This is a genomic window from Pigmentiphaga sp. NML030171, assembly GCF_002188635.1.
GTDB classification, from domain to species: Bacteria; Pseudomonadota; Gammaproteobacteria; order Burkholderiales; family Burkholderiaceae_B; genus Pigmentiphaga; species Pigmentiphaga daeguensis.
In genome coordinates, this window is sequence record NZ_NINX01000033.1 from 1 (window position 1) to 57,671 (window position 57,671).

At 64.4% G+C, this 57,671-nt stretch carries 49 protein-coding genes and 1 tRNA gene (1 of these 50 running past the window's edge); 10 read left to right on the top strand and 40 right to left on the bottom strand.

Annotated elements, in window-relative coordinates:
- The coding region (locus CDO46_RS28815; RefSeq protein WP_140416839.1) for a transposase domain-containing protein at positions 1–92 on the top strand (92 nt) is incomplete at its 5' end.
- A gap of 9 nt (positions 93–101) precedes the next feature.
- On the opposite strand, the gene CDO46_RS12240 is transcribed toward CDO46_RS28815, so the two are convergent.
- From CDO46_RS12240 to CDO46_RS12375, 29 genes are all read right to left on the bottom strand, one after another.
- Positions 102–500: a HipA N-terminal domain-containing protein gene (locus tag CDO46_RS12240; RefSeq protein WP_254914595.1), complete on the bottom strand. Its 399-nt coding sequence runs from the start codon at positions 498–500 to the stop codon at positions 102–104.
- Positions 497–808: a helix-turn-helix domain-containing protein gene (locus tag CDO46_RS12245; protein ID WP_087838762.1), complete on the bottom strand. Its 312-nt coding sequence runs from the start codon at positions 806–808 to the stop codon at positions 497–499. The genes CDO46_RS12240 and CDO46_RS12245 overlap by 4 nt, the downstream gene beginning before the upstream one ends.
- A gap of 216 nt (positions 809–1,024) precedes the next feature.
- Positions 1,025–2,740, bottom strand: coding sequence for a DUF262 domain-containing protein (locus tag CDO46_RS12250; protein ID WP_087838763.1), 1,716 nt, complete (start codon positions 2,738–2,740; stop codon positions 1,025–1,027).
- A 13-nt stretch (positions 2,741–2,753) separates the two neighbouring features.
- Positions 2,754–3,521, bottom strand: a complete 768-nt coding sequence (locus CDO46_RS12255) for an HNH endonuclease (protein ID WP_087839085.1) — start codon at positions 3,519–3,521, stop codon at positions 2,754–2,756.
- Positions 3,518–4,213, bottom strand: coding sequence for an RNA ligase family protein (locus CDO46_RS12260; RefSeq protein ID WP_087838764.1), 696 nt, complete (start codon positions 4,211–4,213; stop codon positions 3,518–3,520). The genes CDO46_RS12255 and CDO46_RS12260 overlap by 4 nt, the downstream gene beginning before the upstream one ends.
- Before the next feature lie 14 nt (positions 4,214–4,227).
- Entirely contained in the window at positions 4,228–4,755 is a 528-nt protein-coding gene (locus CDO46_RS12265; RefSeq protein WP_087838765.1) for a hypothetical protein, read from the bottom strand.
- A complete protein-coding gene (locus tag CDO46_RS12270) occupies positions 4,752–6,077 on the bottom strand; it encodes a DUF3696 domain-containing protein (RefSeq protein WP_087838766.1) in 1,326 nt (441 codons plus the stop codon). Before CDO46_RS12270 ends, CDO46_RS12265 begins: the two co-directional genes overlap by 4 nt.
- Positions 6,078–6,092: 15 nt before the next feature.
- On the bottom strand, positions 6,093–7,514 hold the full coding sequence (locus tag CDO46_RS12275; RefSeq protein ID WP_087838767.1) for a hypothetical protein: 1,422 nt from the start codon (positions 7,512–7,514) through the stop codon (positions 6,093–6,095).
- On the bottom strand, positions 7,514–8,962 hold the full coding sequence (locus CDO46_RS28025) for an SMEK domain-containing protein (RefSeq protein WP_140416860.1): 1,449 nt from the start codon (positions 8,960–8,962) through the stop codon (positions 7,514–7,516). Before CDO46_RS28025 ends, CDO46_RS12275 begins: the two co-directional genes overlap by 1 nt.
- Positions 8,959–12,960: an N-6 DNA methylase gene (locus tag CDO46_RS12280; protein WP_087838768.1), complete on the bottom strand. Its 4,002-nt coding sequence runs from the start codon at positions 12,958–12,960 to the stop codon at positions 8,959–8,961. Before CDO46_RS12280 ends, CDO46_RS28025 begins: the two co-directional genes overlap by 4 nt.
- Positions 12,961–12,984: 24 nt before the next feature.
- Complete coding sequence (locus CDO46_RS12285) at positions 12,985–15,774, bottom strand: helicase-related protein (RefSeq protein WP_087838769.1); 2,790 nt, start codon at positions 15,772–15,774, stop codon at positions 12,985–12,987.
- Positions 15,775–15,780: 6 nt separating this feature from the next.
- Positions 15,781–21,054, bottom strand: coding sequence for a DEAD/DEAH box helicase (locus CDO46_RS12290; RefSeq protein WP_087838770.1), 5,274 nt, complete (start codon positions 21,052–21,054; stop codon positions 15,781–15,783).
- Positions 21,055–21,063: 9 nt separating this feature from the next.
- The gene (locus CDO46_RS12295; RefSeq protein ID WP_087838771.1) at positions 21,064–22,164 is read right to left on the bottom strand and encodes a Fic family protein; all 1,101 of its coding nucleotides are present in this window, start codon (positions 22,162–22,164) and stop codon (positions 21,064–21,066) included.
- Between the two features lie 339 nt (positions 22,165–22,503).
- A complete protein-coding gene (locus CDO46_RS12300; protein WP_087838772.1) occupies positions 22,504–23,715 on the bottom strand; it encodes a site-specific integrase in 1,212 nt (403 codons plus the stop codon).
- Between the two features lie 196 nt (positions 23,716–23,911).
- Entirely contained in the window at positions 23,912–25,003 is a 1,092-nt protein-coding gene (gene ychF, locus CDO46_RS12305) for a redox-regulated ATPase YchF (RefSeq protein WP_087838773.1), read from the bottom strand.
- Positions 25,004–25,095: 92 nt separating this feature from the next.
- The gene (locus CDO46_RS12310; RefSeq protein WP_087838774.1) at positions 25,096–26,085 is read right to left on the bottom strand and encodes a tripartite tricarboxylate transporter substrate binding protein; all 990 of its coding nucleotides are present in this window, start codon (positions 26,083–26,085) and stop codon (positions 25,096–25,098) included.
- Positions 26,082–26,975, bottom strand: coding sequence for an alpha/beta hydrolase (locus CDO46_RS12315; protein ID WP_087838775.1), 894 nt, complete (start codon positions 26,973–26,975; stop codon positions 26,082–26,084). Before CDO46_RS12315 ends, CDO46_RS12310 begins: the two co-directional genes overlap by 4 nt.
- 123 nt (positions 26,976–27,098) lie before the next feature.
- A complete protein-coding gene (locus CDO46_RS12320) occupies positions 27,099–27,896 on the bottom strand; it encodes an SDR family NAD(P)-dependent oxidoreductase (protein WP_087838776.1) in 798 nt (265 codons plus the stop codon).
- A 43-nt stretch (positions 27,897–27,939) separates the two neighbouring features.
- Positions 27,940–28,740, bottom strand: a complete 801-nt coding sequence (locus CDO46_RS12325; protein ID WP_087838777.1) for a CPBP family glutamic-type intramembrane protease — start codon at positions 28,738–28,740, stop codon at positions 27,940–27,942.
- Positions 28,733–29,326 (bottom strand): aminoacyl-tRNA hydrolase, encoded by a 594-nt coding sequence (pth, locus tag CDO46_RS12330; protein WP_087839086.1) that lies wholly within the window; start codon positions 29,324–29,326, stop codon positions 28,733–28,735. Before pth ends, CDO46_RS12325 begins: the two co-directional genes overlap by 8 nt.
- Positions 29,327–29,408: 82 nt before the next feature.
- The gene (locus CDO46_RS12335; RefSeq protein ID WP_087838778.1) at positions 29,409–30,365 is read right to left on the bottom strand and encodes a LysR family transcriptional regulator; all 957 of its coding nucleotides are present in this window, start codon (positions 30,363–30,365) and stop codon (positions 29,409–29,411) included.
- Between the two features lie 29 nt (positions 30,366–30,394).
- A complete protein-coding gene (locus CDO46_RS12340; protein WP_087838779.1) occupies positions 30,395–31,402 on the bottom strand; it encodes a tripartite tricarboxylate transporter substrate binding protein in 1,008 nt (335 codons plus the stop codon).
- A 29-nt stretch (positions 31,403–31,431) separates the two neighbouring features.
- Positions 31,432–32,523 (bottom strand): TauD/TfdA family dioxygenase, encoded by a 1,092-nt coding sequence (locus CDO46_RS12345; RefSeq protein ID WP_087838780.1) that lies wholly within the window; start codon positions 32,521–32,523, stop codon positions 31,432–31,434.
- A gap of 218 nt (positions 32,524–32,741) precedes the next feature.
- Positions 32,742–33,329 carry a 50S ribosomal protein L25/general stress protein Ctc gene (locus tag CDO46_RS12350; protein WP_087838781.1) on the bottom strand — a complete coding sequence of 196 codons (588 nt, stop codon included), beginning with the start codon at positions 33,327–33,329 and terminating at the stop codon, positions 32,742–32,744.
- Between the two features lie 141 nt (positions 33,330–33,470).
- Positions 33,471–34,421: a ribose-phosphate pyrophosphokinase gene (locus CDO46_RS12355; protein ID WP_165404471.1), complete on the bottom strand. Its 951-nt coding sequence runs from the start codon at positions 34,419–34,421 to the stop codon at positions 33,471–33,473.
- Between the two features lie 118 nt (positions 34,422–34,539).
- Positions 34,540–34,616 (bottom strand) — tRNA-Gln (locus CDO46_RS12360).
- 89 nt (positions 34,617–34,705) lie between these two features.
- Positions 34,706–35,611, bottom strand: a complete 906-nt coding sequence (ispE, locus tag CDO46_RS12365) for a 4-(cytidine 5'-diphospho)-2-C-methyl-D-erythritol kinase (protein ID WP_087838782.1) — start codon at positions 35,609–35,611, stop codon at positions 34,706–34,708.
- Positions 35,612–35,653: 42 nt separating this feature from the next.
- Positions 35,654–36,232, bottom strand: a complete 579-nt coding sequence (locus tag CDO46_RS12370) for an outer membrane lipoprotein LolB (RefSeq protein ID WP_087839088.1) — start codon at positions 36,230–36,232, stop codon at positions 35,654–35,656.
- Positions 36,233–36,237: 5 nt separating this feature from the next.
- Complete coding sequence (locus CDO46_RS12375; RefSeq protein ID WP_176400723.1) at positions 36,238–38,028, bottom strand: tetratricopeptide repeat protein; 1,791 nt, start codon at positions 38,026–38,028, stop codon at positions 36,238–36,240.
- Positions 38,029–38,197: 169 nt separating this feature from the next.
- On the opposite strand from CDO46_RS12375, the gene mutM reads away from it, so the two are divergent.
- Positions 38,198–39,019 (top strand): bifunctional DNA-formamidopyrimidine glycosylase/DNA-(apurinic or apyrimidinic site) lyase, encoded by an 822-nt coding sequence (gene mutM / locus CDO46_RS12380; protein WP_087838784.1) that lies wholly within the window; start codon positions 38,198–38,200, stop codon positions 39,017–39,019.
- Positions 39,020–39,044: 25 nt separating this feature from the next.
- The gene (gene mutY, locus CDO46_RS12385) at positions 39,045–40,115 is read left to right on the top strand and encodes an A/G-specific adenine glycosylase (RefSeq protein ID WP_176400724.1); all 1,071 of its coding nucleotides are present in this window, start codon (positions 39,045–39,047) and stop codon (positions 40,113–40,115) included.
- A 15-nt stretch (positions 40,116–40,130) separates the two neighbouring features.
- Here mutY and CDO46_RS12390 read toward each other — a convergent pair whose 3' ends face one another.
- A complete protein-coding gene (locus CDO46_RS12390) occupies positions 40,131–40,916 on the bottom strand; it encodes a GntR family transcriptional regulator (protein WP_176400725.1) in 786 nt (261 codons plus the stop codon).
- A gap of 64 nt (positions 40,917–40,980) precedes the next feature.
- Here CDO46_RS12390 and leuC point away from each other — a divergent pair, with 64 nt between their 5' ends.
- Genes leuC through CDO46_RS12405 form a run of 3 tightly spaced genes read left to right on the top strand, consistent with a single transcriptional unit; the run spans position 40,981 to position 44,038 of the window.
- The gene (leuC, locus tag CDO46_RS12395) at positions 40,981–42,411 is read left to right on the top strand and encodes a 3-isopropylmalate dehydratase large subunit (RefSeq protein WP_087838786.1); all 1,431 of its coding nucleotides are present in this window, start codon (positions 40,981–40,983) and stop codon (positions 42,409–42,411) included.
- Positions 42,408–43,049: a 3-isopropylmalate dehydratase small subunit gene (gene leuD, locus CDO46_RS12400; RefSeq protein ID WP_087838787.1), complete on the top strand. Its 642-nt coding sequence runs from the start codon at positions 42,408–42,410 to the stop codon at positions 43,047–43,049. Before leuC ends, leuD begins: the two co-directional genes overlap by 4 nt.
- Complete coding sequence (locus CDO46_RS12405; protein WP_176400726.1) at positions 43,046–44,038, top strand: tripartite tricarboxylate transporter substrate binding protein; 993 nt, start codon at positions 43,046–43,048, stop codon at positions 44,036–44,038. Before leuD ends, CDO46_RS12405 begins: the two co-directional genes overlap by 4 nt.
- A 17-nt stretch (positions 44,039–44,055) precedes the next feature.
- Here CDO46_RS12405 and CDO46_RS12410 read toward each other — a convergent pair whose 3' ends face one another.
- Positions 44,056–44,856 carry an IclR family transcriptional regulator gene (locus tag CDO46_RS12410; RefSeq protein WP_140416861.1) on the bottom strand — a complete coding sequence of 267 codons (801 nt, stop codon included), beginning with the start codon at positions 44,854–44,856 and terminating at the stop codon, positions 44,056–44,058.
- A 159-nt stretch (positions 44,857–45,015) separates the two neighbouring features.
- Between CDO46_RS12410 and CDO46_RS12415 the strand changes: the two genes are divergently transcribed.
- The 3 genes from CDO46_RS12415 to CDO46_RS12425 all read left to right on the top strand — a co-directional run bounded on the left by CDO46_RS12415 (position 45,016) and on the right by CDO46_RS12425 (position 47,267).
- Positions 45,016–45,894, top strand: coding sequence for an SMP-30/gluconolactonase/LRE family protein (locus CDO46_RS12415; protein WP_087838790.1), 879 nt, complete (start codon positions 45,016–45,018; stop codon positions 45,892–45,894).
- Positions 45,895–45,967: 73 nt separating this feature from the next.
- Positions 45,968–46,915 (top strand): tripartite tricarboxylate transporter substrate binding protein, encoded by a 948-nt coding sequence (locus CDO46_RS12420; RefSeq protein WP_165963144.1) that lies wholly within the window; start codon positions 45,968–45,970, stop codon positions 46,913–46,915.
- A gap of 22 nt (positions 46,916–46,937) precedes the next feature.
- Positions 46,938–47,267, top strand: a complete 330-nt coding sequence (locus CDO46_RS12425; protein WP_087838792.1) for an NIPSNAP family protein — start codon at positions 46,938–46,940, stop codon at positions 47,265–47,267.
- A gap of 172 nt (positions 47,268–47,439) precedes the next feature.
- Here CDO46_RS12425 and CDO46_RS12430 read toward each other — a convergent pair whose 3' ends face one another.
- Genes CDO46_RS12430 through CDO46_RS12450 form a run of 5 tightly spaced genes read right to left on the bottom strand, consistent with a single transcriptional unit; the run spans position 47,440 to position 52,676 of the window.
- Positions 47,440–48,387, bottom strand: a complete 948-nt coding sequence (locus CDO46_RS12430; RefSeq protein WP_087778185.1) for a tripartite tricarboxylate transporter substrate binding protein — start codon at positions 48,385–48,387, stop codon at positions 47,440–47,442.
- A 49-nt stretch (positions 48,388–48,436) separates the two neighbouring features.
- A complete protein-coding gene (locus tag CDO46_RS12435) occupies positions 48,437–49,567 on the bottom strand; it encodes an FAD-dependent monooxygenase (protein WP_087838793.1) in 1,131 nt (376 codons plus the stop codon).
- Entirely contained in the window at positions 49,564–50,691 is a 1,128-nt protein-coding gene (locus tag CDO46_RS12440) for an amidohydrolase family protein (RefSeq protein WP_217896310.1), read from the bottom strand. Before CDO46_RS12440 ends, CDO46_RS12435 begins: the two co-directional genes overlap by 4 nt.
- Before the next feature lies 1 nt (position 50,692).
- Positions 50,693–51,673, bottom strand: a complete 981-nt coding sequence (locus CDO46_RS12445; RefSeq protein WP_087778187.1) for a VOC family protein — start codon at positions 51,671–51,673, stop codon at positions 50,693–50,695.
- Between the two features lies 1 nt (position 51,674).
- Positions 51,675–52,676, bottom strand: coding sequence for a fumarylacetoacetate hydrolase family protein (locus CDO46_RS12450; RefSeq protein WP_176400728.1), 1,002 nt, complete (start codon positions 52,674–52,676; stop codon positions 51,675–51,677).
- Positions 52,677–52,780: 104 nt separating this feature from the next.
- Here CDO46_RS12450 and CDO46_RS12455 point away from each other — a divergent pair, with 104 nt between their 5' ends.
- Positions 52,781–53,728 (top strand): LysR family transcriptional regulator, encoded by a 948-nt coding sequence (locus CDO46_RS12455; RefSeq protein WP_087838794.1) that lies wholly within the window; start codon positions 52,781–52,783, stop codon positions 53,726–53,728.
- Here CDO46_RS12455 and rodA read toward each other — a convergent pair.
- The 4 genes from rodA to mreC form a co-directional block, all read right to left on the bottom strand.
- Entirely contained in the window at positions 53,725–54,810 is a 1,086-nt protein-coding gene (gene rodA / locus CDO46_RS12460) for a rod shape-determining protein RodA (protein ID WP_087839092.1), read from the bottom strand. The genes CDO46_RS12455 and rodA overlap by 4 nt on opposite strands.
- A 73-nt stretch (positions 54,811–54,883) precedes the next feature.
- A complete protein-coding gene (mrdA, locus tag CDO46_RS12465; protein ID WP_087838795.1) occupies positions 54,884–56,785 on the bottom strand; it encodes a penicillin-binding protein 2 in 1,902 nt (633 codons plus the stop codon).
- Positions 56,786–56,846: 61 nt separating this feature from the next.
- Positions 56,847–57,389 carry a rod shape-determining protein MreD gene (mreD, locus tag CDO46_RS12470; RefSeq protein ID WP_338617095.1) on the bottom strand — a complete coding sequence of 181 codons (543 nt, stop codon included), beginning with the start codon at positions 57,387–57,389 and terminating at the stop codon, positions 56,847–56,849.
- 100 nt (positions 57,390–57,489) lie between these two features.
- Positions 57,490–57,671, bottom strand: partial view of a rod shape-determining protein MreC gene (mreC, locus tag CDO46_RS12475; RefSeq protein ID WP_087838796.1) — the 3' end only. 754 nt of this gene lie beyond the right edge of the window; 182 of the gene's 936 nt are visible here — the last part of the coding sequence; the start codon falls outside the window, past its right edge; the stop codon is at positions 57,490–57,492.

Below are 57,671 nucleotides of genomic sequence, written 5' to 3' on the forward strand. Positions count from 1 at the left end.
CCTACTTGAAGGACGTGCTCACGCGGCTGACAACGCAGAGGAACAATCGGATCGCCGAACTGCTGCCACATCGGTGGACACCGGCCACCTGATTGCCGTCGTCAAGGCGTGATTACCGGCCGCTTACAGTCGGGCTCCTGGGCAGCGGCGTCGCTTGCCTGAACGAAGCGCAACGCGCCCATGGCGCGCTCACCAATGAAGGCCAGCCGGTCCAGCGGCCCGGGATGGCGCAAGCCGTGTTGACGGAACAAGCGATCCATCAGCAGCAAACCCCAGCCGTCCGGCAGACTGTCGGCGATCAGGCCCGGAAGGCGATGCAAATGGGTCGGAAAACTACCGTAGGCATCCGCACGCAGCTTGAGGTGCAAGGGCGACAGTTCCAAGCCCTGAGACAGAGCTTCGGGAGAATATTCGAAGAGCAGGGATTGACCGTCATCGGCTAAGCGTCCCAACGGCCAGTCTTCTCCCCAGCCGCAATAATGCACGGTAAGCAGCTTCATGATGTTCTCTTACGCGGCGCACGCTGGCGGCGGCTGACAAGGTCCACCTGCTCCATCTGGGCGATGGATTGCCGTTTGAGCACGAAGAGATCGTCCAGCGCCTCCAGCAAGCCAAGTGCCTGCGCAACGCGGACCAGCGTTTCCAGCGAGCACTGGCCGTCGCTTTCGAGTTTGCGCAACGCCCCCAGCGACAACCCGGCCATTTGCGCCAGTTCACGCTGCGTGAGCGATTGGGCAAGCCGCTGCTCGCGCAGACGAACACCCAGCGCGTGCAGAATCTCAGCGGAAGTCGAGAGATGAAAAGTCACTTTTATGACCCTTATCGCGAAAAAAATTGCGTAAGAACCATTTTAGTGGACTTTAATTATTCGTGAAAGCAGATGGCTGCGATAGCTGCCGCGAGCGATCATGCGGTGACCATCGTAACGCTACGATAACGTAGCGTTACGATGTTACGGTGCAGGCTCCTGTCCAGCCGCCGGCGCCTCCAGCAGTACTTGTGGCAACAAGGTGGCGCTGACAGTTCAAGCGACCGCATGGATGAAAGCATTCAGTGCCGCCGCGATGCGTTTACGGCGCTCTTGCAAGAACGCCTTGTAGTGATCCAGTGCCAGCAGTTCCTCCTCCACCGGGATGCACTGTGCTGCGAATGGTGCTGCACCGTGCTGTGCCACCAGCGGCAACAGGTAGGTCACAGGCGCTTTGTCGCTGATCGCACGATTGGTTTTGCCGCCGATGAAAGCCAGGTTGGCGATGTCGTCGGCCTCGCGAGGGGTGTAGCTGCCGCGCAGCAATGCCTTGGGGAAAATGTGATGAAACTGCAAGCGGTGCTGACTGCCCGAGTGGTCCAGAGCAATGGCAAGGTGGCTGCGCCAATCCTTGGCACCTGCCGCACGAAACGCCAGGAACATGGTCTTGAACAGCGCACTGCGCTGGTTGCGCCCCTCCAGCTCTTCCGGCGTGATCTCAAGGTGGCCGAACTGCAGACGCAGCCGGTCGATCAGTTCATTGACGCCGCCGCCATTGCGGATGATCGCCAAATCCTGATCCAGAATGGTCTCACTGGAACCCCGCGAGAAACGGCCTTTGGCATTGGCGGCCAAGGCCCAGTAGCGCAGTTGGCGGGCCTCATCGTTGCTCAGCGCATAGTTGCGGCTATGCCCGAAATACGCCAGCACCACCAGCAGGAAAGGCGACGACAACAGTGCCGGGCTATCGATGCCAAGATTGCTGCGCAGGAAGTTGAGCGCGAATTCCATGCCATCGCAGGCTTCTTTCCATGCCTTCTGCAGCTTCTCCACATTCAGGCTACCCACGATCTGGAAACGTGATTGACCGGTGGCAAACGCCATCAGATTCTTCAAGTGCAAACCGAGATCAAGGTCAAAGCCCGTCTTGGCGCATGCCTTCTGGAAATCCTGGAACGTCTGCAGCGAGTGCCGCCATTTGGCGGTGATCTGAGCCAGAGCCAAGTCCGAACTGCGCAGCTTGGCTCCCAGTGAATTGACCCGGACGAAGATTTCCGTGACTTCATCGTAGGAAAGCGTGCGTTCCAGCACGTCCATCCGATAAACGTACTTGCGGATGCCACGTAGCCGGGCCAGGCGCTGGCTGTACTTCTCGTACCGCGGATCATCAAAACCACTGATACCGGCACGTTTGAGGAACGGCGCATCGTTGTCGGTCTTGAACACTTCCGACACTTTCACCCAATGCGGCAACTGCTCCAGCTTCCTCGTGGCCACCACGAAAGTCATCTTGTTGAAGCGCTTGAGCAGTTCGTCCTCGGTCGAGTCCGTCTCATCGCCAATCAGTTCGCTATCGTCGTCGGCATCGTCCTCGTCGTCGCCGTTCTCTTCCACTTCGGTCACGACCGCCAACTGGTCGGGATGCTCCAAGTTGAACAGCAAGTCGATAGGCCGACGACGGCCGCGCACCGATACTGGCTCGCCGCGAATAACGGCAGAGAGCGATGTCAGACGCTGCTGACCATCCAGCAGAAGCCGCGTGCTCTGGTAAGGATTCGTGCTCTGGCTGACCGCGAAATCCTGCAGCGGCACAGCTTCATCCGTTTCCCAAAGCAGGATTGCGCCGGATGGGTAGCCGCGATACAGCGAATCCAGCAGATCACGCACTCGCGTGGAGCGCCACACATACTGGCGCTGCATCTCCGGCAAGCGCAGTTCGCCCCGCTCGATCATTGATACCAGTTCTTCAACGCTTGCTTCGGCCTTGGCCATGTTTTTCCTTCGATCAGGCACCGAGCAGGAAGCGCTCGCGGTGCCACTGCAAATAATGTCGGTGCTCGCTGGCCAGCCAGCGCAACCTCATTCCCGAATGAATGCCAAGCCCAGGCAGATCGCTTTGGGACAGGCGGGTGCTGGTCAGCAGATGCCCGGCATCGTCGAAGCTGATCAGAAAGCGATCGAACAGCGCATCGAGATTGGCCACCAGCAGAAAGCCGTTGAAGGCATCCAGCCGCTCGGCATCGTCGGCACACTCGGCCCAGGGTTTGGCATGGCTGGCACGCAGGGCTTCAGTCACCGCGACGCCAGTCACTGCGCACGCACCACCCCAGTAGTCCAGCAGTGCGTCGCGGTAACGCTCCTGCCCCAAGCGCTGGCGCACCAAACGCTCGACTTCCGTGCCCCGGGCTTCGGCAGACATCGTCTCAACAGCTTGCGCCACGGCCACGTGGTAGTCGCGCACTGCCTGATTCGGCAACGCCTGCGACAGGCTGGCCGCGCGGCGCAACAGGGCTGCCAGATCGGCCAGGGTGGGTACGCGAAATACGTCATCAGCTCCGGCCCAAAGCTGGAAGCTGCGCAACAACTCCGGCAGCAGCGCGGGCGTGGCAGGTTGAAAGCGCACCTCGAAGCCTCCGGCCAATGCTGTCACTGCCGCCTGGCTTCGATGACGAGCCGAAGCCAGTATGACCGCATCGCCAGCGGATGACAGCACGTGCTCGAAGCCGTTGTCGTGGCCGGCTTTTTCGATGATGGTGCGTTGCAGAGGATTCATGTCCGCGTCCAATCCACCCGGTTCCACTCGATGGCGCGCTTGCGCCAATGGGTGTCGATCGCTTGAGCGAAATCCGGGCGCACCAACTTGGCACGCGCCTCGCACCAGTCGGGCGATTCGCGCCGTACCACCACACCTTCCAGCGGCAGACCGGCGCGGTAGCGGCTGGGGGTTTCCATGACCAACTGCTTTAGCGCCGCCAGGTTGGTGCGGCCACTCGATACCCGCGGCACGGTGAACAATCCGGCTTCCGAGGCCAGCGCGTTGCGCCGGGAGGTGCTCCAAAAACGCCTCTTGCTGCGGTCATAGACATCGAACAACAGAAACCAGTCGGGCAACGTGTCGTAATCCAGTGAATGGCGTGCAGCGCACCATTCGCCAAACAGCATCAACTCAGGACGCAGCACGGCAAGCAAGCTGGATTCGTGTTGTGCCAGCCAGGCGGGTAAACGCGCAAACTGACCAACATAGGGCTTGCCCAGATACTGGCCACGATTCTGAGCAAGCACGGTGCCGTCGGGTGATAGAGACAGGCCGAGATTCGCACCGTCGAGCTTCTCCTCCACGACCACATCGCCGGACAACAGCGCCTGCGCTTCGGTGGGCGACAACACCTTGTCGTCGCGTGGCATGCCGTCTTTGGCCAGCCACGCGAGGTGCGGAGTGGTAGGGAAGCGGAAGAAGTCGGTCAATGCATGATCCTCATTCAACGAGCCTGCTTCTCAGCATGTTTCTGTCGTGACCAACTTTCAATGATGGGCTCCAACAAGACGTTGTTCGCCAGCAGATCAGTCTCCCAATCATGCCAATCGGTGTCCCCTGCAAAAGCAACACAGCCCTCGCCGTACTCCCTGTGTGAGTCCAACGCAGCGGCGACCATTTTCTTATCTGCGTCATCGTGGATGACAGCCAATAATGGCGGCTGCAATATCCCGTACCCATACTCGTCATAGGCGACATCAACGTTATCGACGGCTGCTGTGCTCCATTTGTGCATGACAACTTGGATACCAAAATCATTGAACCCCAGCTTATTGGTGTACTCGTTATAGATTTCACCCGCCAGATCCAGTACAAGCCGGGATTCGCTTTTCTGAAAAACGTCCAGCCACTGCCACACCTTTTGGCGCTCTGTCGGATCATCTGGCGTGGCATCAATATCCTTCGGGTGAGTTGGGTCAGCAGCACTGGCAGCAATCAAAACATTGGTATCCACGACATAACGCGCCCTCATGGCTGACTCCGCTTCTGGCGCTCGAACATCAAGCGTGCCTGTTCTCGGGTCTCACCCAGCGCATCCCCAAAGAAACCCTCAGGCCAGTTCTTCAATCGGCCGAAATCATCCATTTCCAGGGTTCTCAATCGCGCGGCCTTGCCATCACGTTCAACGAAATACATGGCGGCGTCAGCAACGGACACTTCTTCGCGGGCAATCAAGGTCTGCATGCGGCGGAACAAATGTTCTGAATGCGTCTCGACGATGAACTGAACGTTGCGCTCCTTGCTAACCTTGGCCAGCAATTCAGCCAGCTTGCTCTGTGCCAGAGGGTGTAGATGGCTTTCCGGCTCTTCGACGATCACGATATGGCCGGGCTGTGCGAACAGGGCGGCCACAATGACAGGAAGCACCTGCGACACTCCAACTCCAACGTCTTTGAGGTTACTGGCCTGGCCATCGGTTTCCACCAGCAACTCATGACGCGCTGAACTGCCAAGGGCTCGGATGGAAAGACCGTGCGCCAGATTCATCTCCTTCAGCCAATGAACCGTTTGCTCAAAGAGATAGGCTTCCGCTGGCAAGGCTTGACTACGCCTCTTGGCTTGCTGGCACGCCACACCGCTGGCAATCAACGCATCCACGGCTTTGGCGCCATCGTCGCCGATATGGGCAGGCATACGCCCTGCCCATACATAGTCACGCTGGGCCAAGCGGCGCACGGGGCCAAGGTAGATGATGCGGCCCAACTCGTCCAGCAACGCCGGACCAACCGGCCGAATCACCTCCCCCTGCACACCCAGTTTGTTGAGCGTAGAGGGTGAAAATGCAAACGAACGCTGCGGCCGAAAATCCGCGCTTTGCCCCAAAGGTTTGATTTGATTGCCCAGCGTGAGGCGATAAATCCCGGGTTTCCGGCGTTGGACGCTGAAGCCTTGACCGTCTTTGCCCAAACGCAGGAACTCCAGTTCAGCGCTGCCGGACTGGCCTTTACGGTAGCGTGCCGAGAAAATCGTCGATTCAGCGGCATTTCCTGCTTCGCTCCAGCGAAACTCGATACCTACTTGATTGGACGCCGTGCTTTCTGTTGCTGCACCATGGCGACACAACACATCCTTGAACTGGCCGAGTGTGACGGAGTCGCTGGTATCGGGGTTACCTAGATTGAGATCTAGATTCGGATCATCGCCTTTGACGGTCTGACGGATGAGCAGCAGGCTTTGGATCAGACTGGACTTACCCGATGAATTGGCACCCAGCAGCAGAGTGATAGGGGCGAGTCGCACAGGCCCCGTGGTGCGCCAGATCTTGAAGTTCTCCAGTTTGAGATGAGTAAGCATGTTCTGTCCCGCAGATTACATGTAGTAGCCATAGCGAATTTGTGGTCGATCATGTTCATCCAAATACTTCATGATCTCCCCCACTTTTCTGGCGCAACTAAGCGTGATGGGGTACTTTCCATCAAGCTGGGTGTTGTTCCAGTTCATTTTTGTCAAACCTAAAATTTCTCTCGCCAGAAAAGCAGGACTTTGTTCTGACTTCACAACCCGAAGCTCAAGCGGCTGGGGAATGTACATTCCGGGATAGGTTTTGTAGTACCAAATGGAGCCCCGGGTGTAGAGCAACTGACGTTGCTCGTCCAGCACAAGGGATGTACCGCGATAAGGTGGATATCCGCCACTTCGGAAAAGACGGAGGCGTGAGTCCATGACGGTCACGAAGTCAACGGTGTCTATACGCAGATCAGAAGCTGCGGCCATAAATCCAGACATTTCAGGCTCAGAGAAATTGGATGTTTTATGCACCACCACTCGCCCCGGATATGTTCGCATTGCGTTGCGGTATTCTTCCAAGGCTGTCTTGAAAAGCGCGTAGGATTGTTCCCCTGATAATCGTGGAACGCGATCATCCTTTTCCATGTGAACCGGAGTGCCGCGCAGAATGAGGCCATTACCCAATTCATCGAAAACTTGAGCCAGGCTGGTATTAAGGGTTTTTTTGTCCTTGCTGCGATAAAAGGCAATACCCAGCGCACATGAGAGTGTGTTTCCTTCCGCTTTCTCCAATCGCCAAGGATTGGTTGCCCCTGCTTTGTAGTACAGGGCAGTCGCCAGATTCCAAGCTTTGGTTGCGTCATCTTGCTGACCTTTACCACCGGAAGTTAACGAGTCTGCCCGCAATAATTGAAGCGGCTTCCCCAAGTGCATGGCTTTTGCTTTCAACGCCCGTCGGAAATTGAGTTCAGATTGAACCTCGACGCTCTCCTCCAATTTTTCTTCGCCCTCAACCGGGGATTCCTTGCTGACGGCATCGAATATAGATTTCGATAGCACGCAAACAATCACGTCAACAGGTCGGTTTTGTGCGAGAAATTTTATTTCCTCATAGTAGAGATTGATGGCCTCTTCTATGCGCTGCGAGCGATTTTCTATTTTGGTAATTTTTTCAATATCCGACTGCCTGAGCTGTCGCCCCAAGTCTTGGTTGAATGCCAGTTCGGCATGAAATCCCGTTTCTTCGTTGAACCCGCAAAAATTCGGGAAAAGATTGCCTTGGTGATCCTTCCCGGCTCCTTGGATGGGAGTTTTCATCCTATCAAGCAAACTTGACAGGTCTTCAAGGTCTTTGTTCGTTCCTATGGCTCCAAGCAGGATACGAGTACGGCGAGTGAGTGAATTTTTGTCATACACCCCATAGGCCGCTATTCCGCGCCGTGGGCAGATGTGAGTACCGTTAAAAAATTCGAGCCTTGGCTCATTGACGTGTACTAATTTCATCAGTCAAAAAACCTCAGTCGTTGTTCGGCTTCATCATCAGATGGCTCAGGCAGGGCTGCCCATTTGGATTCATCCAGTGATGGCGCTCCTTCAAAGCTGAGAATCTGCCCGAAAGACAGGAATGAGTCCTTTACGCTTTTTTCGGAAAACAGGTCTTCTTCATCAATTGAGCGTAGCCATGCAGCAATAAATCTGAAATGGTTTACGACTTGCTGATTATTTTCCTGACGCTTGATCCAGCTCAAATTGTCGTGGCTGTAGCCGGATTTCTTGAAATCAGTGCCATAGCTGAAAAACCAGCTCGGTGTAATAGACATCAGCCAGTTTTCGTCAAAGTGGAGAAAATCTACTGAAAATGACAGATGTTTCTGCATGTAGATTTTGGAGGGGTCTTTTTTGTTGAGCTTTATGCTAAACACCGAGCGCTTGGACTTTTTTTCTCCTTGCCATGATTCTTCTCGCTGATTCTCTCCATTTTTGTAAGGTAAGAATACAAACGCCTTGTCATCATTTTCCCAGCGCACACGCTCTTGAAAAAGACGTTGTTGTAGTGAGAAGCGCAATAAGGATTTGAATACACGCTCGTGATCTTCGTCGATTGTCCAGAAATCCTTGCTTCGATGAGCTTCCGCCGTGCCGGGTTCAATCAGGTGGCGATAGGGATTATTTGAATCGGTTAAGTCAAAAAATGTAACCAGCGCTTTGCTGTGAACAACATAGGAAGAAGGAGAGCGAAGTTCATTTTCTTGATTGAACTCCCGAATCGTTTTTCTCCATAATCCCGGCTTTCTTTTTCCATGCCTATCCACAAGGTCGATGTTTAACTGCGCTACATACAGGGTGGCAGGAAAGTAAATATCCACCAAATTGGTGGTTAATGATTCCGGGGGCAGCAATGGCGGATCAATATCTTCGTCCGCCAAGCCAATTGGGATGCCGCGCATGTACGCATTCAAATGATTGAGGGCAGCTTGCAGTCTTTGGGGCGAGGCATCGGCTGCTTTGGAGCACAACTCCTGATAGTCCCAGATGTCGTTTTTTGGATTGAACTTGAGTTGATCGCCAGCCGCCGTATCAATGGCGACCTGCGAGTAACTCCCTTGCTTGGTTGTGAGGATATAGACAATCAGGCGGTCATAACGCTGATGCAGATTGTGGCTGACAAATTTTTCGATGGTGTGCTTGATTTTGGCAATGTCAGCGGTCGCCGTTACCTGCACAGCAATACGAGCGTTATCGTCAGCCAAGTCAATGCCAGGGAAATTAGCCTGATCAGAGTTCAGGTTGCGCAGATCGTGCCAATCGCAAAGCTCTCGCAAAAGGCCACAGATAACGCCCTCTGCCACTTTATGCGTGTCATAAAGCCCCATGGCACTGCCTGCTTCAACTTGCGAACGAAGCTGTGCAATCTGCGTTCTGAATTCGTTCAGCAAATCGAGATGTTTCATTGCAGCCCCCCTTGCTCCAATTTATCCCACGCCTCCAGCACCAGCCTTTGCGTGCGGTATTCGCCGAACTCCTTCAGTTCCCTGTTCTTGAGCACACGGAAGGTTTCGCTGGGGTAGTCCTCGCCCATGATGTCGGCGGGGTCGAGGATGTAGCGCAGTTCGTCGCGGGTGAGGCCGTAGAGTTTGGCGTAGTAGGCGTCGAGTTCGGCGCGCAGGGTGGCGCGGCGGTCGGGGTCGAAGGGAAAGGGTTCGCCGTCGTAGCCCAGATCCTGTGCCCAGCCGGAGAGGTCGTGGGCGGTGTAGGTCAGTTCCAATACACGCGGGACGATGAAGGCGAGGTCGGCTTCGGTGTAGCCAGTGGGAGCGAGTACAGGGAGCTGTTTAAAGTAGTAGAAACTAAAATTAACTCCCCCCACTTTCTGTCTTGCGACAAAGTCAAATGCAAGGCTTCCTAAGCTACCAAGGAGCGCAGCAGAGTGTTCGACTGAAATTGCCTCATTTACAAGCCACAGGAAAACACTGTCTCCTTGGGCACTTAAGGGCATCACTGTTGCAATAGTTGTACGTTCATCCGTAGCTCTCGCATTGCGCCGCCAGCCCATCAACCAATCCCGCTCCCATTGCCAGATCACGCGGCCATCGCGGTCGCGTTTGCATAGACGTTCTTCCACTTCGGCGCGACTGACCCAATAGCGCGGGGTGACGGTGAAATCCGGGTCGGCCTTTTCGGCCTGCGTGACATCGCGGCTGTTGCCGTCCGCCGTGTAGGTGGCCCATCGGTGGTCGAATTGGTGGATAAGCTTGGCTTCGTACAGTGGCAGGTGGTCGGCGGCTGGCTCGTCCTTGAACAGATGGCTGTCGCTCGACATGTTGTGCGTGCCTTGCAAGAAACGAATGCCCCACGGGTTGCCATCTGGCCGGTTTTCGTCAATCAGCACCGGCGCGGCACGGTAGAGCTTTTTGGTCAGTTCCGCATCGCGCTCGCTGCGAAAAACCGGGCAGGTGAGCGTGTTGGGGTTGATGAGGCGGAATTCGTCGGGTGTGAGGGTGAAGCGGCGGCGCGGGTCGGCCAGTTGGCTGACCTGGGTGGCAAAGCAGACGAACTCGGCCCGTTCCGCCGCGCCCAGGGTGAGCAGGCAAAACTTGTAGCTGCGGTGTACGGACGGAAACACCGCTTCGCGGTTTTCGATGTCGTACAGGCTGACCAGCCGCCGGTTCTGGGTGATGTGGCCGAAGTACGCCTTGGTGCTGTCGTCGGTAGCAATGCCGGTCGGCACGATGAAGCCGGCGCGGCCACTGTCGGCATGGATTTGCAGGATGGTTTCGGCAAACAGCGCGTAGGTGTTAACGCGCCCTACGCCAGTCAGTGGGTAGCGGCCTCCGTCTTCCTTGTCGGCGTGTGCAAAGGTACTGGCAGCCTCAAACGTGCGTCTGGCAGTGATGAACTCTTGGTATAGGCGCTTTTCGGCTTCGTCCTCGCGGGTTTCGTGCACCTGTTCGGGATAGAGATGGCGGGCCAACATGCCTTCGCTGAGCCACTGGATACGTTGTGTGCGCTCGGATTTGTTCTTGGCTTCTGCAACCAGCGGATTCCGGGTGGCGAAAAATTCTTCCTCTTTTAGCTCCACATGCTCCCACGGCGGGTTGCCCAGCACGCAGTCGAAGCCGCCTTGCGCAAACACCTGCGGGAAGGCCAGCGGCCAGTGGAACGCGCGGGCCTGTTCGCAGGCCGTGCGTGCAGTGGCGATGGGGGCGGCATGCTCGGTCTGGGCGCGTTCCGGTGCGGTCAGTAGCGCATGCAGGGTGATGCTGGTGGGTACGGCGTCGGCCGTGTCCTCCGTCTTGGGCAACAGGTAGGCACCCACCAGCGCATCGGCGGCGTGGGCCAGCGGGCTGTGGGCGGAGTCCTCCAGAAAGTGGCGCCAGGCTTGTTCCTTGGCGGCGACCTGTTCGGGCGTGTCGGCGGGCAGGGTTTCGATGGCGTGCAGGGCTTCCAGGCCGCTGCGGTTGTCCACGCCCAGCAGCATCTGCTTGCCTTGCAGGTCTTTGGCGATCTGCTTGAGGCCTGCGGCGTTGGCTTTGGCCAGTTCCTTGCACACGTCCTTGTCGTCGCCGCTGAGAGGTTTGAAGGCGTCCTTGGGGATGCCTTTTTCCAGCACGTTCAGGTCGGTCAGGCCCAGCAGCGCGTCGCCCACTTGCAGGTGGTGGTCGAGAAAGCCCAGCGGGCGGCCTTCCTCGTAGCCTTCCAGCCACAAGGCCATACGGGCCAGTTCGATGGCCATGGGGTTGCGGTCCACGCCATAGATGCAGCGGGCCACCACTTCGCGCAGGGCGTGGCGGTAGTCCTGCGGCTGGATGGCGCCTTCCTGCCCACCTTCGAGGCTGCGCAGCTGGGCCAGCTTTTCCGCCAGACGGCGGGCGGCAGCGAGCAGAAAGTGGCCGCTGCCGCAGGCGGGGTCGATGACGCGGATGGCCAGCAGTGCCTCGGTGGGGTTGGCCGACTGCTCGGCCAGGCGCTGTTCGATGACGGGATCGAGTGCGCTCTTGATCAGCTCCTGCACCAGGCTGTCGGGGGTGTAGTAGCTGCCGGTGAGCTTGCGGGCGTTGCCGGCGGTGCTGCCTTCCTCGGTGCGGCCAACGAAGCCAAACGTGCGCGCTGGCAGGTCGATGGCGGGCACCAGTTCCAGCAGGCTTTCATAGACGCTGCCCAGTTCCTCCGGCCCCATGTTGCGGTAGTCCACTGGCACCAGGCTTTGCGCGCCAGCCGGCTTGGCCCAGCGTAGGTCTTGCAGTGCGGCGAGCAGGTGGGCGTTGTCCACGCTGGCGACATCCAGATCGGGGCATTGCTCCGGTGCGAACAGGCCGCCCAGCGCGGGCAGCGCCAGGCGCGGCTCGCCTTGCGCCAGGCCGCGAAAGACGATACGAATGGCCTGCCATTGGTCGTCGTGCCGGGTGCGGGCGCGGCGCTTGAGGCACAGCTCGCGCAGGCGGGCCAGGGCGTAGCCTTCGGCATAGGCGCGGCGAGCAGCCAGCGCCTCGGCGCTGTCATCCTGCGGGTGCAGTACGCCTCGCTCTTCCACTGTGAAAACGAAGATGAGCCGGTAGATTAGGCGCAGCAGTTGTTCGAAATATTTAGCCTTGGGGAGCGTGCCGTCGTTCAGAGCGGTGCGCAGGGCTTGGTTGGCGGGGTGTTGCAGGAAGCCTTGGCCGAGTGTCAGCAGAGCTTGTTCGACACCATTGCGCAGGCCGTCGCGCACGCGGGTGCCTTCCTGCTGGCCATCGTTGCGCCATTGTTCCCAGATGCACACCGTAGCGCCCTGGCCGAGGCGGGATGCGCGGCTGGCGTGCAGCAGGCGCCAGACGTTGGCGAATTCGGCATAACGCTGGCCACCAAGCAGGTCGGCCAGATCCACTTCGAGAAAGCTGGGACGGGTGAGCGAGGCAGCGTCGCGCAGCAGACGCAGTTGCTTGCCGTTGCTGACGATGCCCCATTGCAGCGCTTCGCTGGCGTTGAGCAGTTCCTGCATCGCCTGGAACGGGGCTTTCTTGCGGTTGCCGCCGCCCTGCACGGCAAACCGCGCGTCGGCCTCGTCCAGTCCCAGAGAGTGTGGTGCCACCAGGACGGGCAAGGTGCCTGCCATGAGGCTGACCGGGTAGCGCAGTTCACCTACTGGCTGAGCCAGAGCGGTTTGCAAGGTGGCGTAGCCGAAGGCGTCGCGCAGCAGTTCGTGGATGAAGGCGGTGGTGAGTTGCGTGGCATCGACGTCGGCGCGTTCCATCTGCGCGGCGAAGTGCTGCCATTGGGCGCAGGCGATCTGGAAAGCGCGGCTGTATTCGTCCTTGAGCTTGACGCCCTTGGGGGTGCCGTAGTCGGCCTCTAGCTGTGCGTTGGCGCGGCCCTGTGCGGCTTTTTCCAGTTGGTCGGGCAGGAACAGGCCGCCTTCGAGCTTGACGGTAGGCAGGTTCAGCGCGGCCTGGGTCTTGCGGATGCGTTTCATGGTTGTTCTTCTCCAGGCCGAGGCTTACAGCGAGTCAGGCAGCAGCACGTACACGCCCATCACATCGACCGGCAGGCAGGGGCTGACGCTGTACTGGCCGACGTCACGGGTGGCTTCGCGCACGCGCTGGTGGTCGGCCAGCAGGGCATCGGCTCGCTCTTGGGCTACCGCTTGCAGTTGCTGCGGGTGCGCGGCGAGGAAGTCGAGCGCGGTGCGGATTTCGCGCTGTGCCGCCTCCGGCGGCAGGTTGCCGCTGGGCGTGCATTCGAGCAGGCGACTCACGCCATCGTCGGCCAGCCATTGGGGAGCGTTGCGGCCCTGCACAGCCAGAGCAACGGTTTCCTCCGCCATCATCTGGAAGGGTTCGCGGCGGCGCACGTAGCTGAGCTGGTGGCGCAGACGCAGAAGATAGAGGGTGGTGACGACCTCCACGTCATTGGTAAGAGTGGCAGCACAACGGGCGGCCAGCGGACGTTCGCCTCCAAGTGCGTCTTCCAGCAGGTGCTGAGCCAGCAGGCCAACCAGCGGGTGACTGCGATGCAGTTCGCTGAAGTCGATGAGCTGGGGTTTGTCGATGCCCTCGTCGGCCAAGCGCTGGCGCAGGGCTTCTGGGAGGTGCTGCGGCAAGAAGCGTGCAGTCTGCTTGCGACCGATTTCCAGCGGTGACCCTAATCGCACGCAAGCGCTTTGCAGAAAGCGCGACACGTCAGCCTGGGTGCCCAAGGCCTGCTGCTGTTTGTGCCATTCGGGCAGCACCTCGTCTGGCTTGATGCGGCGCTGGGCGAACACAGTGCGATTGGCCTTGGCTTTTTCCAGCGCGTCGTGCCATTGGGCTTGCAGAGGAGCGAGCAATTGCTCTGGCTCACCGAAGTCGAATGCGACCTGCGGCGACGCGGCGCGACTGTCGCTGCGTTTCATCAATGCCGCCTTGACCAGGGCCTGATTGATGCGGGCTTCGTCCTCGGGCAGTGGAACCAGCACGCCGAGTTCCTTCTGGATGGCCTCGCCCTTCTTGAGGATAACGTTGAGCACGAAGCCATCCACCGGGTTGTCTTGCCCGTAAAGCATGGTGCAACGCACTTCATCGGCCTGCTGACCGAAACGATCGACGCGGCCTTCGCGCTGTTCGTGGCGAGTGGGGTTCCAGGCCAGGTCGTAGTGGACGACAGCGGTGAACAGGTGCTGCAGGTTGATGCCTTCGGAGAGGCAGTCGGTGGCGACCAGGATGCGCTGGTCGGCATCGATCATGTCCTCCACCCTCTCGCGGCGTTCTTCGGGCGTGAGCTCGCCGGTCACGGCCTCGATGGTGGCCTTGGGGAAGGCGGCCTTGAGGTGTTCGGCCACGTAATGAGCGGTGGCGATGTAGCGACAGAACACCACCGGGTGGTAGCCATCCTTCACAAGAAGGTCAATATGCCGGATGAGCGCAGCCAGCTTTGGATCACCGGCCTTGCCGGAAAGACGTTGCGCGTCGGCGATCAGGGCTTGCAGGCGCGGCGCAGCGTCCTGCACCTGGGCAGGCGGCTCCAGATCACTGCCGGAGAGGTCATCGGCCTCGCCATCGTGCAGGCGCTCATCGCCGAGAAGCGCCTCATCCGGCACAGTGCCTTCCAGCCGTGTGGTCAACGCCTTGACGGCGGCTGCGGGCGACGATGCCACGCAGCGCAACAATGCCAGGGTGGCGTACCAGATGAGGCGCGCGCCGCCTTGCTGTTCTTGCTGCTCAACGGTTTCAGCCAGTTCGCGGCAGTAATCCTGCACGGCGTCGAAGAACGCGCCCCATTCGCCGCTGAGCTGGTAGGTAAGCTCGGTTTTCATGCGGCGGGGAAAACCTCGTCCGTCATGGGTCTCGGCCTGCCATTCAACGATGTCCTTGCGACGGCGCTGGACGAAGTGGCGGGCCAGTTCCTGACGCAGCGGGTCGGAGGCTGTCATGCGGCCTTGTAATGCGGCAAAACGTGGATCGAGCAGCGACAGCAAGTTGTAGAAGGCGGTTTCGTCACCAGAGTGAGGGGTGGCGGTCAGCAGAATCAGGTGTCGCTGCGCGTCACGGGCAAGGCGTTGCAGCAACTCGAAGCGCAATTGCTTGCCTGCGCCGCTGCTGGCGCAGGTGTGGGCCTCGTCAACGATGATGCATTCGGGGGCGGTAGCGAGAAACTGTTCGCGGTGGCGTTCGCTCTTGATGTAGTCCAGGCTGACGACCACCACGGGATGATGGTCGAACAGGCGCACTCCATGCGGAAGATCACGTTCGATGCGGGAGGCCGAAGACGAAGTCAACGCCACGGCCTGAAGGTTGAAGCGGGTTTCCAACTCACTTTGCCACTGCTCGACAAGGTGCGGCGGGCAGAGGATGGCCAGGCGGGCGATTTCGCCACGGTCCATCAGCTCGCGTGCGATCAGGCCGGCTTCGATGGTCTTGCCGATGCCCACGTCATCAGCGATCAGCAGGCGTACAGTGGACAGACGCAGTGCCATCAGCAACGGCACAAGCTGGTAGCCGCGAGGCTCCACCGCGATATTGCCAAAGGAGCGGAACGGGCCGGCGCCGGCGCGCAGGGTCAGGCGCAAGGCATCGCGTAGCAACAGCGCGGCGGCATGGTTGCCGGCGCGTGCAGGATCGGGCCAGTCGAAGGTGGCAGGTTCGACGGGATGCAGCTCCAACTCTGGGATCAGGGCGATGCTTTCGTCATCGGCGCCGCTCAATGGACGCAGGCGCAGCCAGTCGCGGCGGGAGTCGCTTTGCACCACCCATTCGCGGCCTCGGGCGCGCACCAGATTGCCGGGCAGAAAGTCGTGTTCGAGGATCGTCATACGCCTTTATTCCTTGGAACCGAACACATCGGCGTGCGCGGCGAATTGTTGTGGCCAGCGTGAAGCGTCCGAAAAATCGAGCACCTGCCAGCCTTTGTCCTGCAATACGCTGGTGGTCTGGTCATCCACAGCGGACAGAAAGACCAAAGCGCGGGCTGCCTTGTACTGGGCAGCGGCGATGGCTGCACCATTGTTGACGGACACGTTGACCGCATCAGGTTGCACGCCCCCTGCCTGGCTGAGCGCGGACAGCCAGGCGTCGAGTGGCTCGTCTGCCAAGATCGTCGCTGCAACGGGGGCCGCGCTGCATTCCACAGGCTGTACCTGAGCATTGGCCAGCGCGACCAGCAGCTTGAGCGCATCCGCATTGCGGCGGTTGATGTGTTCGTGATCCGGCTGGTTGAAGTAGGACAGCAGGCACTGATAGCAGCCGGCTTCGCACTGATGATTGCCAAGTGCATCGGTCTGTTCCAGCGACGGCAAATCGTCCAGCGTCCAAATGCCGCTCTGCGGTTTGCGATAGTGAATCAGTTGCAGGGCATTGCTGGCTACGAGTGCAAGGTCGTCGCGATTGTTTGCCAGGCGAGTGAGCACACCCGCACCGCCTTCCGCCGCTTCGTAGAACAGCAAGGCGCGACGCTCGTCGGACTTCGGCAGTGGCTCGACCACCAGTTCGGATTCCTCGATCTGGAAAGTCATTTCGATGCCGCGCTTGAGCGCGGCCTGCAAAGTGGCCATGGCCTCCAGCGACAGGGCATGTACGGGAGCGAAGATCAGCAGATTGCGATGATCTTCCACAAAAGGAACGATGCGCTGGTTGGGCACCTTCTCCAGCAAAGCATCGTCGCCGCCCTGGTCGTCTTCCGCATCCGGTGCGTCCTGCTTGCTCCAGGTGCCCGTGATGGGATTGATGTAGAAGCCAAGTTGCTCCTTGTCTTTGCGCCTGCGCCAGCCGCGATTGATGCGCCAGATTTGTGCAGCGGGCGCGTAGGTGAGCTCGCCCAGCACGTCCTCGCCTTGTTGGATCGTGGCCTTCTGCTGCTGGATACGACCATCGGGGCCGGGTAGAAAGCGGTAGGTGGTTTGCAGCTCGAAGCCCTGACGCTGGCGCTCCTCGTCGTTGATGGAGATGCGCTCGGTGGCCACGGTCTCCACGGTTTCGATGCGGTAGAGCTCGCGCACCCAATCGTGCTCGGTGAGCAAGGCGTCGCAGTTCTCGCAGCGATTGACCAGCGGTTGTTCGCCGCCCGGCTCGCCGAGATGGCCGTAGCCGCATTGGCTGCACACCAACGAGGCAATGGTGGCCAACTGGCTGTTGCCGGAAATGTGGTCTGTATTGCCTACGTTGAGTTTGGCACGCACCACGCGGTACATGCGACCCTGGTGATAAATGAGGCTGCGCGGGCCGAATTCGGATAGGGCCAAGAAGCGTGGCCGGCTGACCATGCTGCCTTCGTCATCCTTGCCGTTGACAGCCTGGCCGCCACGGGCGGGAATCCAGGCCATCAGCGGCAGGCGCGGGAAGTTGTAGCCTGGCAAAAAGCCTTGGCTGGCCAAGTAGCGATAGGTATAGAAGTCATTGTTCTGGCCGTTGCCGGACTTGAGCAATACGGCGTACTGGCGCGCGGCGTCGCCGTAGCGGCGCTGGGCATTTTGGCGTTCCGTGTGCGAGGCGGTATGGCTCTTGACGATGCGATCAGCCATATCCATCTGTTGGCGGGTGGCATCGAACAGCACGCGCCAGCGCTCCAGCGCCCCAGAGAACGCTTGCGCCGCGTTGTCGATGACCTGGCGCACATAGTCAGGAGTGAACCAGGCGCTGCCTTCAAGCTCGCCCTCAAGCTGGTCTATGACCCGTCCGGCACTGGCCAAGGCACGCTGCTGGACAGCCTGCGCCCGCAGTGCTTCGTGCAAGGGCTGTTTCAGTGGTTTACCGGGCTGGTCGAGATCCAGCATGGGCGCAATGCTGTCGTCCAGTGGCACCTGGGTACTGGCAAGCCAGACCGCTTGCAGGTGGCTGTCGATGAGATCACGATTGCTCAGATCGAGGGTTGGCGCGCGCACGACGCCATGCACCATCTGCTCGGCATTGTGGAAGAACCACTGGTCATGCGGACTGAGCGCCGCGCAATAGGTGATGACCAGCGCCTGCTGACCCGAGCGACCCGCACGGCCGCTGCGCTGGGCGTAGTTGGCGGGGGTCGGCGGCACATTGCGCAGGTACACGGTGTTGAGCGCGGAGATATCCACGCCCAGCTCCATAGTGGGGGAGCAGAACATCACAGGCAGACGTTCCAACGGCGCTTCGTGGGCCGGGTTCTGCGCCCAGTCCTGTCTATCCTTTTCGGTGTAGCGGAAGCGCTGCTCCAGCAGCTGCCGGCGTGGCGCATCCACCTGGGCAGTGTGTTCCTGGGCCTCGAAGTCGAACAGCGGATGCGAGGGCTGACGCAGCAGGTCGGCAATGCTGAGATACAGCGCTCGGAAATACTGGTTGATGCGATTGCTTTCTGCCTGCTGCTCATCGGCAATCAGGCACCAGTCGAGGGCTGCCGCGTTCAGACGCCAGCCTGCGAGTTGGGCGTCGATAGGCTGGCGCTGCACGTAACCGTAATTCTTGGCGGACTCCAGCAGGGCTTCGATCAGCTCGGCCCATTCGGGATCTTTCCACTGCGCGACCTCGCTGGCGCAGGCACTGTTACGCCAGAAGGCAGCCGTCTTTATTTGCCGCAGCAGACGGGAGCGTGGACCACCTGTCACCAGGTCGGTGCGCGGCTTGCCCTTGTATTCCGGGCGCTTGCCGAGGATGAGATAGCGGCCGGTATCGAGTTTCTCGTCGGGAGCGAAGGCCCAACGCTCATTCAGGTAGGTGTGGGCGCTGGTGCGTGCCTTGTCCTGCTCGACCGGGTCGAGGTAACGACTTTCCAGGCACAGATGGCGGCGCAAGGCGTCGAACAGTAATTCGAACAGAACTGTCCGTTGCACTGCCGTCAATTTGGTCAAGGTGCTGTTTGCAGCAAAGATACTGGCGTCAGCGCAAAAGGCATCCAGGTCTCGATACCGAATCTGCAACAGGCCGAGTTGATCCAGATTCGGATTATTGAAACGCCAGCCACGCCGCAGATCACGCAGTAGCCGGTAGGCGATGATGAAGCGCAATGTGCGTTGCGCTTCTTGTCGGGCCAGTCCCATGAGCTTGGGGGTGCGCAGATACTCCACCAAGGTCGCTTCATCGACCCCTTGAAAGCCGAGGGCCTTGAAGACACTTTCGGCCAAGTGTTCTTCATCGAGTTGGCCACCGCTGCCCTGTAGTGCACCGATCAAGCCGGCACGCAGCGTCAGCAGGAAAATGAAGTCGTTGAAATGTCCCGCCTGCAGAGCGGCATCCTGGCGGTTGTCGGTAAACCCAAGCAACTTGCGTGGGTCAGGCTGCCCTGGCGCAGGTTCGGAAAGTGCGAACAATTGCTGCAAGGCCGCCAGGGCAATCATGGTAGTGGCCGAAGAGCGGCCTTCGCCGGACAGGCTGGAGAGGCGGTTGGCATCCTTGCCGTGGGCTTCGTGTGTCGTGCCGCAGTTCAGGCAGAAGCGGAACTTTCCCGGAATGAACCAGAACTCCGTCCCCGAGCCCGTTTGCCCTTTGGCATCGACCGTGACCATATAGGGAACGGCATTCTTGTAGGCTGGCTTGATTTTGGGTTCGCTACGGCTGAGGTCGATCCAGGTTTCCGGCAGGTCTTCGGGCTGGCCACCGTATTGCTGCCCGGGCACCAGAGGGCACAGGAAACCATAGCTGGCGTCGTCTTCTGCAGCGATATCGTCGATTTCACGTGAGCTGAAGTTGCCCGGTTGCTGTGCGTGCCAGACAGGATGGTATTCCTGGCCGCAATCGCGGCAGAAGTGCGTGGGGTAAAGCAGCACATTCTCTTGCTGTCGCCCCGGCGCGAAACGCTGAGCATCGAGCGTGACATGGCGCTTGCCTCGCGCTTCCAGCGTAGTGAGTACCTTGCCGGGACCGCTGATGAACTGGTGCAACTTGAATGCGAAAGGCGGCCTGCCCTGGGGCGTTCGCACATCATGGGCAGCCACTAGAAAGCGCTGCAGAGCGGCGCGAGCGGCTTCAGGCTGGCACCCCGAATCTTCGGCGAGGCGGCGGCTGGCCTCTTCCAACCTCATAGGTCTTGCCCGTCTGGGAGGCTCGTCGGCAGGTAGTTCGATACCTAGGTTGAGTTCCACCCAGATGGCCAACGGATCATTGCGAAAGGCATCGAAGTCAGCCCAGCTATCCCGCTTTCGCGCGATGGCAGCCGGTAATTCTGCGCGAATGGCGTTGACGTCTTTGAGTGGGTTGGTGACCCGCTCCAAGGTCTCCCCGATGACGTCATGCTCGCTGATTTGGGTGCCAAAAAGTTTGCTAGCCACATCGGCCACCACGCGGTTGCGGTCGGCTTGGCTGCCCGCACTGGACATCGTGGCCGACGTGCCGATGCAGACCAGTTGCTCGGCTTTCAAGCGCTCTCGCAGGCGCCGCACTAGCAAGGCAACGTCCGCACCTTGACGGCCACGGTAGGTATGCAACTCATCCAGCACCAGGAACTCAAGTCCCTCGCAGTGTTCCACCACACGCCGATCCACTTCGTCGAAGCGCGTGAGGATGTATTCCAGCATCATGAAGTTAGTGAGCAGGATATCGGGTGGATCATCCGCGATAGCGCTGCGTTCCGTCTTGCTTTCCTGGCCGGTGTAGCGCTTGACGGTGAAGGGACGAGACTCTGGCGCATAGCCATGCAGAAACTTGTCGAGTTCTTCCAATTGGCTGTTGGCCAGAGCATTCATCGGATAGATGACAATGGCCCTGGTACGTGCTTCGCCATCGGAGTCCTTGGCCTTGAGAATGCGGTCGATGATCGGGATGAAAAAGGACAGGGACTTCCCCGACCCCGTTCCGGTTGTGACCACATAGCTTTGGCGTTCCTGGCCTTTGGCCAGGGCTTCCATTTGGTGCTTGTAAAGATGCAGGGGACTTGGTTTGCCTTCCGTCTTCCCAACCTGAAAGATGTCTGCGCAGGCAGGATGCAGGACCCCCTCCGCCACCAGATCCTGCACTGTGCCTTGACGTTGATAATTCGGGTTGATCTGCACCAACGGTTCAGGCCAATAGCGGCCTTGCGCATATTGATGCTCGACCTCGGCTTGGATATCAGGTGCGGCGATGCGAACGAAACTGCGGGAAAAGCTGCCGTATCGCTCGATGAGCTGGTCGCGGAACTGGAAAACGTTATCCATGTAGAGTCCTCACTGATCCATCTTGCGGTCAATCGCCAGAACCGCTGCTCTATCCGAGGTGCCTGCTGTGACGCGCTTCCACTTTGCCCCTCTTCCCTTGCCAGTCGATTCGATCAATCCCTCTGACTTCATCGCCCGCAGCACCAGCCGTACCATGTCCCGGCTCACGCCCGGGCAGGCCTCTTCGATTTCGGAAATCGAAAACGGCAGGCAGCGCCCCAGCACTTCCGCTCGCACCCGGTCGCCTTTACTGCCACGGCCACGCTCGATGGTGCCGACACGCTCCTCGAACTCGCGGTATGCCCGCAGCAAGGCTCCCCAGAAGTAGTCGAGCCAGGGCTTTACGTCGTGCTGCCCCTGGTGCCAGCCCTGCGAGCTTGCTTCCAGCGTCTCGTAATAGCTTTCCTTGGTATCTTCGAAGATGCGTTCCAAGCTGATGTAGCGGCCCACGGCATAGTCGAAGTGGTAGAGCAGCAGCAGGGTCAACAAGCGGGACATGCGACCGTTGCCGTCCGGGAAAGGGTGGATGCACAGGAAGTCGAGCATCGCCAGCGGCACCAAGACCAGCGGGTCGGCCTGGTGCTGGTCCAGCGCGGTGGCATAGCTCCCTGTCAGATCAGCCATAGCCATCGGCGTGAGATGCGAAGCCACCGGCTGGAAGCGCAGGCGCGAAGTGCCATCCGGGTGACGCTCGATGATGTCGTTATTGGTGGCCTTCCACCGCCCGCCCGCCTGCGGCATATAGCGGTACAGCAGGGTGTGCAGTTGCAGCACCACTCCCTCGCTGAAGGGCATGTGCGCGGCCGATTCGTGGATCAGCGCCAAGGCGTCACGGTAGCCGGCGATCTCCTGTTCGGAGCGGCTCTTTGGCGTTGCGTTGCGGATGACCAGAGACTTCAGCCGTGAGGGCGCGACGACAACACCTTCCAGCCGGTTGGACGACTCAGTGGACTCCACCACCGCGATCTGGCGCAGGCCCTTGAGGGCTTCGGGCGACTGTGCGGCGTAGAGTTGCTGCTTACCCTGGTACTCGCCCAGTGTGCGCAACGTGGCGGCCTGAGTGCCATCGAAGCGAAGCGCGGCAAGGTACTCGGGTGTGAGCGAGTGCATGGAAATGTAAGCCCAGGCTGTGTAAATGGGGTAATCATAGCCCTTAAATGGGGCATTGTCTCTATAAATACCTCATTAAAGGCGTTTGATTACCCCATTTCCTGAACGTAGGCCCGGTCGCGAGGGGCCGGCATGGCCGACCAGGAAGGAAATGCCCAAAAAAGGGCAGTAATTTCACAATTACCCTATTTTCTCCATTGTTTACCCCATTCCCAGGCCCAACTCAGGGCAAAGGCAAACGGCAAGGGAACGGTACTCAAGGGACAACGGCCCTACCCTGAAAAGGAAAAGGTCGCCCGCCCTTGCCCACTCGCTCTGTAACAACCAGCCAAACCGTCTCTATGCTGTGCCGCTGCCCTCCGCAGCACTCAGATAGTTCGCCCAGTTCTGCAACAACGTCCTTCTCTGATCCAGCAGCAGCGCCTTGTTGTACGTCGCCCGCACCTTGTTGCTTTCCACGTGGGCAAGCTGCCGCTCAATCGCATCAGGCCGGTATCCGTTCTCATTGGCCCAGGTTGAAAAGGTCGTCCGCCAGCAATGCGGCGTCGTGCCCCGGCCCAGGTTCATGTCGCGCATCGCGTAGGTCAGCCGGTTGGGTGTGGTGAAGCCCTTGCCGCTCCGGTGCGGGAACAGATAGCGGCCACCGCCCGTGATGCACTGCAAATCCTTCAGCACGGCGATGGCCTGCACAGACAACGGGCTTACATGGTCGCGCCGCGCTTTCATCTTCGCCGCAGGCCGACGCCACAGTGCATCCTCAAAGTCGAACTCGTCCCACTCGGCATCCGCCGCTTCCCCTGGACGGCAGGCGGTCAGAGCGATCAACCGCAAGCACAACGAGGTTTCCGGATAGCCCCGGTAGCCGCGCAACTCCTGATAAAACCTCTGGATTTGCTCTCGCGTCATCGCCGCCTTGCTCTCGCTGAACGGCACGCGCAGCAGCCCGCGCAGGCTGGGGATTGGATTTGCCTCGACCAGCCCACGCACCACCGCGAATTCGAAGATGGCTGAAAGATCGCCTTTGACATGGATGGCCGCCCACGCGCCATGGGCCTTGCACTCCTCCAGCAATGGGCGAATCTGCTTCACGCCAATGTCGCTCATCGGCAACCCATCAAACTTCGGCGACAGGTACTTCCTGATCCTCGATTCTTTCGTCCGATAGGAACTGAGCGCAAAGACTGGCTTGATCTCCGCCAGGTAAGCCTGCGCCACCTTGGCGAACGAGCTTTCACGAGCGCGCTTGCGTTCCTCCAGCGCCTCCAGGTTGCGCTCCTTGACCTGCCGCCGCTCATGGGAAGGATGGATGCCTTGCTTGACCAAGGCGCGTGCCTTTTCCCGGGCCGCACGCGCCTCCGCAAGGCTTACTTGAGGAAAGCCGCCAATGGCAAAGAGGTTCTCCTTGCCTTGCAGACGGTACGTCCACCGCCAGAGCTTGCCGCCGGTGGGCTTGACCAGCAGGAACAGGCCCCCGCCGTCTGAAAGTTTCCAATCTCGATCAGTCGATTTGGCCGACCTGACCTTGAGGTCGGTGAGTAGATTCTCGGGCATCGTTGGACTCCACTGCGGGGAGATGTACCCCCACGGTTGAACACGAGTACCCCCAACGCTACCCCCGAATTTTCTGGACCTCGATGAACAATAGGAACGCTCAGTAGACCGTATTGTTTACGCAACCCATTGATTTCAAATGGGCCAACCTGTCCACCAAGCGCTACTGAACGCCACCGAGATCCAGCAAAAATCGTCAGACGTTGAACAAGAAGTTCATCACATCGCCATCCTTGACGATGTACTCCTTCCCTTCCGCCCGCATCTTCCCGGCTTCCTTCGCGCCCGCCTCGCCCTTGTACTGGATGAAGTCGTCGAAGGCGATGGTCTGCGCGCGGATGAAGCCGCGCTCGAAGTCGGTGTGGATCACGCCCGCTGCCTGCGGCGCGGTGGCGCCGATGGGCACGGTCCAGGCGCGCACTTCCTTCACGCCGGCGGTGAAGTAGGTCTGCAGGCCGAGCAGCTTGAAGCCGGCGCGGATCAGCCGGTTCAGGCCGGGCTCTTCCATGCCCATGTCGGCCAGGAACACCGCGCGGTCCTCGTCTTCCATCTCGCCCAGTTCGGCTTCGATGGCGGCGCAGATGGCCACGGTGGGCGCGTTCTGCTGGTTGGCGTAGTCGACCAGCTTGTCCAGCAGGGGGTTGTCGGTGAAGCCGTCTTCCTTGACGTTGCCCACGTACATGGCGGGCTTGGCGGTGATGAAGCACAGCGGCTTGATCAGGGCCTTCTCGTCGGTGGACAGGTCCAGCGCGCGGATGGGCTTGGCCTCGTTCAACTGGGCCACGCACTTCTCCAGCACGGCCACCAGCTTGGCGGCGTCCTTGTCGCCGGCACGGGCGGTCTTGGTGTGGCGTTGCACGGCCTTTTCGGCGGTCTGCAGGTCGGCCAGCGCCAGTTCGGTCTCGATGACCTCGATGTCGGCAATGGGATCGACCTTGCCCGAAACGTGGACCACGTTGGGATCCTCGAAGCAGCGCACGACGTTGACGATGGCGTCGGTTTCGCGGATGTGGGCCAGGAACTGGTTGCCCAGGCCCTCGCCGGTGCTGGCGCCGGCGACGAGGCCCGCGATGTCGACGAATTCGACGGTGGCGGGCACGACGCGCTCGGGCTTGACGATGGCGGCCAGGGCGTCGAGCCGCGGGTCGGGAACCTCGACCACGCCGACGTTGGGTTCGATCGTGCAGAAGGGGTAGTTTTCCGCGGCGATGCCGGCTTTGGTCAAGGCGTTGAAAAGTGTGGACTTGCCGACGTTGGGCAGGCCCACGATGCCGCACTGGAGGGCCATGGGGGAAACCTATGTTGTCATGGAAAGGAGCTGGGGGCATTGTACCGCCCCCACCCCAGTTGCAGCCCGGCCGCCCCTGCCTCCTGGCGCACTTACTCCGCCTTGATGTCGGCCTTCTGGATGATCCCCTTCCAGACGGCGGCCTCGCGCTGGATCTGGGCGCCGAACTCGGCCGGGGTGTTGCCCACCGCGGTCAGGCCCAGTTTCTCGAATTGCTGGGCGATCTCGGGCTTGGCCACGGCGGCCTTCACGGCATCGGCCAGCTTGCGGACGATGGCGGGGTCGGTGCCCACCGGGGCGGCCAATCCCCACCAGTTGCCGGCCACGAGGTCGGGCAGGCCCTGCTCGGCGGTGGTCTGGACCTGGGGCAGCGCGGGCAGCCGCTGCGGCGCCGCCACGGCCAGGGGCTTGAGCTTGCCGCTGGCAATATGGCCCGCCACGGTGCTGATGCCGGCCGAGGCGAAGAAGATCTGGACGTCGCCCGCCAGCAGCGCCTGGACCGCGGGCGGCGAGCCGCGATAAGGCACGTGCACCAGCTCTATGCCGGCGGACTGCGCGTACAGCGCGCCGATCAGGTGAGGCGCCGTGCCGCTGCCCGGCGTGCCGTAGTTGAGCTTGCCGGGGTTCTTCTTGGCGTAGGCGGTCAGTTCGGCCAGGTTGTTCGCCGGCAGGCTGGCATTGACCACGATCACCGCCGGGGCGTTATTGATGACCGTGACCGGCACGAGGTCCTTGGCCGGGTCGTACCGCAGCTTGGCCAGGTACTGGTTGGTGACGAAGTTGTTGGTGGCGCCCAGCAGCAGCGTATAGCCGTCGGGCGCGGACCGCACCACGTCCTCGGCGCCGATGTTGCCCGACGCCCCGCTCTTGTTGTCGATGTAGAAATTCGCGCCTAGGCGGGCCTCGAGTTCCTGCTGGACGATGCGGAAGGTCACGTCGCCGGCGTTGCCTGGCGCGTAGGGCACGACCACGCGTATGGGCCGCGACGGCCAGTTGTCGGCGGCGTGCGTGGCGGTGCCGAAGGCGCACAGCGCCAGGGCCGCCGCAAGCGCGCGGCGGGGCATGTCGGAAAGGCTGCTCATGTCGGGGTCCTCCGTTGGTCGGGGCGGGCGCCGCTCCCCTCGATCAGCTGCATGACGGCGCGATACAGGGTGCTCGACCGGTCGCACAGATCGAGGATCACATCGAAGTGATGCCGGCCTTCGAAGACATGCTCGGAGACCAGCAGGCCGCGTTCGCGCCAGTAGCGGGCAACGTCCCCGCTCTGCCTGCGGAACTCGTCGGTATCGCCGCGGGCCACCGCCACCACGACCGGCGTGCGGCCGCTGGGCTCGTTGGTCAGCAGCGAGAACTCCCGCACCTGCTCCGGCGTCAGATGCAGGCGCTGGTTGCGGTAGGACAGGCGCACGGGTTCGAGATGGCCCAGTCCGCTGACCAGCACCGCGCCCGCGAAGTCGTTGCCCGGCAGGCCGGCCGCTTTCCAGTCATGGGTCAGGCACTGGGTGACGAGGTGGCTGCCCGACGAATGCCCGATCAGCACGATGCGCGAAGGGTCGCCGCCATGCCGGGCGATGTTGCGCACGATCCAGCCGATGCCTTCGCGCACGGCCGCGACCATCTCGGAGAAGGAAACCTGCGAGGCCCGGGGAAAGCCCAGCGCCACGTACATGCAGCCATCCCGGACGAAGGCGGGCGCGGCGAAGGCGCTTTCTTCCTTGTTCTGCCCCAGCCACGCGCCGCCGTGCACATAGACGACGACGGGGTGGGGACCAGCGCCGGCCGGCGCATAGATGTCCAGCCGGGCATCCTCGTGGGCGCCCCAGCGCAGGTCATGTCCGGTGCGGAAGGGAACGGCCTCCAGGCTCAGGCGCGCGCCCTCGTCCAGGGTCTGGCGGAAGGTGGGACAGTAGCGCTGGTTGTCGTACTGGTAGTCCAGCGCCTCCTGGTCGTAGTCTCCAAAGACTGCTTTCATTCATGCATTCCGATACGGGATCTGCCCAAGGTAGCAAAGGGCATTCTTTTTCGGAATTGAATTGTTCCTATAGATTGATATCAGGAATTCATGAATGTGGCGTGTCCTGCCCGGCGGCCCGGCTCAGATGGAAGGCGAGGCGCAGCCGTCCATGGGAATGACGGCGCCGGTGACGTAGCTCGCCAGGTCGGACGCCAGGAACAGCGCGACGTTGGCGATTTCCTCGGGCTGCGCGAGCCGGCCCAGGGGAATGCCCGCGACCTGCTCGGCCAGCACCTCGTCGCGCGGCCGGCCGCTGGCCTGCGCCGCCACGGCCAGCCCTTCCTCGACACGATGGGTCTGGGTCATGCCGGGATTGATCGCGTTCACGCGCACGCCGCGGCCTGCGTAGGCCTGCGCATAGCCCACCGTGGCGAGCATGAGCGCCGCGTTGGCGGCTCCGCCGCCGATGTGGAAGATGCCGGGAGATTTGCCGCCCTGGCCGACGATGTTGACGATGCTGCCCCGCCCCCTGCCCGCCATCAGCTTGGCCACGGGATCCTGGATGTGCATGTAGCTGAAGTACTTGGCGTCCATGGTCTGCCGGAACGCCTCGGGTCCCAGTTGCTCGGGCGCGTACCGGCGCGCCGCGCCCGCGGAATTCACCAGCACCGCGATGGGACCGCACTCGCGCTCGGCCCAGTCCACCGCCGCCTGCGCCGCCGCCGGATCCGACAGGTCAGCGGCATGGACCCGCATCTCCAGGCCCTCGGCCTGCAAGGCTCGCCGCGCGGCGTCCAGGTTCTCCTGGCTGCGCGACACGCCCGCCACCGCCGCTCCCGCCCGGGCGAAGGCGCGCGCGCAGGCCAGGCCTATGCCCTTGCTGGCGCCGGTGATCAAGACGACGGAGCCGTCGAACGACAGCGTGGGAGCTTGCTTCATGGCCTGTCCTGTTGCGGGTTCGTGATCGTTGAAGAAAGGGTCATTATCCATCCAGCAGCCCGGGCGCATAGTTTTGCAGGGCCCACAGCAAGGCCATGGGCCCGGCGTTGAAGCAGGCATGCAGCGCGATGGACGCGCCTATGCCGAAGCGCACGCGCATCCAGCCCAGCACGAGGCCGCAGGCCCACTGCGGCAGGACCAGCAGCGGCAGCAGCAGCCAACCTCCCGCGCCCAGCCGGAAGTTGGCCAGGTGCAGGAAGGCGAAGGCCAGCGTGGCCAGATGAAAGACGATCGGAAAGGCCCGGACATGGCGGCGCAGCCATTTCCAGGGCCAGCGGTGGTCGCGCCAGGCCAGCACGGCGGCGATCGCGCCGCAGGCCAACGCCACGCTGGCACCCGCGGCCAGGCTGGGGCGCATCAGCATGGCGCTGACCAGCACGGGCAGCAGCCATAGTGCCGGCGCGGGCCGCCTCAGCCCGTAGCGGAAGACCATTTCCTCGATCACCGGCGCCCAGACGACGACGTGGAACCAGGACAGATGCAGCGCATCCAGCCTGCGCTCGGCACCCGAGGCCGTCGCGACCGATGCCGCCAGGGGCCCCAGCACCAGCAGGTTGACGCCCCACAGCACCAGCACCCAGTGGAGCAGATGCGGACCGGTCAGGCCGCCCAGCCATTCCTGGGATCCGTAGTGCGACTCGGCGCCACGCCCCCCGCGCGGCATGCGCGGCCCCAGCCGCGGCCGCCTGACGAAGGCCAGGAAATCCGCGAACTCCTCGCGAAAGGCCGGCCGGCCCCGCACCGGCGCGGCAGCCGCCGCGCAAGGCAGGCGGACCTCAGGCATTGCCGCTGTGCAACTGTTGTATGGCCTGCTCGAACTCGCCCTTGAGCACGGCGGGAATGATGGCGCGCGACCGGTCCAGGGTCTCGTCTATGCGAGACTGTTCCTCTTTGCGCGGCGGATGCAGCACGAAGTCCACCACCTGCTGCGCCAGCCCCAGCGAGCGCGGGTGCCCGATGCCCAGCCGCAGCCGCCAGAATGCCTGCGATCCCAGCGCCGCCTGGATGTCCTTCAGGCCGTTGTGCCCCGCATGGCTGCCGCCCTGCTTGAGCTTGGCCTGCCCCGGCAGCAGGTCGAGTTCGTCGTGCGCCACCAGGATCTGCTCGGGCGCCAGCTTGTAGAAACGCGCCAGCGCGCCCACCGCCTGTCCGGAACGGTTCATGTAGGTCATGGGCTTGACCAGCAGGATGGCCGCCCCTTCGAAGCGGGCCTTGGCCACGTGGCCGAAGAAGGGCTTCTCGTTCGTGAACGATACGCGCAGGTCGTCGGCAATCTGGTCCAGCAGCCAGAAGCCCGCATTGTGCCGGGTGCGTTCGTAATCGGGACCGGGATTGCCCAGCCCGGCGATGAGGCGTATGGGTTCGGACATGAAGGGATCGATGCGCAAGAAAAACGATGGACGGCCGCCGGGTGCGGCGACGCGGCGGCCGGGGCTCGAAAGGCCTGTTATCTTAGCCCGATCCCTGTCGGCGGGTGCCCGGATCCCCGTCCCGCCGGACGAATTCGCAGAAGCGCATCGCGGCCGCGCTGGCCCCGCCGTGGTGCACCGCCAGCACGACGGGATAGGTCACGGCTTCCCCCTGCCCCGACACCACCTCCACGTACACCACGCCGTCCATCGCGATGCGGCGGGTCGAGTCGGGAATGAGGGCCACGCCCACGCCCAGGCGCACCAGACCCAGCGTGGCCAGCAGGTGCGTTTCGGACTGGTGCACGTGCACGTGGGCCCCGGTCTGCTGCAGGGCGACGCTCACGGCCGCGTGATAGCCCGGGCTGGCCGCGTGCGGATAATGCGTGACGAGCTGTTCCCCCGCCAGGTCGGGAAGACTGACGCGGCCAAGGCCGGCAAAACGATGGGCCCGGTGCACCGCGAGGCAGAACCGCTCGCGGCCGAAGGGAAACGTCCGCAGCTGGGGATGGCTCGCACCTCCCGGCACGCAGACGCCCACGTCGATGCTGCCGCCTTCGACCGCGGAGATCACGTCCTGGCTGGACCCCGTGGTCAAGGACACGCGTATGCCGGCCTCCACCGCGCAGAATCGCTCCAGCCATTCCGGCAGCAGGTTGAGCATCGCGCTGTCTATGCTCTTGATCCGGAGGATCTCGCGCGCGCCCTCGGTGGCCGCCCTGGCCGCCGCGACGGACATTTCGGCCTGCCGCAACAGGTAGCGGGCTTCGCGCAGGAAGACCACGCCCGCCGGCGTGAGCGAGACCGACGAACGCGTACGCTGGAAGAGCGGCGTCCCCACGGTCTCCTCCAGCCGCCGGATGGCCGTGCTCAGGGGCGGCTGGGTCATGCAGAGACGGATGGCGGCACGCCGGAAATTGAGCTCCTCGGCCACCACGATGAATTGCCTGAGCTGCCTGAGATCCGCGAGACCCGGTGGATGTCGTTCCGGCGTGTTCATCGAGGGCGGAGATGCGGCTGCATGGCGGCTCAATTCAAGGTGATGCGGGTCTTGTCCAGGATTTCCGTCCAGTACTTGAGGTCTTCGGCCATCATGGCCTCGAACTGCGTGGGCGAGACATCGCGCGTCTGGATGGCCCGCTTGGCCAGAGCTTGGCGGAACTCGTCGTTGCGCGCAACCCGCGCCCATGCCGCGCGGAGCTTTTCCTTGACCGGAGCGCTCACGCCGGAAGGCGCGAAGACGGCAAGCCAGCCGTCGTTGGCCATGCCCTCGATGCCCAGTTCCTTGAAGGTCGGCACGGACGGAAACGCCGCCGGCCGTTCCGAGCCGGTGGACGCCAGCGCGCGGATGCGCCCGCTGTGGATGAGGTCTTCGGCGCCCGCCACGGTTTGCAGGGTGAGCTGCACGTCGCCCGCGAGCAAGGCCATGATGGCGGGGTTCTGGCCCTGGTATGGCGCATGCACCATGTTCAGGCCCTGCTGCAGGCGGAACTGCTCGGCCAGCACGTGCGAAGGCGCTCCCACGCCGCCGGATGCGTATGTGAAGGCGCCGGGCTTGGCTTTGATGCGTTCGACCAACTCGCGCACATTGGCCACGTCCACGTGCTGCGGCGCGACCATGAGGACGAAGCCCTGGTCGCCCAGGTAGCCGATGGGCGCGAAGCTGCGCAGCGGATCGTATTCCACGTCGGGCCGCAGCCTGCTGTTGAGCAGGATGCCGAACGAGCCCAGCGCGAGGGTGTAGCCGTCGGGCTTGGACTTGGCCAGCCGCACCATGCCGATCGTACTGCCGGCGCCCGGCACGTTCCTCACCACCACGGGCTGGCCGAGCTCCTTGGCGAGATAGGTGGCGGCCAGGCGTCCCGCCACGTCCAGCAATCCTCCCGGCGCATACGGGACGATGAGTTCGAGATTGCGGCTGGGATACTCCTCCGCCGCTCCCGCCGGCATCGCGCCGAACAGGGCGGCCGCGAGCACCAGTGCGCGGGCGGCGAGTGCACAGGCACGCCCCATGCCGTTCCTGACGATGTTCTTCATGTTGGTCGCGCTCCCTTCCACGTATGCATTCAAGCCACGCTTGCGCGCAGCGATTCGAGATAGGCCTCGGGAAATTCCAGTTCGGGCTGCCGGCGCGCCAGCCAGAGCCGGTGGTCCTCGTCCGAGTGCATCACCTGGCGCTCGGCCAGCGGCGGCCACTCCGGCGCGCTGAGCCAGACCCGGAGCAGATGGCGGCGCTTCTCGATGGCGTCTTCGTCGACATAGTCGGTACGGCCATGCACGATCACGCGATTGTTGAGGAACTGGATGTCGCCGTCCTGGAACTGCATGTCCAGGTAGAAATCCGGCGATTCGGCCATGGTCTCGAGGGTGGCGATCGCTTCCCTGTCGAGGTCGGTCAGGTGTCCGTGCCCCTCCTGCGCCGCGCGCCGGATGTAGCTGCCTAGAAAGTAGCAGGCCACCCGCTGCGGCCAGCCGTCGAGCCGGTCGAACACCGGAACCGGCGCCAGGCTCACCTTTCTCCCGTCGCCCAGCTGGGCGTCCTTGTCGCCGCGCCGGAAGTAGTAGCCGCCGTACAGGCTGGCCAGCAGGTCCGGCCGGCTCTCGGCCAGCGCATCGTGGATCGCCAGCGCGCTGCAGATCCGGCTCGCGCCGCCGGCCTTGGCGGTGCGCAGGCACATCAGGCCGATGATGTCGCAGGAATCGGTGTGCATGTTCATGTGGCCGCCGTCCTGGTAGGCGCGCGCCACTTCGCCGTAGCCTTCGAGGTTCAGCACGTGACCCAGCAGCTCGCCCCGGTGGGACTGGGAGATCGGCACGCCCAGGTGCACCGAAAGGCCGAAATAGATCTGGGCCATTTCATCGGCGCTGTACTCGGTGCGCGGCAGGCCGCGCAGCATGGCGAATCCCTTGCCGCGATAGATCTGCTCGGCAACCGCCGCCAGCTTGCGCGCCACCCGGTCCAGCGGGAAGTCCTGGCGGCGCAAGGGCAGGGTCCGCTCCCCGCCTCGTGCATTCAGGGCCGCAAGCGCGCGGCCGATTTCGTCGATATCGGCCTCGTCCAGGTGGAACAGGCAGCTTTCGGTCCAATCGATCTGCGGGCCGCGCCAGGAAGCGGGCGCGCCCGTAGGAGGCAGGAGGTGGCGAGTGGCAGTGGACATGGTCGTCGGACGGAGAAGAGTTGGAATCGCCCCGGGGCGTACTGGCCCCGGACGATTCAGTGTGCCCGATCGTCCCTGATATCTCTAATTCTTTTCAATGGCACTGCTGATACGTACGATGTCTCAGCCCTCATCGCCTCCCATCAGGCTTCGCCCATGAAAAAACCCCGACCGTAACCGATCGGGGTTTCTTCAGACAGCAGCGCGTAGGGGGGACCCTATTCAGCAGCGGTTTCCTCGGCGGCGGCACCACCGGGCTTGGCGATGGCGGTCGCGATGACCGTGTCGCTGCCAGCCGGGAACGTCACGCCCTTGGGCGCCTTGACGTCGGACAGGTGGATGGATGCGCCGGCGATGATGTTGCCCAGGTCCACTTCGATGAACTGGGGCAGGTCGTTCGGCAGGCAGGTCACTTCGATTTCGGTCAACACGTGGTTGATGATCGCGCCGCTGAGCTTGACGGCGGGCGACGACTCGGCGTTGACGAAGTGCAGCGGCACCTTGGTGTGCAGGGCCTGGCCGGCGGCGACGCGCTGGAAGTCCACGTGCAGCACTTGCTGCTTGTAGGGGTGCCATTGAACGGCGCGCAGCAGGACTTGCGAGCCCTTGCCGTCGAGCTGCATGCTCAGGATGGACGAGTGGAACTCTTCCTTGCGCAGGGCATGGTAGATCTCGTTGTGATCGAGTTCGATCGACAGGGGCGCTGCGTCGCCGCCATAGACGATGGCGGGTACACGGCCGGCGCGGCGCAGGCGGCGGCTCGCACTCGAACCCTGGACGCTACGCGAAGTGGCGTTGAATTGCATGGTTTTCTCCAAAATGCGGCAGGCGACATGCCCGCTCGCGGTGCACGGAACGCGACCATCGCATTCCGTCCGGCAGCGCCGCGACCAGCGCTTCCGGCTCGCCCCGCCGCCCTGCGCGATGCAGGCCGGCGGGAGCAGAACTTATTCGACGAACAGCGAGCTGACCGAGTCGGCCCGCGAAATGCGCAGCATGGTTTCACCGATCAGGGCCGCGCACGACAACTGGCGGATGCGGCTGCAGTCCCGGACCTCGTCGCTGGCGGGGATGGTGTCGGTGACGACCAGCTCGTCCAGGTCGGATTCGGCAATGCGGCCCACCGCGCCGCCCGACAGCACGGCGTGCGTGCAATAGGCGTAGACGGCCAGCGCGCCGCGCTGCTTGAGGACCTGGGCGGCCTTGCACAGCGTGCCGGCGGTATCGACCATGTCGTCCATGATGATGCAGGTGCGGCCTTCGACGTCGCCGATGATGTTCATCACCTCGGACACGTTGGCGCGCGGACGGCGCTTGTCGATGATGGCCAGGTCGACCTCGAGGCGCTTGGCCAGCGCGCGGGCGCGGACCACGCCGCCCACGTCGGGCGAGACCACCATCAGGTTGGACAGGTTGCGTTTCCAGATGTCGCTGAGCAATATCGGCGCAGCGTAGATGTTGTCCACGGGGATATCGAAGAACCCCTGGATCTGGTCCGCGTGCAGGTCCATGGTCAGGATGCGGTCCACGCCCACGACCTGCAGCATGTTCGCCACGACCTTGGCCGAGATCGCCACGCGCGCCGAACGCGGGCGGCGATCCTGCCGGGCGTAGCCGAAATACGGCATCGCGGCGGTGATGCGACCGGCGGAGGCCCGGCGCAGCGCATCGACCATGACCATGATTTCCATCAGGTTGTCGTTGGTCGGTGCACAGGTGGGCTGGAGGACGAAGACGTCTTTACCACGGACGTTCTCGTTGATTTCCACCATGACTTCGCCGTCGGAGAACCGACCGACGCTCATCTTGCCCAGTGGTATGCCGAGGTGACTCGCGACGTCCGCCGCCAGCTTGGGGTTGGCAGTCCCCGTGAAAATCATGAAGCTTTCTTGCGCCATGACGCATTGCCCGTGGCTGTGGCCCGGTGACCTGTAACCGAGGCCGATCGACAAAACAACAAAGCTGTTGATCCTGCGAAACGCTGACAGGCATCAACAGCTTTTAGGTCAAAGACTTTGGCTGGGGAGGAAGGACTCGAACCCTCGCATGCCGGAATCAAAATCCGGTGCCTTAACCAACTTGGCGACTCCCCAACTCGTTGCCCCCGCAGGAACTGCGTGAACATCGAAACTTGCTGCGCTGGCGTCCGGCTGCGGCGGATCGCCCTCGATTCGGTGGCCGCTTACGCGGCCCAGTCCAGTAGCGGATGCGCATCGAGTCCGGCACATGCCAGGTTCACTCTCAACGCCGGCAGCCCGCTGGGCTGGACTTGCATTGTAGCGGCGATTCTATCCACCGCGCCATCGGCCTGCGCCTTCGTGTCGCACTCGACAAATAGGCACGCGCCCGACCCGGACATCCTGACCCGCGCACCACCGAGTGCCTGGGCAAGCACCGCCGAAATCCGCCCCACTTCCGAAAAGCGGGCAAAAACGACGTTTTCCAGATCGTTCCTGTAGCTATTTCCGTAGGGATCAAATGTTCCCCGAGGAAAGTCCGCTATTTTGACGCGTGGCGTATCTCTTGTCAATTCGGGTGCGCGAAAAACGTCCGCGGTCGGCACACTGGCGTCCGGCTGCACCACCACGTACCAGCGCTGCGGCAGGTCGATGGCGGTCAGTTCCTCGCCCACGCCCTCGGCGAAGGCGTTGCGGCCGAACACGAACACGGGCACGTCCGCGCCCAGGGGCAGCGCGAGCCTCATCAGCTCATGCCGCGACAGGCCGGTGCCCCACAGGCGGTTCAGGGCCAGCAGCACCGTGGCCGCGTCGCTCGATCCGCCGCCCAGGCCGCCGCCGGCGGGAATCCGCTTCTCCAGGCCGATCTCGGCGCCCTGCCCGCAGCCGGTAGCCTGCCGCAGCGCGCGGGCGGCCCGCACGACCAGGTCGGCGTCCTCGGGCACGCCGGGCAGGTCGTAGGCGCGGACGATACGGCCATCGGGACGGGCGCGGAAATGCAGCGTGTCCTGCAGATCGATGAAACGGAAGGCCGTCTGCAGCAGGTGATAGCCGTCGGGCCGGCGCCCCACCACGTGCAGGAACAGATTGATCTTCGCGGGCGCGGGAACGTCGCGCAATTCGGCAGTCATGGGGGCCAGGGCCTGTTCACGCTGGAAAGGGCCTTGCGAACCCTAGGGATTGATGACCAGGCGCAGGTCCACGTCCTGTCCGCCCTCGTTGCGCGCCATCTGTAGCCGCGTGGGACCCAGCGCGTCGTACTGCCGGGCGGTCACGCGCCAGCCCGCCTGGTCGAACACCAGCGGACGGCCCTGCTCGTCGCGCTCGACCACCTCGGCGGGCGGCCGCGCAGCCAGGCGGCCGCGCAGCCAATCGCGCAGGCCGGACACGGGGATGTCGCTGCCCAGCACGACCGCCACCAGTTCGTCGGGATCGGCGGCGCGCGTTTCCTTGCCGCTGGATTCCCGCAGCAGCGCTTCGCCCGGCACGGCCTCGACGCGCGCCAGGGTCGCGCCCAGCGGCGAGACGAGATCGAGCGCCAGGCGGCTGCCGTCGTCGCGCCAGGCGAAGCTGCCCTGCACCGCGTTCTGCTTGCCGCCGGCTTCCTCGATCCGCAGCGCGAACCGGCCGACCCGCGACAACGAGCGGCTCTCGTCCGCGCCCTGGGGCGCGGGGATGGGAACCGGCACGGCACAGGCCGCCAGGATCGCGGCCATTGCGCCCGCGGCGGCCGCGCGGGACAGGCGCCGCATGCCGGTCACAGCGTCACGTCGAGGCGCGCCAGGGTGCCCCGCAATGCCGCGTTGGACGGATCCTTGGACTGGACCTCGCGCCACAGCCGGCGCGCGCGGTCCTGCTGGCCCGAGGCCCACAGGACCTCGCCCAGGTGCACGGCGATCTCGGCGTCGGGCCGGATCTCGTAGGCGCGCTCGAGGTAGGACAGCGCCTTGGCGTTGTCGCCCATGCGATAGTGCACCCAGCCCATGCTGTCGATGATGAAGGGATCGTCGGGGGCCAGGTTCATGGCCCGCTCGATCAGCCGCTTGGCCTCGGGCAGCCTGACGTTGCGGTCGGCCAGCGAATAGCCCAGGGCGTTGTACGCATGGGCATGGTCGGGCTTGATGGCGATGATCCGGCGCAGCCGGCTTTCCATGTCGTCGATCCGGTTCTGCTGCTCGTACAGCATGGCCAGGTCGTACATCAGGTCAGGCGCGTCGGGAAAGCGCTGGTTGGCCGCCTCGAGCACCTTGACCGCCTCGTCGCGGTCGCCGGCATTGCGCAGGATCTGCGCCTCGGTCAGGGCCACCTGGCTGCCCTCGCGCACGTCGCGCGGGTCGATCAGGCCCAGGATGCGGCGGGCCTCGTCCACGCGGCCCTGCTTGCCGCGCAGGACGGCCTGGCGCAGGCGGGCCGGCAGGGCGGCGTCGGGGTCGTCGACCTTGGCCAGCAGGTCGAAGGCGTCGTCGTAGCGTTGCTGGTCCTCGGCGATCTGCACGCGCAGGAACAGCGCGTTGTCCGCCTCGGGCAGCGGCGCGGCGCCCTTGGCCGTGCGCTGCTCGTGCACGTCCAGGTACTGCTTGAGATAGCCGTCGGCATCCGATGGGCGCTGCGACTGGTAGGCCAGCACGCCCTGCATGTAGAGGATCTCGAAGTCCTCGGGATTGGCGCGCGCCAGGGCCTGCAATTCGTCGCGCGCGCCGTCGTAGTCCTTCAGCGAGGCCAGCGCACGCGCCAGCAATACGCGCAGGTTGCGCGATTCCGCATGCGTGGCGATGAAGGCTCGCGCCCGCGCCACGGACTGGTCGGGCTCGGTTTCCACGCCCATCTGCAAGGCCAGCATGGCGGCCGCCTCGGAATCGGGCTGGGCGTCGAGCGCCGCGCGCGCCTCCTGCAGCGCGCGCGCCTTGTCGCCCGCCGTCGCGGCGACGCGCGACAGGGCCAGGTGCGCCTCGGGCAGGTTGCGCACGTCGGTCAGCGCCTCTTCCAGGATGGACAGCGCCTTGCGCTTGTCATCCAGGCGGGCGACGACGCGGCGGGCATCGACGATGGCCACTGACTTGTCGGGAGCGGCCGCGATGCGGGCCCGCAGCGCCGAGCCCATGCCTTCGACCCGTCCCGCCGCGGCAGCCAGCGACAGCGCGGTCTGCCGCGCCTCGACGTCGGCCGGGTCCAGTTCGGCCCAGGCCTGGGCGGCGTCGAGCGCGCGCACCAGGTCGCCGCCGGCCAGCGCGAACTCGACCGCGCGGCGCGCCAGGCGCGGATCGCGTGTTTTCTCGGCCAGGTCCAGCGTCGTGCTGGTGGCGGGCCCGAAGGCGCCGCGCTGGGCGGCCACTTCCGAGGCGAGCACCTGGAACAGGATCTCGGCCGTCAGGTCGACGTTGGGGAGTGCCCTGGGCCCGATGGCGCGCCCCATGGGGGACAGGCTGAGGCCCGGAACCAGCAACTCGTCGGATGCCGGGCGCGCGTCCTGGGCGGACACGGCCGATACGGCCGTCGCCAGCCCGACCCCTGCGGCCGCCAGCTTCAAACGATGAGCGTTAAACAACATGGCACAATTCCTTGGCGTATCGCCGACGCCGTCCATATTCGTTGATGTTAGCACTGCGCTTACCACCCAACGGCCGGTGGCGGCGGGGCGCCGATATGCTGGACCCCATGCCTTACTCATCGGACTGCCGGCCGCGCCAACAGTTCATCGCGCGCAAGCAGCAAACGCCATGCCCGAACTTCCCGAAGTAGAAACCACCCGCCGGGGCATCGCGCCCACGGTGGAAGGACGCGAACTGCGCCGCCTGATCGTGCGCGAGCCCCGGCTGCGATGGCCCGTACCCGCCGGTCTCGCCGCCCTGGTCGAGGGGCGCCGCGTCCTGGCCACGGGCCGGCGCGGCAAATACCTTTTGATGCAATTCGAGCATGGCTGGCTGATCGTCCACCTGGGCATGTCCGGCTCGCTGCGCCACGTGCATCCGGACGAGGAGCCGCGCAAGCACGACCACGTCGACTGGGTCTTCGACCAGGCGGTCCTGCGCCTGCACGATCCCCGGCGCTTCGGCGCGGTGCTGTGGCACGACGCGGCGGCCGGGCCGGTGGAAAGCCATCCCCTGCTGGCCAGCCTGGGCATCGAGCCCTTCGATGACCGCTTCGACGGCGGCTGGCTGTTCCGCCATACCCGCCGCCGCAGCGCGCCCATCAAGCAGGCGCTGCTGATGGGCGACATCGTCGTCGGGGTGGGCAACATCTACGCGTCGGAAAGCCTGTTCCGCGCCGGTATCCATCCGCGCACCGCCGCCGGGCGCATCTCGGCCGCCCGCTACGAGAAACTGGCCGCCGCGGTGCGCGCCACGCTGGACGACGCCATCCGCGCCGGCGGCAGCTCGCTGCGCGACTACGTGGGCGCGGGCGGCGAATCGGGCTATTTCCAGATCGACGCGCGGGTCTACGACCGGGCGGGCCAGCCCTGCCGGGTGTGCGAGACGCCGATCCGCAGGCTGGTGCAAGGACAACGAGCAACCTATTACTGCCCAAAATGCCAGCGGTAGCGGGCTTCCCTATGGAACACATGACATGATTGCTTTTTCCCGGCGCGTGGCGCAGTGGCAGCGCGAGAACGGGCGGCATACGCTGCCCTGGCAGAACACGCAGGACCCCTATCGCATCTGGCTGTCGGAGATCATGCTGCAGCAGACCCAGGTCGCGACGGTGATCCCGTACTACGAACGCTTCCTGGCGAAGTTCCCCACGGTGGCCGACCTGGCCGCCGCCGACGAAGGCGAGGTCATGGCCTTGTGGGCGGGGCTGGGCTATTACACGCGGGCGCGGAACCTGCACGCCTGTGCGCGGCAGGTGGTATCGGACTGGGGCGGGCGCTTCCCTCCCACGGCGGCGGACATCGAGACGCTGCCCGGCATCGGCCGCTCGACGGCGGCGGCGATCGCGGCGTTCGCCTATGGCGAGCGCAGCCCTATCCTGGACGGCAACGTCAAGCGCGTCTTCGCGCGCCACTTCGGCATCGAGGGCGATCCCACCAAGCGTGCGGTGGAACAGCGCATGTGGGCCATCGCCCATGCCGAGGTGCCGGCCGACGGCCCCGACGCGGCCGATGAAATGCGGCGCTATACGCAGGGGCTGATGGACCTGGGCGCCACGCTGTGCACGCGCGGCGACCCGGACTGTGGTCGCTGCCCCGTGCGCGAGTCCTGTGTCGCGCTGCGCGAGGCCAGGCAGCACGAACTGCCCACGCCGCGCGAGCGCAAGACCGTGCCCGAGCGGCATACCGGCATGCTGGTGATAGAGAAAGCGGGCGAGATCCTGTTGCAGCGCCGGCCCTCGCCCGGCATCTGGGGCGGCCTGTGGAGCCTGCCGGAATTCGCCGACGGGGATCCCGCGCAAGCTTGCCGCGTCCTGGGCGTGGCGCCGGCCGAGACCATACGGCTGCCGGTGTTCTCGCACACCTTCACCCACTTCAAGCTGCACATCGAGCCCTGGCACGTACAGGCGGGCTCGCTGGACCTGCGCGAAGGAGACCATCCGCAAGTCTGGCTGCCGTCCGCGGAACTGGCCGACGCGGCGCTGCCCGCGCCGGTGAAGAAACTGCTGGGCGGACTGTTCGGCCACAACGACCTGTTCCGGCCCTGAGGTCGGGAACAGCCCCTAGCTGCGCATCGTCACGCGCATCTGATAACGGTCGGACGGGCCGAGGACATGCTGGTATTCGATGGCCCGGCCATGCTGGTCGAACGCCACGCGCCGCACGTCCACCAGCGCCGACCCGATGGGCACCTGCAGGTCGCGCGCCAGAACCGGATCGGCCAGCGCCGCTCCCGCGGCCGCCTCTATCCTGAAGTAGGGGAAACCGGCCCGCGCCATCAACTCGCTCAATGCATGCCGGGAGAAATCCTCGGGCTGGAGGCGTGCCGCGATGTCCGCCGGCAGCCAGGCCGTGCTGTGCAGGATGGGCAGGCTGCCCCGCGTGCGCAGGCGCACGAGCTTCATCACCCGTTCTCCGGGCGGCAGCATCAAGCCGGTCAGCACCTGGAGCGGCGCCTCCACCTCCTCGAAGGACAGCAGCCGGGGAGTGCTGAGCGCGCGACTTTCCGCGACCTGCGCCATGAAGCCCGACAGCGGCGTCTGCAAGGACACCACCGCCGCCGACTCGGCCACGAAGGTGCCGTCGCCCTGGCGCCGCTCGATCAGCCCCTGCTCCTCCAGTCCCTGCATCGCCCTGCGCACCGTGATGCGCGAGACGGAAAAGAGCCTGCACAGCGCGTCCTCGGTCGGCAGCCGCTCGCCAGGCTGGTAGCGGCCGTTCGCGATGCCGTCCTTGATGACGGCGGAGATCTGGTGATGGAGGGGCGTTCCTAGGCTTCGGCTGAGTTTCTGCATGAGATGGGCGGGCCACGAGGTCATGCCGTGGAAGCACCATTGTGGCATGTCCATCACATGCGCCCCGCTTTGCATGAAATTTGTTATGTTGTCATAATGATTATACGATTTCACCCCAATGGCGAGGAAAAGAGAAGTGCCGACTCCACGTACGCTCTTCGACAAGATCTGGGACGATCACGTGGTCGCCGATCTGGGTGACGGTTTCGCGCTGCTGCATGTCGATCGCCACCTGATCACGGACGCGGGCAGCAAGGCCCTGGTGGACATGCGCCAGCGCGGCCTGGAAATGCGGAATCCGGAACTGGCCTTCGCCTCTCCCGACCATTCCGTCTCTACCCTGCCGGGACGCGCCAGTCCCACCCCACAGGGCGTCCGGCTGCTGGGCGACCTGCGCCGCGAAGCGCAAGCGCGCGGCATCCGGGTGTTCGACGTGGGCAGCGGCTCGCAGGGTATCGTCCACGTCATGGGCCCCGAACAGGGCTTGACGCTGCCGGGAGCCCTGGTGGTGTGCGCCGACAGCCATACCTGCACCCATGGCGGGCTGGGCGCGCTGGGCTTCGGCATCGGCGCCAGCGAATTCGTGCACATCGCCGTCACCCAGACCCTGGTCCAGGCCAAGCCGAGGAACATGCGGATACGCTTCGTCGGCAGGCTTGCGCAGGGCGTCTCGGCCAAGGACATGATCCTGCACGCCGCCGGCGTCGTCGGCACGGCGGGCGGGACGGGCCATGCCATCGAATACGCGGGCGATGCCGTGACCGCGCTGGACGTGGAAGCCCGCCTGACGCTGTGCAATCTCTCGGTCGAACTGGGCGCGAAGATAGGCATGGTCGCCCCCGACGAAAAGACCTACGCCTATCTGCGCGGCAGGCCCTACGCGCCCGCCGGGCAGGACTGGGACGTGGCGGTCGCCTATTGGCGCACGCTGCGCTCCGATGCCGACGCGTGCTTCGACCGCGAGGTGCTGATCGACACGGCCGGCATCGCGCCCCAGGTCACCTGGGGCACCAGCCCCGAGCAGGTGGTGGCGATCGACGGCGTCGTGCCCGACCCCGCCGGCATCGACGACCCCCAGCGCCGGCTATCGGTACAGGCCGCGCTCGACTACATGGGACTGAACCCGGGCCAGCGGATCGCCGGCACGCCCGTCGACCGGGTCTTCATCGGCTCCTGCACCAACGCCCGCCTGTCGGACCTGCGCAGCGCCGCCGCCGTCGTCCGGGGCCGCAAGGTGGCCGCGCGCGTCCAGGCCTGGGTCGTGCCCGGATCCGAACACATCAAGCAGGCCGCCGAGGCCGAGGGCCTGGACGGGATATTCCTCGCCGCCGGCTTCCAATGGCGCGACCCCGGCTGTTCCATGTGCCTGGCCGCCAACGGCGACCTGGCGGCGCGCGGCGAGCGCGTCGTCTCGACATCGAACCGCAACTTCGTGGGCCGCCAGGGCCCGGGCGCGCGCACCCACCTGACCAGCCCGGCCATGGCCGCGGCGGCGGCCGTCGCCGGAGCGATCTGCGATGTCCGCGACTTCAAGGCAACCCCGGCATGACGCCCTTCACCCGCCTGGAATCCGTGGCCGCCCCGCTGCTGCGCGACAACATCGACACCGACCTGATCATCCGGGTCGAACCCCTGTTCAACGGCGTCCCGCGCGGCGAGCTGGGACCCTATTGCTTCGAGTCCCTGCGCTATCGCCCGGACGGCACGGAAGATCCCGATTTCGTCTTCAACCAGCTGGCCACCCGGCAGGCGCGCATCCTGCTGGCCGGCGCCAACTTCGGCTGCGGCAGTTCGCGCGAAGGCGCGGTCTGGGCGCTGCTGGCGCTGGGCGTGCGCTGCGTCATCGCGCCCAGCTTCGGCGACATCTTCTATGGCAACTGCTTCCAGAACGGCCTGCTTCCCGTGCGTCTGCCACGCGCCGACGTCGAGTCGCTGGCGGCGCAGGCGCGCAGCCACCCCGGCGTCCCCATGACCGTGGACCTGCGGCAATGCTTCGTGGCCGGCGCCGACGGCGCGCGCATCGGTTTCGACATCCAGGCCCTGCGCCGCGAGGCCCTGCTCGAAGGGCTCGATCCGATCGCGCAGACCTTGAAGCGCAAACACCTCATCGACGACTTCCAGCGGCACGACGCGTTGCGCCGGCCATGGATACATCACCTTCCCTCCACGCCCAAGGAATCGACATGACGACCCCGTCCTGCTCGCCGGACATCCGTCGCCGCCAGTGGCTGGCCGCGACGGCCACCCTGGCGCTGTCGCCCGCGCTGCGCGCGCAGGCCACCTATCCCCAAAAGCCCGTCAGGATGATCGTGCCCATGCCGCCGGGCGGCGCCACCGACGGCATGGCGCGGCTGATCGCGATGAAGCTGGGCGAACGCTGGGGCCAGAGCGTCGTGGTGGAGAACCGCGCCGGCGCGGGCGCCATCATCGGCACCCAGGCCATCGCGCGTGCCGCTCCCGACGGCTATACGTTCGGACTGGTCATCAGCTCGCACACCATCAATCCCGCGCTGCGCAGCACGCTGCCCTACGACACGCTGAAGGACTTCACGCCGCTCACGCAGCTGGGATCGGCGGTGATCGCGCTCGTGGCCCATCCATCGCTGCCCGCCAGCGACGTGCCGGGACTGATCAAGCTCGTGCGCGCCGAACCGGGGCGCCTGGAATACGCTTCGCTGGGCATAGGCACGGCCACCCACGTCGCCGGGGAACTGCTGAAGGTGAAGGCCGGCCTGGACATGCCCCACGTGCCCTACAACGGCAGCGCGCCGGCCTACAACGACCTGCTGCCGGGGCGGGTCAAGCTGGGCTTTGTCATCCTGGAGTCGGCGCTGCCCCACATCCAGTCGGGCAGGCTGAAACTGCTGGCCATCGCCAACGGCCAGCGCAGCTCCGCGCACCCGGACTTCCCGACCATAGGGGAAAGCGTGCCGGGCTACGCGTACGAAAGCATCTTCGGTTTCGTGGCGCCGGCCGGCCTGTCCGCCGACGTCGCGCAGAAACTGTCCGCCGACCTGATCGCGACCATCAAGCGGCCGGACGTCGTGCAGCAGATGAATGCCTGGGGCACCGACGTGGTGGCATCCACGCCGGCGCAGTTCGACGCCTTCATCCGCCAGGAAATCGACAGCACCCGCAGCGTGGCCAAGAGCGCCGGGATCAAGCTGACGGACTGAGGGGCAGGAGGCGGCGCCTAGGCGCCGTGCCCCGCCTGGACGAACTCCCGGGCGATCAGCGCGGCCGCCTCGGACAAACGGCCCAGGCAGGCCCGCTCCATCTCGGGCGTGAGCAGTTCGGCGGGGAACGCGCGCGCCAGGCTGCCTATCACCTTCCTTTCCCCCGGCAGGAAGATCGGCACCGCCACGCCGGCCAGGTTGGGCGTGATCTGGCTGCGGCTGGTGGCGTAGCCGCTGCGCCGGATCGCGGCCAGGGCCCCGCGGAATTCCTCCCAGCTGCGCCCCAGACCCGCCTGAGCGATCTCGTCGGCGCTACGCAGATAGGCCTGCCGGATGCGATGCGGCGTGAAGAACGCCAGCATCGCCAGCGAGGCCGCGCCCCGGAACAACGGGAACGGCGTACCCCGCGAGCGCCGCACGGCGATGGTCTCGCCACGGTATTCGAGCGTATCGGGCCCTTCCTTGTAGATGCACAACACCTTGTCGCGATACAGGTTGTGCAGCAGCAGCACGCTGCCCGGCTCGCGTACGGCCGGCAGCACCTTGCGGCCCGCCAGGTACAGCGGATCGGTCAGCACCAGCATGCGTTCGAGTTCGATGATGCGGGGCCCCAGCGCATACATGCCGCCCGAGGACGGCGCCAGCACGCCGGCGTCGCACAGTTCCTTCACGTACCGGTAGGCCGTGGAGCGGGTATGGCCCAGCCTCGACATGACGTCCTCGACGCGCAGCAGCGGATGCTCGACGGACAGCAGTTCCAGCACTTCGAAAGCGCGGGCGAGCGTGGAAGCCGGGCGGGCGTTATCGGATGCGTTCACGGAGCGCTTGGGGGCGGAATGGTGACGCGGATTATACCGGTCATGGCAACACCAACTTATCAATCCTAAATAATGGGATGTTTGACGAATCCTGAATTACGGAATAACCTGAAAAAAACGCTCCGCATCGCGGGGCCCACAAGACCGAAGGAGACAACGGTGGCCGGCAAGATCGAATGCGTCGTCCAAGGGGCCGACATCCTGGGCGAAGTCCCGCTCTGGTGCGACCGCAGCCAGCGCCTGTGGTGGGTGGACGTGCGGCGGCCCGCCCTGCAATCGTACGAACCCGCCACCGGCCGGCATCGCGCGCAACGGCTGGCGCCCGAACTGCTGGTGGGCAGCATCGCGCTGCGCGAGGCGGGCGGCTTCCTGCTGGCCACCAGCCACGGCCTGTACCTGTACGACCCCGATACCGGCGAACCTCCCCAGCCCCTGCTGAACCCGGAACCCGACCTGCCCGACAACCGCCTGAACGACGGCAAGTGCGACCGCCGCGGCCGCTTCTGGGTGGGCAGCATGCCCGATACCCGCCGCACGCCGGAAGGCAGGCTCTACCGCTTCGACCCCGATCACCGCTGCCACGCCATGCTGGACGACGTCGTGCTGCCCAACTCCATCGCCTGGAGTCCCGACGACCGCACGATGTACTTCGCCGACACGCACCGGCAGGTCATCTGGGCCTTCGACTACGACCTGGACGACGGCGTCATCTCCAATCGCCGCGTCTTCAAGGACTGGACCCACCAGGCAGGGCGCCCCGACGGATCGACAGTGGACGTGGACGGCTGCCTGTGGAACGCGATGGTGGCCACCGGGCAGCTGGTGCGGCTCACGCCCGAAGGCAAGGTGGACCGGGTCATCCAGATGCCGGTCACCAATCCGACCTGCCCCGCCTTCGGCGGCGACCGGCTCGACACCTTGTACGTCACGAGCCATTCGCAACGCATTCCCGAGCTGGCCAGGGAACCGCTCGCCGGCGGACTGTTCGCGCTCGACGTGGGCGTGGGCGGCCTGCCCGAACCACGCTTCCGGGGCTGAACGCGGCACCCCGGCTCCGACATCCGCCCCGCGTCGACCACGACCATGGCGCAGCGCCATGGAGGAGACCTTCATGCAACGAGTTCGAGCCTTGCTGTTCCTGTTGTCGTGCGCCGTCGCGGCCCCATCGCCCGCCGCCGATGTCGTCAAGCTGGTGGTGCCCTTCGCGGCCGGCGGTCCGGTGGACCAGGTCGCGCGCATCATCGCGCCGGGGCTCACCGCGGCGCTGGGCAAGACCGTCGTGGTGGAGAACCGCGGCGGCGCGGGCGGCGTCGTCGGCGCCAACTATGTCGCCAAGTCGCCCGCGGACGGCGGGACGCTGCTGGTGGCGACCTCGGGCTACGTGATGTCGGCGGGCACGATGACGCAACTGCCCTACGACCCGCGCAAGGACCTGGAACCCGTGGCGCTGATCGGCCAGGTCCAGACCCTGATGATCGCCCGCCCCGACCTGGGCGTGCGCACGCTGCGCGAGCTGGTGGACAAGTCCAAGTCCGGGGCGCGCATCAGCTACGGTTCGTCCGGCGTCGGCTCCACCATGCACATAGGCGGCGAGATGGTGAACGTCTACACGGGCTCGCAGATGCTGCACGTCCCGTATCGCGGCGCGGCCCCCGCCATCGCCGACCTGCTGGCCGGGCAGATCGACGCGCTGAACGCCGACGTGACCATCCTCGCGCCCTACGTGCGCGAAGGCAAGGTACGCGGCCTGGTGCTGTTCGACACGCAGCGTTCCAAGCAATTGCCCGACGTGCCGACCTCGGTCGAGGCGGGCTATCCCGACCTGCAGATGAGCAACGCCTACGGCATCCTGGCGCCGGCCGGCACCCCGGAGGCCACGCGCCGGCAGCTGGAGCAGGCCATCCTGAAGGTCGCGCGCTCGCCCGAGGTATCGGACAAGCTGGGCAGCATGGGGTTGATCGGCCCCATGGACACGGAGCAATTCAAGGCCAAGCTGGCCAGCGACTTCGACCGCTGGATCCCCTTCCTGAAGAAGACCGGCATCCAGGTCCAGCCCTAGAGGAAACAGAGGAACCCACCGCATGATCGTCGAGCACCGCACCTACACGCTCAAGCACGGCACCATGGACGACTACCTGCAGCGATACCGCACGCACGGCCTGCCCGTGCAGATGCGGCACCTGGGCGGGCTGGTCGGCTTCTACGTAAGCGAGATCGGTCCGCTGAACCAGGTCGTCCACATCTGGGCCTACGCCAGCCTGGCCGAGCGCGAACGGCGCCGCGAGCGGCTGGAGGCGGACCCCGAATGGGCTGCCTTCAGGCAGATGAACCGGGGGTCGTTCGTCGCCCAGGAGGTGAAGATCATGAACGTGGCACCGTTCTCGCCGCAGCCGGCGTTGCCGAAGGACTAGCACTGACCATCCATCGCCGGCGCGAATGGCCACGCATTCGCACGATGCATTTGTTCCCCTCCGTCGATGGCCCTGGGCCGTAGCCATCGACCATACGGCGGGAGGACGACATGCAAAGGCTGGAACTGACCGGACGGACCTTTCGGCCGCGGCGCTAGCCTGCCACCTCGCGCTATTGGGTCAGGTTCAACGTGGGAATGAGCTGGCCCTTGGCGCGATAGTCCGCGGCGATGCGGCCGGTGAACGCCCGGCGATCCAGGTACTCCGACATCTGGAACTGCTTTTTCGCCAGTTCCTGGTAGTCCGGGTCGTGCACGGCCTTGTCGCAGGCCGACTCCAGCCTGTCGATCACGTCGGCAGGCGTACCCGCACGCACGAACAGCCCGCCATAGCCGGAAGGCGCGATGGGATATCCCAGTTCGGCGCTGGTCGGCACATTGGGAAACTCCGGCAGCCGCTTGGAGGCAAACACCAGCAGCGGCTGCAACTTCTGGGTGGCAACCATCGCCGTAGTCACCGAACCCAGGGCGACCTGGCCGCTCAGCAATTGCGGCGCCATTTGCGCCTCGCCCTGATAAGGCACGTCGCGCAGGTCCAGTCCGGCGGCACGCCAGAGTTCGAGCGCCGACAGGTGCGGCGACGAGGCGGGCCCGGGATGGCCATAGGTGATCGCGCCCGGCTGGGCGCGCGCGGCGGCCCGCAGTGCCTCGAAGTCCTTGTAGGGAGACTTGGGGCTGGCCGCAATGAAGAATGAATTCTCGAACGTCTGGCATACCGGTACGATGTCAGCCGGGGAAAATGGCATGTTCTTCATGCGATGAGGCTGTACCGTCAGCGGCGTCACGACGCTATAGGCCAGGGTATGCCCGTCGGCCGGCCCCCCGGCCAGCGAGGCCATGGCTACCACGCCGCCCGCTCCCGCACGATTGACCACGACGACCTGTTGCCGAAGCTGCTTGCCGAGAGCTACGGCGAAGCCTCGCGCCATGATGTCCACCACGCCGCCCGCCGTGAACGGCACGAGCAGCTCCGTCGCCTGGCCCGGCGACTGGGCCTGCGCGGCTCCCGCCAGCAGGCTCGCGCCCGCCGCGCAGGCCAGCATATGTCGCATCTTGTTCATGTCTCCACTCCTTCTGGTGCATCTCTGGATAGGCCGGCCTGGGCCGGCGTCAAATGGGGGCGGCCACCGTCAGCCTGGCCTGCCCGAGTAAATCGAAAAGATCGAGACCGGGTTCACGCCCCTGTTCGAACTCCCCTATGCGGAATGAAGCGTCCTGAATGAACGTGGCACGCTCGAATCGACGTTGCATGTAGACGTCGGTCAACACGTTCCAGGACAACCCTTGCCGCACCAGGTCTCCCAGCACGACAGCATCCTCGATGGCCATTGCTGCGCCCTGACCGAGATGGGGAGTGGATGCATGCGCGGCATCGCCGATCAGGACGACTCGTCCGCGATGCCAGGGAGGCCGCATCATCACGACTTCCAGGGGCCGGTAAACCACTTTCGCGGGATCATCGATGGCAGCCAGCAGCTCCGGCACCATGCCGCCGAAATCAGCCAGCCGCTCCTTCAGCAAGACATGCAGCCGCTGAACGGGCATCACCGTGCCGGGATCTTCCTGCGTGACCAGCAGCAGATACATCAGCTCCCGACTAATGGGAATGAAGCCGGCCTTGCTCCGCGCCCCCACCATCATCGCGCCCCAGGCCATGCCGTCCGGCCTCGGCATCATGACCCGCCACACGCTCTGGCCCGTGGGCCGGGCGCGCAAGTCCTGGCCGAACACATTGCGCCGCAGCCAGGAATAAATGCCGTCGGCTCCGACCACCATCGCATAGCGCTCCCGCCTGCCGTCGCTCAGGACGACGCTCGCCTCCTGCTCGCCTTGCTCCAGGGAATGGATGGCGCATCCGGCCCGCAGTACCGCCCCGGCTTCGCGCGCGGCGGACACCAGGATTTCGTGCAGCGCGCGGCGGGCGATGCCGTTATAGGCGGGACGGTCCGGGCCCGCCACCTTGGGGCCCGCCACGTCCTGCAGCAACCGCCCTTCGGCCGTCATGTAGCGATAACTGTCATAGCCGAATCCCTTGGCCAGGCATTGCTCTGCCACACCCAGCGCATCCAGTGCCCGCAGAGCATTGGCGGGCTGGATGATGCCGACGCCGGCTACGTCCCAGGTGGGCTTGATCTCCAGCACGTCGACCTCGCACCCCGCCCGGCGCAGCGCAATCGCGGCCGCCAGCCCGCCGATGCCGCCGCCGGCCACCAGGACGCGGGAATAGTCCTCGCGCTTCATGCTTTCACCCCCGTGGAAAGGCGCGCGCGGGCCGCGGCCAGGGCGGGATGGTCGGCGGGCAGGCCCAGCAGTTCGATCGCGTTGCGGCCAAGTACGGCCTCGATATCGGCCGAACCCAGGCACGTGCCGCGCAGCATTTCATGCAAGGCGTACTCTCCCATGTCGAACGGATAGTCCGTCCCCGCGACGATCCGCCGAACGCCCGCCACCCGTGCCAGTTCATCAAGCGCTTCCGCCCGGAACACGACGGTGTCGTACCAGATCCTGCGCAGATAGTCGCTGGGCATCGCGCGGCAGGCGCCCGCTTCCGGCCGGACACCATGGGCGTGGTCGGAACGTCCGATGGCGAAAGGCAGGTAGCCTCCACCGTGGGCCGCGCAAAGCCTCAGGCCGGGATAGCGGTCCAGCACACCACCGAATATCAGCTGCGACAAGGCGACCGTCGTCTCCAATGGCTGTCCGATGATATTGGCCAGGTAATACCGGTTGACCCGCTCGCCCAGCGACGTTCCCAGGGGATGCAGGAACACCACGCATTGCAGGCGCTGCGCCTCGGCCCAGAACGGATCCAGTTCGGGGTCGTCCAGGCCGCGTCCCGTCGGATCGGACGAAATCTCGACGCCAAGCAATCCATGCCGCTCGACGGCATCGCGCAATTGGGACACCGCCAGCGCCGGATGCTGCAGGGCCACCGCCCCGAGGCCGAGGAAACGTTCGGGATGCGCGGCGCACGCCCGAACGATGCCCGCGTTCTGCGTTTCCACCAGTCGCGCCGCCAGCTCCTCATCCGCCCACGGGTAGTACTGGGTGGGGGAAGGGCTCAGCACCTGTATGTCGATGCCCAGGCGATCCATGTCCTCCAGGCGCCGGCCGACGTCGCGCAGGCGCTCACCGATCTGCTCGCGCATGGCCTGGTTGTGGGCGTGGGAAGCCTGGCCCAGCAGCGCGGCCTGCAAGGCCGGTTCGCGTCGTTTTTCCTCGCGCTCCGCGACCAGCTCTTCGACCTGGGGGACCAGCAGATGGCAGTGCATGTCCACGGTGAGGTAGGGAAAACGGGCGACGGGCCGCGATCCGCCGACGCCGACTCCCGGGCGGTGGTGGCCGCAACAATGGCACAGCATCATCTCAGGTCTCCTTCCGGCGGCGATACGCGGCCAGATCGGGGATGTCGACGTCGTCCTCGGAAGCCAGGACGCGGACCAGCGGGGCCGCCGGCTCCTGCATGAACGCCGGCAGGTTGGAACACCAGCTGATGAAGCCGAATTTCGGGTCCCACTCACGCGGCTGCCAGTGGTCGTCCAGATAGTCGGTGTCGGCGCCGTACTCGATCTCTCCGCCCGCGGGACAGTCCAGGTAATAGAACAGCGCGGAAGCGATGCGGTGGCGGCCGACGCCCAGCTTGCTGCGGTATCCGCGGCGAGCCATGTGGTTGGCGCCGGCCATCAGTTCGTCGATGTCCTCGACACCGAAGCAGGCGTGCAGGAAACCCGCCGAGCCAGGTGCGTGATAGTGGCAGTTCTGAAGAAACAGCGTGTGATGTTCCGGCGCCCCGTCGGCGCGCAGGAACACGCCCAGGCCGCGCGAATGGTCGGACAGCCGGAAACCCAGGCGATGGCGAAAGAAGTCCCACGAGGCCTTGTAGTCGTCGACGCCATACACCACGTGGTTGATGGTCCGGGGCAGAGCCCGTTCGCGCCATTTGCGCCAGGTATCGAGCCGCCGTACCCGTCCGGGCGCGTTGACCGGATCCGGCGCGCACATGACCGGCCGCCGGTCGAAGAGCGCCAAGCCCATCGTCATGCCGCAGTCGGAATCGAACCAGCAGGTGCCGTCGCCATCGCACTCGACCGGCCGATCCCGGGCCAGCCCGGCAACCAGCGCATCCAGGCTGGCGCGCGTGTCGACTCCCCAGACCGTCCGCACCCCACCGTCGGCGGGCGGCGCCGATACCCGGCGCAGCGTCACGCCGGCGCCATCGGGCAACGCAAAACGAATGTCCGCATCGTCCGAAGCCACCGGCACCAAGCCGAACTCCTGCATGAAGGCGGCACAGGTGCCCAGATCCTCCACGTGATAAATCAAGGAATGAATACCGACGATGGCCATATCAGTCTCCTTCCGCCACGCAACGGTTGCGCTGGGTGCCCATGCCGGATATGTGGCCTTCCATGATGTCGCCGTCCCTCAGGAAGCGGCCATGGTGCATGCCGTTGCCCGCCGGCGATCCCGTCGCCAGGAGGTCGCCCGGCTGGAGGCGGACATAGGCACTGACATACTCGATCTGCCGCGCCACGTCGAACAGCATGTCCGCGGTACTTTCCGACTGCATCACGTCGCCATTGAGGCGGAACTCGATGTGCAGATCCTGGGGGTCCGGCACGTGGCGCGCCGGCAGCAGAAAGGGGCCGCAGGGCATGAAGCCCGGACCACTCTTGGCCCGCAGCCAGTCGGACCCCAGCGACTTGATATCCGGCCGGTAGACCAGCTCCCTTCGGGTGAGGTCGTTCACCACCGTATAGCCAGCCACGACCTCCAGCGCTTTGTCGCGGGGCACGCGCCACGCCTGACGGCCGATGACCACGCCCAATTCCAGTTCCCAGTCGAACTGCTCGGCATCGCGCGGAACCACAACCGGGTCGAATGGGCCGCACAGCGCACCGCTTAGCTTGGGGAAGGCGTAGGGAAGGCCGACACGCGCCCGCTCATCGGTACGGCGGGCGACATGCTCGCGCCGCTCTTCGACGGTCATTCCCTCGGTATCCGCGCCTGCCCCCTGGGCTACGACCAGATCGATGACGTGCTTGCGGTAGTTCGCGCCGGTGCAGATGATCTGGCGCGGGGCGACCGGCGCGTGGACGCGCAGCCGATCCAGGGAAAGTCCCGTGGGCAAGCCCCGCAGACGCGCGAGAATCTCGTCGACGGTTGCCAGGCCTTCGTCCCAGTTCTCCAGCATATGGGCGACCGAAACGGCGCGCCAGGGCAATCCGGCGGCGCGGGCAAGCGCCGGCACGGGGTGGACCAGGGACTCGTTCAGGACGAGCCCGACGAACGTCTCTTCGCCCGGGCCGGTGAAAGTGCCCAGGGCATAGGCGGGCAAATCGGTCGGCATTTCTTCGTTTCCATTGGTCGGTGTATTGCCGTCATCCTAGTGACGCGCGTAGCATCTAACCAATGAATTCGTTGAATCCAATTCATCCACAGAACAAATAGGTCATGCGCTACCATAAGCTCGATCTGAATCTGCTGGTGGCACTGGATGCGCTACTGGAGGAAGGCAGTGTGTCCCGGGCGGCCGAACGGATCTATCTCAGCCAACCGGCCATGAGCAGTGCGCTGGCCCGGCTGCGCGAACACTTCGGCGACCAGTTGCTGGTGCCGATCGGCCGCCGCATGGTCCTGACCGAGCGGGCGCAGGCGCTGCGTGGAGAAGTCCGCGCGATCTTGCTGCGCATCCAGCAGGTCACGCAGCCACTGGGGGGCTTCGATCCGGCGAACGCTGAGCGCACCTTTTCGATTGCCGCGTCGGATTACTTCTCGATAGTGGTGCTTCCCCATCTGCTGGCCTATTGCAGCCAGCACGCACCGGGCGTGCACCTGGACGTCTACCCGCTCAGCCCGCGGCTGTCCGAGGGTCTGGAACGCGGCGACATCGACCTGTTGATCGTTCCGAGCATCTACGCTTTGCCAGACTATCCCCAATCCACGCTGTTCGAAGATCCATGGGTCGCGGCGGCGTGGTCGGATAATCCGCTGATCGGCGACACCCTGGACGAAGAGCGGTATTTCGCGTTGGAACACGTCATCAAGCGGGAGAATCACGCCATGTTTCCGCCGCTGGACGAGCGCATGCTGAGCGGACTCAAACGCCGGCGCAAGGTGGCCAGCAGCGTGCCGCAGTACAGTCTGCTGCCCATGTGCCTGCCGGGCACTCCCTATCTGGCCACGGTGCAGGCGGGGTTGGCCCGGCTCTACGCGCAATGGCTACCGCTGCGGCTCATGGCGCTGCCGCTGGCCATCCCGCCCTTGATCGAAATCATGCAATGGCCGCACCACAAGATTGGCGACCATGGGATCCGCTGGCTGCGGGAAAGCGTCGCCCACGTGTGCGCAAGCCGGTTCGCGCGAGGCGAGCCGCGCGAGGCCTTTTCCCCGCAATCCTAGCTCTGCACCAGCGCCCGGTGCCGCTGTATCCCCATCAGGATCCCGGCTGCGCAGCCCAGCGTGAGCAGCGCCGTGCCGCCGTAGCTCATGAAGGGCAGCGGGACGCCCACCACGGGCAGGATTCCGCTCACCATGCCCATGTTGACGAAGGCATAGACGAAGAAAACCATGGTCAGCGCACCGGCGAGCAAGCGCGAGAAGACGGTGGGCGCGTTCGCGGCGATGGCCAGCCCGCGGATCAGCAGCAGCAGGTAGAGGAACAACAGCAACAGGTTGCCGACGAAGCCGAACTCCTCGGCGAAGACGGCGAAGATGAAGTCGGTGGTGCGCTCGGGAATGAAATCCAGGTGGGTCTGCGTGCCCTGCATGTAGCCCTTGCCCAGCATGCCGCCCGAGCCGACGGCGATGGCGGACTGGATGGTGTGAAAGCCCTTGCCCAGCGGATCGGAAGCGGGGTTGAGCAGGGTGCAGACACGGTGTTTCTGGTAGTCGTGCAGCACCACCCAGTCCAGGCCGTCCTCGCACAGGGTGTCCTCCAGCGTGACCAGCGTCCCCAGGCCGATCACGCTGACCAGGGTGATCGGCACCAGCAGGCGGAACGACAGGCCGGCGAAGAACAGCACGAAGAACCCCGCGCCGAACACCAGCAGCGCGGTGCCCAGGTCGGGTTGCAGCACGATCAACGAAAACGGCGTCAACATCAGCACGGCGGCCACGATGAAGTCGCGTACCCGCAGCGTGCCCTGGTGCTTGTGGAAATACCAGGCCAGCATCATCGGCACGGCGATCTTCATCACCTCGGAAGGCTGGATGCGGGTGAAGCCCAGGTTCAGCCAGCGTGTCGCGCCCTTGCTGGTCTCGCCGGCGAATTCCACGCCGAACAGCAGGACCAGCCCGACCAGGTAGACCGGCACGGCCAGCCGCATCAGCGTCTGCGGCGAGAGCTGCGCCAGCAGCCACATCGCCAGCAGCGCGATGCCGTAGTTGCGCAACTGGTCGGCGAAGCGGCCGTCGAAGCCGCCTCCGGCCGAGTACATGGACATCAGTCCGATGCCGGCCAGGGCCATCAGGATCAGCAGCATGGGAGCGTCGAACACCGCGACCGTGCGCAGCAAGACGGTGCGCCAGGTCAGGCGGTTGAACAGGCCCGGTCCATCAATCACCGGAAGCCTCCACAGGTTGGGGTGGCGTGTCGGGCACGGGCCCGCCCGGGCGCTTGCCCAGCAGCCAGAAGTCGAATACCTGGCGCGCCACCGGCGCGGCCACCGTGGCGCCCCAGCCGGCGTTCTCGACGATCAGGGCCACCGCGATGCGCGGGTGGTCCAGCGGCGCGAAGGCCATGAACAAGGCGTGGTCGCGCAACCGCTCGTCGATGCGGTTGGCGTTGTAGCGTTCCCCCGTGCGCAGGCTGTAGACCTGCGCCGTACCGGTCTTGCCCGCCGCGACGTAGGGCGCGCCGGCAAAGGCCCGGGCCGCGGTGCCGCTGCGCGTCACCGAGGCCATGGCCTGCTTGATCATCCTGACGTTCTCGGGCTTGAGCGGGATGCGATAGCTCTCGTGCGGGACGGTCAGGGTCTGTTCGCCGGTGGCGCTGTCCTGCAGGGACTTCACCAGGTGGGGCTTCATGTAGACGCCGTCGTTGGCCAGCACCGAGGTGGCCTGGGCCAGTTGCAGCAGCGTAAAGGCGTTGTAGCCCTGGCCCACGCCGATGGAGATGGTTTCGCCCGCGTACCAGCGCTGTTGCTCGGGCTTGGAATAGGCCCGCCGCTTCCAGGCGGTGGACGGCAGGATGCCGGTCTTCTCGCCGCCCAGGTCGATGCCGGTGATCTGGCCGAAACCGAAGGGCTTCATGAAGTCGTGGATGGCGTCCACGCCCAGGTCGGCGGCCAGCGAATAGAAATAGGTGTCGGACGAGACCTCCAGCGCGCGGCGCATGTCTATCGTGCCGTAGGCCCGTTCCCCGGAGTTGCGGTAGCGCCGGTCGCCGAATTCGAAATAACCGGGGTCGTACATGGTCCCGGTGAAGGTCCGCTTGCCCAGTTCCAGTCCGGCCAGCGCCATGAAGGGCTTGTAGGTGGAGCCGATGGGATAGGTGCCGTACAGCGGCCGGTTGATCAGCGGGCGGTCGGGCGACTCGTTCAGCGCCTTCCAGTTGTCCACGTCGATGCCGTCGACGAACAGGTTGGGATCGAACGACGGGCGGGAGACGAAGGCCAGGATGTCGCCCGTGGACGGTTCGATCGCCACCAGCGCGCCCCGCCGGTTGCCGAACGCCGCCTCGGCGATCTTCTGCAGCTCGATGTCGATGGACAGGATCAGGTTCTTGCCCGAAACCGGCGGCGTGCGCGAAAGCGTCCGCACCGCGCGGCCCGAGGCGGTCACCTCGACCTCCTCGACCCCGGTCTTCCCGTGCAGCACGCTCTCGTAGGATTTTTCCAGGCCTTCCTTGCCTATGTAATCCGTTCCCCGATAGTTGGAAATGGTGCCATCTTCTTCCAACCGGCCGATATCGCGCTGGGAAATCCGCCCTATGTAGCCGACCACATGCGCCGCGGTCTCGCCCTGGGGGTAGTTGCGCAGCAGCCGCGCGCGGATTTCCACGCCCGGGAAACGATAGGCCTGGGCGGCGAAGCGGGCGACCTCCTCGTCGGTCAGGCGGCTGCGGATGGGCAGGCTCTCGAACCGCCGCGACTCGCCCAGCAACTGGCGGAAACGGCGGCGATCGCGGGCGTCGATGTGCACCACCTCGCCCAATTGCTCGATGGTCTCGTCCAGCTTGCCCGCCTTGGACGGGGTGATTTCCAGCGTATAGGCCGAGTAGTTGCGGGCCAGAAGCGCGCCATTGCGGTCCACGACGATGCCCCGATGGGGCGTGATGGGCACGACCGAGATGCGGTTCTGCTCGGCACGGGCGGCATAGGCGTCGTGGTTGGCGACCTGCAGGTACCAGAACCTGGATCCGAGCAGGCCGAAGCAGACGAGAACGAGCCCCACCGCCACCAGCAGGCGCAGGCGGAAATGCTGGAGTTCGCGCTCGGTATTCTTGAGTTCGGTCATGTGCTGCGGAAACCCGGCCCCTGCGGGCCGGACGGTGTTGCGTGGTGCCGGCTGGCCTGGCTTAGATGGGCCTCGTGTCGTCGGGGTCCACCGGCCTGCGCTGGGGGGCTTGCAGGATCCAGCCCGCCAGCGGCCACAACAGGGCCGAGATCACGCTGTTCAGCGCCCACCACCAGCCGGGCCAGGTGCCGTCGAGCCAGCCGCGGATAGAGAATACCGTGAGTTCGGAGACGAAAAAAACCGGCAGCACGTGCAAGGCCTGCAGCCAGGGCGAGAACCACGACAGCCGCCGGTGCATCAGCAGCGCCAGATAGACCATCAAGGTGTAGGACAGCGCGTGCTCGCCCAGGCGGGCCGACCCGTGCACGTCCATCAGGATGCCGAAGACGAAGGCGGTCAACATGCCCACGCGCCGGGGCTCGTGGACGCTCCAGAATACCAGGCAGATCGCCAGCGCGTCGGGGATGCCGCCCACCTGGCCCCAGGGCAGCAGGTTGAGCAGCCAGGCCAGGAACAGCGTGAGCCAGATGAAGCGGGGTTCGACCGGCAAGAGCAGGTGTTCGGTCGGAACCCGGGAACGTGGCAGCGTGGAAGGTGCTTTCAACGGAAGCCCCCCCCTGCGCGCTGACGCGCGCCCCCCAGGGGGCGGCACTGGCGGACCGGCGGAGCCGGATCCGCCGCGCCCTGGATGAGGAAGTGTGCTTTCATCGGCTGGGGGTAGCGCGGGGCGCCATGGATGATGGGGACGACTTGTCCGACAGTTCGCTTTTGGAGGATTCGTCCCCCGGCGCGCCGGGAAGTTCCTGCGGCTTGATGGTCTGCAGCACCAGGAAATGCCGGTAGCGGTCCACGCCGGCCACCGGCTTGCACAGGATGCGCGCGAAGC

Coding starts and splice junctions, on each gene's coding strand:
- CDO46_RS12240 (WP_254914595.1), bottom strand. CDS start 500: ATGAAGCTGCTTACCGTGCATTATTGCGGCTGGGGAGAAGACTGGCCG.
- CDO46_RS12250 (WP_087838763.1), bottom strand. CDS start 2,740: ATGGCCAAGGCCGAAGCAAGCGTTGAAGAACTGGTATCAATGATCGAG.
- CDO46_RS12255 (WP_087839085.1), bottom strand. CDS start 3,521: ATGAATCCTCTGCAACGCACCATCATCGAAAAAGCCGGCCACGACAAC.
- CDO46_RS12265 (WP_087838765.1), bottom strand. CDS start 4,755: ATGAGGGCGCGTTATGTCGTGGATACCAATGTTTTGATTGCTGCCAGT.
- CDO46_RS12270 (WP_087838766.1), bottom strand. CDS start 6,077: ATGCTTACTCATCTCAAACTGGAGAACTTCAAGATCTGGCGCACCACG.
- CDO46_RS12275 (WP_087838767.1), bottom strand. CDS start 7,514: ATGAAATTAGTACACGTCAATGAGCCAAGGCTCGAATTTTTTAACGGT.
- CDO46_RS28025 (WP_140416860.1), bottom strand. CDS start 8,962: ATGAAACATCTCGATTTGCTGAACGAATTCAGAACGCAGATTGCACAG.
- CDO46_RS12280 (WP_087838768.1), bottom strand. CDS start 12,960: ATGAAACGCATCCGCAAGACCCAGGCCGCGCTGAACCTGCCTACCGTC.
- CDO46_RS12285 (WP_087838769.1), bottom strand. CDS start 15,774: ATGACGATCCTCGAACACGACTTTCTGCCCGGCAATCTGGTGCGCGCC.
- CDO46_RS12290 (WP_087838770.1), bottom strand. CDS start 21,054: ATGGATAACGTTTTCCAGTTCCGCGACCAGCTCATCGAGCGATACGGC.
- CDO46_RS12295 (WP_087838771.1), bottom strand. CDS start 22,164: ATGCACTCGCTCACACCCGAGTACCTTGCCGCGCTTCGCTTCGATGGC.
- CDO46_RS12300 (WP_087838772.1), bottom strand. CDS start 23,715: ATGCCCGAGAATCTACTCACCGACCTCAAGGTCAGGTCGGCCAAATCG.
- ychF (WP_087838773.1), bottom strand. CDS start 25,003: ATGGCCCTCCAGTGCGGCATCGTGGGCCTGCCCAACGTCGGCAAGTCC.
- CDO46_RS12310 (WP_087838774.1), bottom strand. CDS start 26,085: ATGAGCAGCCTTTCCGACATGCCCCGCCGCGCGCTTGCGGCGGCCCTG.
- CDO46_RS12315 (WP_087838775.1), bottom strand. CDS start 26,975: ATGAAAGCAGTCTTTGGAGACTACGACCAGGAGGCGCTGGACTACCAG.
- CDO46_RS12320 (WP_087838776.1), bottom strand. CDS start 27,896: ATGAAGCAAGCTCCCACGCTGTCGTTCGACGGCTCCGTCGTCTTGATC.
- CDO46_RS12325 (WP_087838777.1), bottom strand. CDS start 28,740: ATGCCTGAGGTCCGCCTGCCTTGCGCGGCGGCTGCCGCGCCGGTGCGG.
- pth (WP_087839086.1), bottom strand. CDS start 29,326: ATGTCCGAACCCATACGCCTCATCGCCGGGCTGGGCAATCCCGGTCCC.
- CDO46_RS12335 (WP_087838778.1), bottom strand. CDS start 30,365: ATGAACACGCCGGAACGACATCCACCGGGTCTCGCGGATCTCAGGCAG.
- CDO46_RS12340 (WP_087838779.1), bottom strand. CDS start 31,402: ATGAAGAACATCGTCAGGAACGGCATGGGGCGTGCCTGTGCACTCGCC.
- CDO46_RS12345 (WP_087838780.1), bottom strand. CDS start 32,523: ATGTCCACTGCCACTCGCCACCTCCTGCCTCCTACGGGCGCGCCCGCT.
- CDO46_RS12350 (WP_087838781.1), bottom strand. CDS start 33,329: ATGCAATTCAACGCCACTTCGCGTAGCGTCCAGGGTTCGAGTGCGAGC.
- CDO46_RS12355 (WP_165404471.1), bottom strand. CDS start 34,421: ATGGCGCAAGAAAGCTTCATGATTTTCACGGGGACTGCCAACCCCAAG.
- ispE (WP_087838782.1), bottom strand. CDS start 35,611: ATGACTGCCGAATTGCGCGACGTTCCCGCGCCCGCGAAGATCAATCTG.
- CDO46_RS12370 (WP_087839088.1), bottom strand. CDS start 36,232: ATGCGGCGCCTGTCCCGCGCGGCCGCCGCGGGCGCAATGGCCGCGATC.
- CDO46_RS12375 (WP_176400723.1), bottom strand. CDS start 38,028: ATGTTGTTTAACGCTCATCGTTTGAAGCTGGCGGCCGCAGGGGTCGGG.
- mutM (WP_087838784.1), top strand. CDS start 38,198: ATGCCCGAACTTCCCGAAGTAGAAACCACCCGCCGGGGCATCGCGCCC.
- mutY (WP_176400724.1), top strand. CDS start 39,045: ATGATTGCTTTTTCCCGGCGCGTGGCGCAGTGGCAGCGCGAGAACGGG.
- CDO46_RS12390 (WP_176400725.1), bottom strand. CDS start 40,916: ATGGACATGCCACAATGGTGCTTCCACGGCATGACCTCGTGGCCCGCC.
- leuC (WP_087838786.1), top strand. CDS start 40,981: ATGGCGAGGAAAAGAGAAGTGCCGACTCCACGTACGCTCTTCGACAAG.
- leuD (WP_087838787.1), top strand. CDS start 42,408: ATGACGCCCTTCACCCGCCTGGAATCCGTGGCCGCCCCGCTGCTGCGC.
- CDO46_RS12405 (WP_176400726.1), top strand. CDS start 43,046: ATGACGACCCCGTCCTGCTCGCCGGACATCCGTCGCCGCCAGTGGCTG.
- CDO46_RS12420 (WP_165963144.1), top strand. CDS start 45,968: ATGCAACGAGTTCGAGCCTTGCTGTTCCTGTTGTCGTGCGCCGTCGCG.
- CDO46_RS12425 (WP_087838792.1), top strand. CDS start 46,938: ATGATCGTCGAGCACCGCACCTACACGCTCAAGCACGGCACCATGGAC.
- CDO46_RS12430 (WP_087778185.1), bottom strand. CDS start 48,387: ATGAACAAGATGCGACATATGCTGGCCTGCGCGGCGGGCGCGAGCCTG.
- CDO46_RS12435 (WP_087838793.1), bottom strand. CDS start 49,567: ATGAAGCGCGAGGACTATTCCCGCGTCCTGGTGGCCGGCGGCGGCATC.
- CDO46_RS12440 (WP_217896310.1), bottom strand. CDS start 50,691: ATGATGCTGTGCCATTGTTGCGGCCACCACCGCCCGGGAGTCGGCGTC.
- CDO46_RS12445 (WP_087778187.1), bottom strand. CDS start 51,673: ATGGCCATCGTCGGTATTCATTCCTTGATTTATCACGTGGAGGATCTG.
- CDO46_RS12450 (WP_176400728.1), bottom strand. CDS start 52,676: ATGCCGACCGATTTGCCCGCCTATGCCCTGGGCACTTTCACCGGCCCG.
- CDO46_RS12455 (WP_087838794.1), top strand. CDS start 52,781: ATGCGCTACCATAAGCTCGATCTGAATCTGCTGGTGGCACTGGATGCG.
- rodA (WP_087839092.1), bottom strand. CDS start 54,810: ATGCTGCTGATCCTGATGGCCCTGGCCGGCATCGGACTGATGTCCATG.
- mrdA (WP_087838795.1), bottom strand. CDS start 56,785: ATGACCGAACTCAAGAATACCGAGCGCGAACTCCAGCATTTCCGCCTG.